At 70.2% G+C, this 56,260-nt stretch carries 54 protein-coding genes (2 of these 54 cut by a window edge); 21 read left to right on the top strand and 33 right to left on the bottom strand.

Annotated features, from left to right (window positions below):
* Positions 1-628, top strand: partial view of a protein kinase gene (locus tag ACIP6U_RS39435; RefSeq protein WP_401727546.1) — the 3' portion only. Its footprint begins 995 nt before the window's first position; only the last 628 of its 1,623 coding nucleotides appear in the window; its start codon lies beyond the left edge, outside the window; the stop codon is at positions 626-628.
* A 33-nt stretch (positions 629-661) separates the two neighbouring features.
* Here ACIP6U_RS39435 and ACIP6U_RS39430 read toward each other — a convergent pair whose 3' ends face one another.
* Positions 662-1,468 (bottom strand): SGNH/GDSL hydrolase family protein, encoded by an 807-nt coding sequence (locus ACIP6U_RS39430; RefSeq protein WP_401727545.1) that lies wholly within the window; start codon positions 1,466-1,468, stop codon positions 662-664.
* 315 nt (positions 1,469-1,783) lie between these two features.
* Here ACIP6U_RS39430 and ACIP6U_RS39425 point away from each other — a divergent pair, with 315 nt between their 5' ends.
* From ACIP6U_RS39425 to ACIP6U_RS39400, 6 genes are all read left to right on the top strand, one after another.
* A complete protein-coding gene (locus ACIP6U_RS39425; protein WP_401727544.1) occupies positions 1,784-2,992 on the top strand; it encodes a S8 family peptidase in 1,209 nt (402 codons plus the stop codon).
* Positions 2,993-3,297: 305 nt separating this feature from the next.
* Positions 3,298-3,621, top strand: a complete 324-nt coding sequence (locus tag ACIP6U_RS39420; RefSeq protein WP_401727543.1) for a hypothetical protein — start codon at positions 3,298-3,300, stop codon at positions 3,619-3,621.
* 367 nt (positions 3,622-3,988) lie between these two features.
* Positions 3,989-4,855, top strand: a complete 867-nt coding sequence (locus tag ACIP6U_RS39415) for a glycosyltransferase family 2 protein (RefSeq protein WP_401727542.1) — start codon at positions 3,989-3,991, stop codon at positions 4,853-4,855.
* On the top strand, positions 4,852-5,895 hold the full coding sequence (locus tag ACIP6U_RS39410) for a glycosyltransferase family 2 protein (protein WP_401727541.1): 1,044 nt from the start codon (positions 4,852-4,854) through the stop codon (positions 5,893-5,895). The genes ACIP6U_RS39415 and ACIP6U_RS39410 overlap by 4 nt, the downstream gene beginning before the upstream one ends.
* Positions 5,888-6,688: a polysaccharide deacetylase family protein gene (locus ACIP6U_RS39405; protein WP_401727540.1), complete on the top strand. Its 801-nt coding sequence runs from the start codon at positions 5,888-5,890 to the stop codon at positions 6,686-6,688. The genes ACIP6U_RS39410 and ACIP6U_RS39405 overlap by 8 nt, the downstream gene beginning before the upstream one ends.
* On the top strand, positions 6,681-10,589 hold the full coding sequence (locus tag ACIP6U_RS39400; protein WP_401727539.1) for a lipopolysaccharide biosynthesis protein: 3,909 nt from the start codon (positions 6,681-6,683) through the stop codon (positions 10,587-10,589). Before ACIP6U_RS39405 ends, ACIP6U_RS39400 begins: the two co-directional genes overlap by 8 nt.
* A 68-nt stretch (positions 10,590-10,657) precedes the next feature.
* On the opposite strand, the gene ACIP6U_RS39395 is transcribed toward ACIP6U_RS39400, so the two are convergent.
* Positions 10,658-12,082: a xylan 1,4-beta-xylosidase gene (locus ACIP6U_RS39395; RefSeq protein WP_401727538.1), complete on the bottom strand. Its 1,425-nt coding sequence runs from the start codon at positions 12,080-12,082 to the stop codon at positions 10,658-10,660.
* A gap of 212 nt (positions 12,083-12,294) precedes the next feature.
* Between ACIP6U_RS39395 and ACIP6U_RS39390 the strand changes: the two genes are divergently transcribed.
* Positions 12,295-13,389, top strand: coding sequence for a DUF5925 domain-containing protein (locus tag ACIP6U_RS39390; protein WP_401727537.1), 1,095 nt, complete (start codon positions 12,295-12,297; stop codon positions 13,387-13,389).
* Between the two features lie 108 nt (positions 13,390-13,497).
* Here ACIP6U_RS39390 and ACIP6U_RS39385 read toward each other — a convergent pair whose 3' ends face one another.
* The gene (locus ACIP6U_RS39385) at positions 13,498-13,869 is read right to left on the bottom strand and encodes a GntR family transcriptional regulator (RefSeq protein ID WP_401727536.1); all 372 of its coding nucleotides are present in this window, start codon (positions 13,867-13,869) and stop codon (positions 13,498-13,500) included.
* A gap of 71 nt (positions 13,870-13,940) precedes the next feature.
* On the opposite strand from ACIP6U_RS39385, the gene ACIP6U_RS39380 reads away from it, so the two are divergent.
* Positions 13,941-14,870 (top strand): GNAT family N-acetyltransferase, encoded by a 930-nt coding sequence (locus ACIP6U_RS39380; RefSeq protein WP_401727535.1) that lies wholly within the window; start codon positions 13,941-13,943, stop codon positions 14,868-14,870.
* On the top strand, positions 14,851-15,351 hold the full coding sequence (locus ACIP6U_RS39375) for a DUF402 domain-containing protein (protein ID WP_401727534.1): 501 nt from the start codon (positions 14,851-14,853) through the stop codon (positions 15,349-15,351). The genes ACIP6U_RS39380 and ACIP6U_RS39375 overlap by 20 nt, the downstream gene beginning before the upstream one ends.
* Positions 15,352-15,383: 32 nt before the next feature.
* On the opposite strand, the gene ACIP6U_RS39370 is transcribed toward ACIP6U_RS39375, so the two are convergent.
* On the bottom strand, positions 15,384-15,986 hold the full coding sequence (locus tag ACIP6U_RS39370; protein WP_401727533.1) for a class I SAM-dependent methyltransferase: 603 nt from the start codon (positions 15,984-15,986) through the stop codon (positions 15,384-15,386).
* Between the two features lie 140 nt (positions 15,987-16,126).
* Between ACIP6U_RS39370 and ACIP6U_RS39365 the strand changes: the two genes are divergently transcribed.
* On the top strand, positions 16,127-16,261 hold the full coding sequence (locus ACIP6U_RS39365; protein ID WP_401727532.1) for a hypothetical protein: 135 nt from the start codon (positions 16,127-16,129) through the stop codon (positions 16,259-16,261).
* Positions 16,262-16,270: 9 nt separating this feature from the next.
* On the opposite strand, the gene ACIP6U_RS39360 is transcribed toward ACIP6U_RS39365, so the two are convergent.
* Complete coding sequence (locus tag ACIP6U_RS39360; protein ID WP_401727531.1) at positions 16,271-16,729, bottom strand: GNAT family N-acetyltransferase; 459 nt, start codon at positions 16,727-16,729, stop codon at positions 16,271-16,273.
* 207 nt (positions 16,730-16,936) lie between these two features.
* Here ACIP6U_RS39360 and ACIP6U_RS39355 point away from each other — a divergent pair, with 207 nt between their 5' ends.
* The gene (locus ACIP6U_RS39355) at positions 16,937-17,998 is read left to right on the top strand and encodes a lytic polysaccharide monooxygenase (protein WP_401727530.1); all 1,062 of its coding nucleotides are present in this window, start codon (positions 16,937-16,939) and stop codon (positions 17,996-17,998) included.
* A gap of 59 nt (positions 17,999-18,057) precedes the next feature.
* Here the strand turns inward: ACIP6U_RS39355 and ACIP6U_RS39350 are convergent, their stop codons facing one another.
* Positions 18,058-18,933, bottom strand: a complete 876-nt coding sequence (locus tag ACIP6U_RS39350) for an esterase/lipase family protein (RefSeq protein WP_401727529.1) — start codon at positions 18,931-18,933, stop codon at positions 18,058-18,060.
* Positions 18,934-19,105: 172 nt separating this feature from the next.
* The gene (locus tag ACIP6U_RS39345; RefSeq protein WP_401727528.1) at positions 19,106-19,552 is read right to left on the bottom strand and encodes a MarR family winged helix-turn-helix transcriptional regulator; all 447 of its coding nucleotides are present in this window, start codon (positions 19,550-19,552) and stop codon (positions 19,106-19,108) included.
* Positions 19,553-19,647: 95 nt separating this feature from the next.
* Here ACIP6U_RS39345 and ACIP6U_RS39340 point away from each other — a divergent pair, with 95 nt between their 5' ends.
* On the top strand, positions 19,648-20,022 hold the full coding sequence (locus ACIP6U_RS39340; protein WP_401727526.1) for a cupin domain-containing protein: 375 nt from the start codon (positions 19,648-19,650) through the stop codon (positions 20,020-20,022).
* A gap of 28 nt (positions 20,023-20,050) precedes the next feature.
* Here the strand turns inward: ACIP6U_RS39340 and ACIP6U_RS39335 are convergent, their stop codons facing one another.
* Complete coding sequence (locus tag ACIP6U_RS39335; protein WP_401727525.1) at positions 20,051-20,713, bottom strand: transglycosylase SLT domain-containing protein; 663 nt, start codon at positions 20,711-20,713, stop codon at positions 20,051-20,053.
* A gap of 194 nt (positions 20,714-20,907) precedes the next feature.
* Here ACIP6U_RS39335 and ACIP6U_RS39330 point away from each other — a divergent pair, with 194 nt between their 5' ends.
* From ACIP6U_RS39330 to ACIP6U_RS39305, 6 genes are all read left to right on the top strand, one after another.
* On the top strand, positions 20,908-21,627 hold the full coding sequence (locus ACIP6U_RS39330; protein WP_401727524.1) for a TetR/AcrR family transcriptional regulator: 720 nt from the start codon (positions 20,908-20,910) through the stop codon (positions 21,625-21,627).
* Positions 21,628-21,829: 202 nt separating this feature from the next.
* Positions 21,830-22,795, top strand: coding sequence for an ABC transporter substrate-binding protein (locus ACIP6U_RS39325; protein WP_401727522.1), 966 nt, complete (start codon positions 21,830-21,832; stop codon positions 22,793-22,795).
* On the top strand, positions 22,792-23,565 hold the full coding sequence (locus tag ACIP6U_RS39320) for an ABC transporter permease (RefSeq protein WP_401727521.1): 774 nt from the start codon (positions 22,792-22,794) through the stop codon (positions 23,563-23,565). Before ACIP6U_RS39325 ends, ACIP6U_RS39320 begins: the two co-directional genes overlap by 4 nt.
* Positions 23,562-24,338, top strand: coding sequence for an ABC transporter permease (locus tag ACIP6U_RS39315; RefSeq protein ID WP_401727520.1), 777 nt, complete (start codon positions 23,562-23,564; stop codon positions 24,336-24,338). Before ACIP6U_RS39320 ends, ACIP6U_RS39315 begins: the two co-directional genes overlap by 4 nt.
* A 24-nt stretch (positions 24,339-24,362) precedes the next feature.
* On the top strand, positions 24,363-25,190 hold the full coding sequence (locus ACIP6U_RS39310) for an ABC transporter ATP-binding protein (RefSeq protein ID WP_401727519.1): 828 nt from the start codon (positions 24,363-24,365) through the stop codon (positions 25,188-25,190).
* A gap of 75 nt (positions 25,191-25,265) precedes the next feature.
* Positions 25,266-25,952: a response regulator gene (locus ACIP6U_RS39305; RefSeq protein ID WP_401727518.1), complete on the top strand. Its 687-nt coding sequence runs from the start codon at positions 25,266-25,268 to the stop codon at positions 25,950-25,952.
* Between the two features lie 13 nt (positions 25,953-25,965).
* Here ACIP6U_RS39305 and ACIP6U_RS39300 read toward each other — a convergent pair whose 3' ends face one another.
* The gene (locus tag ACIP6U_RS39300; RefSeq protein ID WP_401727517.1) at positions 25,966-27,150 is read right to left on the bottom strand and encodes a sensor histidine kinase; all 1,185 of its coding nucleotides are present in this window, start codon (positions 27,148-27,150) and stop codon (positions 25,966-25,968) included.
* Between the two features lie 375 nt (positions 27,151-27,525).
* Here ACIP6U_RS39300 and ACIP6U_RS39295 point away from each other — a divergent pair, with 375 nt between their 5' ends.
* Positions 27,526-29,070: a subtype B tannase gene (locus ACIP6U_RS39295; protein WP_401727516.1), complete on the top strand. Its 1,545-nt coding sequence runs from the start codon at positions 27,526-27,528 to the stop codon at positions 29,068-29,070.
* A 65-nt stretch (positions 29,071-29,135) separates the two neighbouring features.
* Here ACIP6U_RS39295 and ACIP6U_RS39290 read toward each other — a convergent pair whose 3' ends face one another.
* The 22 genes from ACIP6U_RS39290 to ACIP6U_RS39185 all read right to left on the bottom strand — a co-directional run bounded on the left by ACIP6U_RS39290 (position 29,136) and on the right by ACIP6U_RS39185 (position 53,498).
* Positions 29,136-30,128: a DNA polymerase thumb domain-containing protein gene (locus ACIP6U_RS39290; protein WP_401727515.1), complete on the bottom strand. Its 993-nt coding sequence runs from the start codon at positions 30,126-30,128 to the stop codon at positions 29,136-29,138.
* Entirely contained in the window at positions 30,125-33,625 is a 3,501-nt protein-coding gene (locus ACIP6U_RS39285; protein ID WP_401727514.1) for a DNA polymerase III subunit alpha, read from the bottom strand. The genes ACIP6U_RS39290 and ACIP6U_RS39285 overlap by 4 nt, the downstream gene beginning before the upstream one ends.
* A 220-nt stretch (positions 33,626-33,845) precedes the next feature.
* Positions 33,846-34,013: a hypothetical protein gene (locus ACIP6U_RS39280; protein ID WP_401727513.1), complete on the bottom strand. Its 168-nt coding sequence runs from the start codon at positions 34,011-34,013 to the stop codon at positions 33,846-33,848.
* A gap of 26 nt (positions 34,014-34,039) precedes the next feature.
* The gene (locus ACIP6U_RS39275) at positions 34,040-35,167 is read right to left on the bottom strand and encodes a hypothetical protein (RefSeq protein WP_401727512.1); all 1,128 of its coding nucleotides are present in this window, start codon (positions 35,165-35,167) and stop codon (positions 34,040-34,042) included.
* The gene (locus tag ACIP6U_RS39270) at positions 35,167-36,168 is read right to left on the bottom strand and encodes a hypothetical protein (protein ID WP_401727510.1); all 1,002 of its coding nucleotides are present in this window, start codon (positions 36,166-36,168) and stop codon (positions 35,167-35,169) included. The genes ACIP6U_RS39275 and ACIP6U_RS39270 overlap by 1 nt, the downstream gene beginning before the upstream one ends.
* Positions 36,169-36,196: 28 nt before the next feature.
* Positions 36,197-37,285 (bottom strand): hypothetical protein, encoded by a 1,089-nt coding sequence (locus ACIP6U_RS39265; protein ID WP_401727509.1) that lies wholly within the window; start codon positions 37,283-37,285, stop codon positions 36,197-36,199.
* Positions 37,286-37,333: 48 nt separating this feature from the next.
* Positions 37,334-38,191 carry a phage distal tail protein gene (locus tag ACIP6U_RS39260; protein ID WP_401727508.1) on the bottom strand — a complete coding sequence of 286 codons (858 nt, stop codon included), beginning with the start codon at positions 38,189-38,191 and terminating at the stop codon, positions 37,334-37,336.
* Positions 38,188-39,387: a hypothetical protein gene (locus ACIP6U_RS39255; RefSeq protein WP_401727507.1), complete on the bottom strand. Its 1,200-nt coding sequence runs from the start codon at positions 39,385-39,387 to the stop codon at positions 38,188-38,190. The genes ACIP6U_RS39260 and ACIP6U_RS39255 overlap by 4 nt, the downstream gene beginning before the upstream one ends.
* Positions 39,388-39,441: 54 nt before the next feature.
* Complete coding sequence (locus tag ACIP6U_RS39250; protein WP_401727506.1) at positions 39,442-40,167, bottom strand: hypothetical protein; 726 nt, start codon at positions 40,165-40,167, stop codon at positions 39,442-39,444.
* Between the two features lie 429 nt (positions 40,168-40,596).
* Entirely contained in the window at positions 40,597-40,887 is a 291-nt protein-coding gene (locus ACIP6U_RS39245) for a hypothetical protein (protein WP_401727505.1), read from the bottom strand.
* A 52-nt stretch (positions 40,888-40,939) separates the two neighbouring features.
* Positions 40,940-41,515 (bottom strand): phage tail protein, encoded by a 576-nt coding sequence (locus ACIP6U_RS39240; RefSeq protein ID WP_401727504.1) that lies wholly within the window; start codon positions 41,513-41,515, stop codon positions 40,940-40,942.
* A gap of 144 nt (positions 41,516-41,659) precedes the next feature.
* Complete coding sequence (locus ACIP6U_RS39235; protein WP_401727503.1) at positions 41,660-42,067, bottom strand: hypothetical protein; 408 nt, start codon at positions 42,065-42,067, stop codon at positions 41,660-41,662.
* Positions 42,064-42,252, bottom strand: coding sequence for a hypothetical protein (locus ACIP6U_RS39230; RefSeq protein ID WP_401727502.1), 189 nt, complete (start codon positions 42,250-42,252; stop codon positions 42,064-42,066). Before ACIP6U_RS39230 ends, ACIP6U_RS39235 begins: the two co-directional genes overlap by 4 nt.
* Before the next feature lie 248 nt (positions 42,253-42,500).
* Positions 42,501-43,583, bottom strand: coding sequence for a S1 family peptidase (locus ACIP6U_RS39225; protein ID WP_401727500.1), 1,083 nt, complete (start codon positions 43,581-43,583; stop codon positions 42,501-42,503).
* A 254-nt stretch (positions 43,584-43,837) separates the two neighbouring features.
* Positions 43,838-44,713, bottom strand: a complete 876-nt coding sequence (locus ACIP6U_RS39220; RefSeq protein ID WP_401727499.1) for a slipin family protein — start codon at positions 44,711-44,713, stop codon at positions 43,838-43,840.
* A 187-nt stretch (positions 44,714-44,900) separates the two neighbouring features.
* Complete coding sequence (locus ACIP6U_RS39215) at positions 44,901-45,797, bottom strand: S1 family peptidase (protein ID WP_401727498.1); 897 nt, start codon at positions 45,795-45,797, stop codon at positions 44,901-44,903.
* A 226-nt stretch (positions 45,798-46,023) separates the two neighbouring features.
* Positions 46,024-46,806 (bottom strand): DUF1684 domain-containing protein, encoded by a 783-nt coding sequence (locus tag ACIP6U_RS39210; RefSeq protein ID WP_401727497.1) that lies wholly within the window; start codon positions 46,804-46,806, stop codon positions 46,024-46,026.
* Positions 46,807-46,851: 45 nt separating this feature from the next.
* Positions 46,852-48,156, bottom strand: a complete 1,305-nt coding sequence (locus ACIP6U_RS39205; protein WP_401727496.1) for an NtaA/DmoA family FMN-dependent monooxygenase — start codon at positions 48,154-48,156, stop codon at positions 46,852-46,854.
* Complete coding sequence (locus ACIP6U_RS39200; protein WP_401727495.1) at positions 48,153-49,232, bottom strand: LLM class flavin-dependent oxidoreductase; 1,080 nt, start codon at positions 49,230-49,232, stop codon at positions 48,153-48,155. The genes ACIP6U_RS39205 and ACIP6U_RS39200 overlap by 4 nt, the downstream gene beginning before the upstream one ends.
* A gap of 277 nt (positions 49,233-49,509) precedes the next feature.
* Entirely contained in the window at positions 49,510-51,321 is a 1,812-nt protein-coding gene (locus ACIP6U_RS39195) for an FAD/NAD(P)-binding protein (protein ID WP_401727494.1), read from the bottom strand.
* Between the two features lie 307 nt (positions 51,322-51,628).
* The gene (locus ACIP6U_RS39190; protein ID WP_401727493.1) at positions 51,629-52,225 is read right to left on the bottom strand and encodes a GTP-binding protein; all 597 of its coding nucleotides are present in this window, start codon (positions 52,223-52,225) and stop codon (positions 51,629-51,631) included.
* Between the two features lie 88 nt (positions 52,226-52,313).
* Positions 52,314-53,498, bottom strand: coding sequence for a DUF5685 family protein (locus tag ACIP6U_RS39185; protein ID WP_401727492.1), 1,185 nt, complete (start codon positions 53,496-53,498; stop codon positions 52,314-52,316).
* A gap of 290 nt (positions 53,499-53,788) precedes the next feature.
* Between ACIP6U_RS39185 and ACIP6U_RS39180 the strand changes: the two genes are divergently transcribed.
* A complete protein-coding gene (locus tag ACIP6U_RS39180) occupies positions 53,789-54,229 on the top strand; it encodes a cell division protein SepF (RefSeq protein ID WP_401727491.1) in 441 nt (146 codons plus the stop codon).
* Positions 54,230-54,297: 68 nt separating this feature from the next.
* Here ACIP6U_RS39180 and ACIP6U_RS39175 read toward each other — a convergent pair whose 3' ends face one another.
* Together ACIP6U_RS39175 and ACIP6U_RS39170 are read right to left on the bottom strand one after the other, a co-directional pair.
* Positions 54,298-55,488 carry an acyl-CoA dehydrogenase family protein gene (locus tag ACIP6U_RS39175; protein WP_401727490.1) on the bottom strand — a complete coding sequence of 397 codons (1,191 nt, stop codon included), beginning with the start codon at positions 55,486-55,488 and terminating at the stop codon, positions 54,298-54,300.
* 379 nt (positions 55,489-55,867) lie between these two features.
* Positions 55,868-56,260, bottom strand: partial view of an MFS transporter gene (locus tag ACIP6U_RS39170; protein WP_401727489.1) — the end only. 1,215 nt of this gene lie beyond the right edge of the window; only the last 393 of its 1,608 coding nucleotides appear in the window; the start codon falls outside the window, past its right edge — the gene reads right to left on this strand; it ends in the stop codon at positions 55,868-55,870.

The raw sequence follows: 56,260 nt of genomic DNA, 5'->3' as shown, positions 1-56,260 counted from the left end.
CAATCGCGGGGCCGCCGTCGCGCTGATCGTGGGCGCGGTCGTCCTGGCACTGGCGCTGGCCGGACTGACGTACGCGCTGCTGAACAACGGTGACGGCGACGGGGGTTCGGCCGACTCGGGGGCCAGCACCAAGACCGGGGGCGGTACCTCGCAGAGCGCCACGGCCACCGATTCCGGTGACGACGAGGAGAGTTCCTCGCCGAGCGCGAGCAAGAGTTCGTCGAGCCCGTCCGCCCAGCAGTCGGTGCAGGTCTCGCTGGAGGGGGCCAACACCGACTACTCCGGGAGCTGTCCGCCGCCGAGCGCGCAGGCGCCCACGTTCACGGCGACGATCACGGTGGGGAAGCTGCCGGCGCAGGTGAGCTACCGGTGGGTGTCCGCGGACGGGCAGGTCATGGACGACGGGTGGAAGACCCTGTCCTTCCCCGAGGGCGGCGGGAAGACCAAGCAGGACAAGGCGTTCGTGACGACGTACGACAGCACGGGGACGTTCCGGAACTCGATCAGTGTCGAGGTGCGCTCGCCGGTGGAGAAGAAGTCCAACTCGGTGCCGTTCACGGTGACCTGTGTGGCGGAGACTCCGTCGGGCGGAGCCTCCGCCAGTACGTCCGAGTCGCCGGACCAGTGACGGCCGGGACGCGGGGTCAGGAGGCGGAACCGGTCAGGCGGCGCTGTTCAGTACGGGCAGATAGCCGCCGGACTGGCCGGCCGCGGTGGGGTGGTACGACGTCGAGATGCTCAGCAGGTTGAGGCTGTGCAGCCAGGCGCTGCCGGAGCAGAGCTCGTGCCCGGTGAAGGTGGCGCGGACGTCGCCGAAGGTGAAGCCGTGGTTCGCGGCGGCCTTGTTGATGGCGGTGTCCAGATAGTCGGCCGCGCCGTTGATCGCGCTCCGCTTGGTCCCGGAGAGCCCGACGCAGGTGGTGCCGAGCTTGTAGAAGCGGGGGTAGCCGATGACGACCACGTGCGCGTTGGGCGCCTTGTCGCGGATCGCCGTGTAGACGGTGTCGAGTTGCTTCGGGAGCGTGGAGTCGACGTACGCCTTCGCGGTCTTGATCCGCGAGAGGCAGGAGCTGTCGGACTGGAGCACACAGGTCGTCATGACGTCGGCGAAGCCCGCGTCATTGCCTCCGACGGTGATGGAGACAAGGCTCGTGGCCGTGCTGAGCGGACCCAGCTGGCCGGCGAGAACATCACCCGTACGAGCGCCCGAGCAAGCGGTGAAGTCGAACTTCGAGGGTGAATGGGCGGCGGCCCACAGGTAGGGGTACGCCTTGGTGCTGCGATCGCAGTCGCCGCTGGATCCGATGTAGCTGCCCGCTCCGACCCCGGAGGAGTAGGAGTCGCCGAGGGCCACATAGCCCCCGGCGGCGGCGGTTTGGGACGCCTGCGCCGCGACTGCCCCGGTGAGGGCCGTACCGGCGGCGAGGAGGGTGGAGATCACGAAGACCGCAATTCGGGAACGTCTCATGGAACCTCCCTTTAGCAGGATCTCTGCCGTAACCGTCGTACCAACTACGCGCATCGACGGGAAGTGCTCATGTCAAGACTTTCCCGCTGGTACCGACACCCACCCTGTGTGTTCGCCATGCGTTTGATTACGTGCCCATGACAGATTTGTTGACAGGCTTTCAACTCCCTTGTTCTACGCACGTAGATGGTCGACGCTTTACGCAGCCTTGAACGGGAACGCGACGTTCCGGGCCGTGTGCGCGACGACGCGCGCACCCCCCACAGTCGCGCGCCCGACCCAGGCGCGCGCAGCCTGGAGGAGGACTCCCTCGTAATGGCACAACTGCGTAGCAGCACACTCCGGTTCGCCGCCGTCACCGGCCTCGCGACCGCCGCCCTCGTCGGCGGGCTCACCGCACTGCCCGCCCAGGCCGCCCCGGCCGAGGGCAAGGTCCTCTCGGCCGGTTCCCCCACCGCGGTCAAGGACAGCTACATCGTCACGCTGAAGAAGACCGCCGGCCTCAAGGCGGCCTCGACGGCGGGCAAGGGGCTGATCAAGGAGTACGGCGGCACGGTCAGGAAGACCTTCGACACCGTGCTCAACGGCTACTCGGCCACCCTGACGGCGACCGAGGCGAAGAGACTCGCCGCCGACCCGTCGGTGGCCTCGGTCGAGCAGAACCAGCGCTTCCAGCTGGCCGACACCACGCAGTCCAGCGCTCCTTGGGGCCTGGACCGCATCGACCAGGCCGCGCTGCCGCTGTCCGGCACCTACACCTACCCGGACACCGCGGGCGCCGGCGTGACGGCGTACGTCATCGACACCGGCGTGCGCATCACCCACACCCAGATCAGCGGCCGGGCCTCCTACGGCTACGACGCGGTCGACGGCGACACCACCGCATCCGACGGCAACGGCCACGGCACGCACGTGGCCACGACCATCGCGGGCACGACCTACGGCGTCGCCAAGAAGGCGAACATCGTGGCGGTCCGGGTGCTCGACAACAGCGGCTCCGGCACCACCACGGGTGTCATCGACGGCATCGAGTGGGTCACCGAGAACCACACCACCCCGTCCGTCGCCAACATGTCGCTGGGCGGCTCCGCCTCCACCACGCTCGACACCGCGGTCGCCAACTCCATAGCCAGCGGCGTCACTTACGCGGTCGCGGCGGGCAACAGCAGCGCCAACGCCTCCTCCTACTCCCCGGCCCGTGTCGCCACCGCGATCACGGTCGGCGCGACCACGAGCGCCGACGCCCGGGCGAGCTACTCCAACTACGGTTCGGTTCTGGACATTTTCGCCCCGGGTTCGTCGATCCTGGCGGGCTACAACACCAGTGACACGGCCACCGCCACGCTCTCCGGTACGTCCATGGCGACCCCGCACGTCGCGGGCGCCGCGGCCGTCTACCTCGCGAGCCACACCTCGGCCACCCCGGCCGCGGTCGCCACGGCCCTGGTGAACGGAGCCACGTCGAACGTCGTCACCAGCGCGGGCACCGGCTCGCCGAACAAGCTCCTCAAGCTCGTCCCGTAACACCGCACCGCAGTACCCGAACGACCGTTCCCCGGAGGCAGCCGGCGCCTCCGGGGAACGCGTATGTGGGGCCGCAGGGTACAGAGGTATTCAGGGGCTGCCCAAGGAATGACGTGAACACCTTCCGCATCTTGACGCCCCGTCTAGTACTGCGCGACATTGAAGCCCGGCATCCGGCGTGCTGGGGGGCATAGTCGCCAATGCAGACCATCCGTCTCAAAAGAACGTCGACCGACGGCACCGAGCGAGCGCGACCTGGTCCGGGGAGGGACCTGACACCGCTGCTCGCGGGAGCCGCCACGGCCGTGGGGGGATTCGGCGCGCTGCTCGCGCTGACCGATACCGACTCACCTCTGCGTGGCCCGCTCACCCTCTTCTTCCTGCTCGCCGCTCCCGCCACGGCCATCGCCGTGGCGCTGCGCGGGCTGGAGCCCTTCGGCCGCGTGCTGGCCTCGATCGCCGGCGCGATCGTGGTCAACATGCTTGTGGCGCAAGGGATGTTGGCCGTACACCGATGGTCCGTCCGCGGCGGTGTCGTCGCGGTGACCGTGATCAGTCTGCTGGTGTTCGCACCGGTGCTTGTCCGACGGTTGTACGGACGTTCGGAAACACTGGACAAAGTTCAGTAACGGTCAAACCAACAAAAACGTGAGGCCACGTTCCAGGTCTTGCCATACAGGTTCAATCATCAATACCGTCGTACATCTCACCCGCATCGGTCCATCATCTAGCGGCTCTAGGGGAGGGCTCAAGGACCGCGATGGAGCCCGGCGCGGGGCGCGGTAGGGGGGTGCCGTGCTCGGTGACCGCTTTTCACCGAGTCGTGCCGCGCGACCGGCTGCCGTTTTCCGGCAGGCGGCCAGTTCTGCCAGCTCGCCCGGCATGTTCGGAGACCCGTTCGGCATGTCGCAGGGGTGAGAACCCCCCTTTCGAACCGGACACGAAACCGGGCCGCCCTTGGGGCGGGCGGTCCACCGGACGAGAGGGACCAGACTCATGAGTTCTGTTCTGCGGCCGGCGACCACGGATCACGGTCCGTCAGCAGCCAGCAAGTACCGGCCGATCTCTTCTCACCTGGCCATCGCGCCACCGGTGAGTGTGGTGATCCCTGCCATGAACGAGGCGGAGAATCTCCCGTACGTCTTCAAGACCCTTCCTGACTGGATACATGAAGTGGTCCTTGTGGACGGCAACTCCACCGACGACACCGTCGAGGTGGCGCGCGGCCTGTGGCCGAACGTCAAGGTCGTCGAGCAGCGCGGCAAGGGCAAGGGGGACGCCCTGATCACCGGGTTCGAGGCGTGCAGCGGCGACATCATCGTGATGGTCGACGCGGACGGCTCGGCCGACGGCAACGAGATCGTCAGCTATGTCTCCGCGCTGGTCTCGGGCGCGGACTTCGCCAAGGGGTCCCGCTTCGCCAACGGCGGCGGCACCGACGACATGACGTTCATCCGCAAGCTCGGCAACTGGGCACTGTGCACCATCGTCAACCGCAAGTTCGGCGCCCGCTACACCGATCTCTGCTACGGCTACAACGCGTTCTGGCGGCACTGCCTCGACAAGATCTCCCTGGACTGCACCGGTTTCGAGATCGAGACCCTGATCAACATCAGGGTGGTCAAGGCCGGGCTCAAGGTGCAGGAGATCCCCAGCCACGAGTACCTCCGTATCCACGGCACCAGCAATCTGCGGGCCGTGCGGGACGGGATTCGGGTGCTCAAGGTGATCCTCAAGGAGCGCTCCAACCGGCGTGAACTGCGCCGCCAGGAGCACCACTCCCCGATGCTCGCCGCCGTCGAGCCTGCCCCGGTCCCGCTCGACCAGGTCACGCTCGACTCGGTGCAGGGAGAGGTGTCTTGAGCGATCTCGACATCTCCGTCGTGATCTGCGTCTACACCGAGGACCGCTGGGAGGACATCCTCGCGGCGGTCTCCTCGGTGCGCACGCAGTCGCACCCCGCGCTGGAGACCCTGCTGGTCGTCGACCACAATCCGGCTCTGCTGGACCGTCTGAGCAAGGAGTACAAGGAACACGGGGCGTTCGAACGGTCCGGTGAGGTCCGCGTGTTCGCCAACGCGGGCCCTCGCGGGCTGTCCGCGGGCCGCAACACCGGCATCGCGGCCTCGCGCGGCGAGGTGATCGCCTTCCTCGACGACGACGCGGTGGCCGAACGCGACTGGCTGCGCCGCTTCGCCGAGGGCTACGCCGACCCGCGGGTGATGGCCGTCGGCGGCCGTACGATGCCGATCTGGGCGTCGGGCAGGCGTCCGGCCTGGTTCCCGGAGGAGTTCGACTGGGTGGTGGGCTGCACGTACAAGGGGCTGCCGCCGGGCCGGGTCCAGGTCCGCAACGTCCTCGGCGGCAACGCCTCGTTCCGGCGTACGGCGTTCGACGCGGCGGGCGGTTTCGCGACCGGCATCGGCCGCGACGGCGACAAGCGCCCGCTGGGCTGCGAGGAGACGGAACTGTGCATCCGCCTCACCCGCGCCAGGCCCGACGCGGTGCTGCTGATCGACGACCGCGCGGTGATCCACCACCGGGTGCCCGACGCGCGCGAGCACTTCGGGTACTTCCGCACGCGTGCCTACGCCGAAGGTCTGTCGAAGGCTCTGGTCGCGCGAAGTGTGGGCGCGGACAAGGGACTTGAGTCCGAACGCCGGTACGCGACCCGGGTGCTGCCGGCCGGTGTGGCCCGCGGGCTGCGGGACGCCGTGCTGGCGCGGCCGGGCGGCGCGGGCCGGGCGGGCGCGATCGTCGCGGGCGTGCTCACGGCGGCCGGCGGCTACGTGGTGGGCAGTGTCCGGGCCCGCAAGGGGGGCGCCACGTTCTCCGTGGTCGAGATCGAGGGAGAGCGCACGACCGAGGGGGATCACGCGGCCGAGGGGGGCTCTCATGACTGAGACGCCCGTACCGGTCCTCATGTACCACTCGGTCGCCACCTCGCCGAACGACGCCACCCGCGAACTGTCGGTCGCGCCCGAGGCGTTCACCGAACAGATGGCGCTCATCGGGGACTTGGGGCTCGTCCCGGTCAACACGGCGGAGCTGGCGGCATGTTGGCGTACCGGCCGACCACTGCCGCCGCGTCCCGTGCTGGTCACCTTCGACGACGGCTACGAGGGCGTGCACCGGCACGCGCTGCCCGTGCTCGCCAAGCACGGCTTCGCGGCCACCGTCTTCGTCTCCACCGGCTGGATCAGGGGCGCCCACGACACCGGGGGCGGCCTGGACCTCATGCTCGACTGGGACCAGGTCCGCGAACTGGCCGCCACCGACGTGGAGATCGGCGGCCACAGCCACACCCACCCGCAGCTCGACCAGCTCGACGACGAGACACTGCGCCATGAGCTGATCCACTGCAAGGAGATCGTCGCCGACGAACTGGGCACCGTACCGGCCTCGTTCGCCTACCCGTACGGCTACTCCAGCCGCCGGGTGCGCCGGGCGGTGCGCGAGACGGGCTACGCCCAGGCGCTCGCCGTCGGCAACGACCTCGCGCGCCGCCGCCAGGGCCCGTACGCCCTGCGGCGGGTCACCGTGCGCCGCACCACCGGGATCGAGGAGTTCGAGCGGCTGGTCGAGGGCCGCGCGATCGCCCGTACCTTCGCCAGGGACCGTGCCCTCACCAAGGGGTACGCCATGGTCCGCAGAGCACGACAGGTCCGCCGGAAGGCCATCCGTTCCCGTGTCTGACACGACGACCACGACCGAGGCAGAGCCCACCACCCAGGCGCCCGAGCAGCCGCGGCGCCGGCTCCGGCTGCCCGGCATGGGCAGGTCCAAGGGCGGCAACCAGCTGTTCCGCAACGCCTACGCCCTGATGCTCAACACGGGCATCTCCGCCGTGCTCGGCCTCGGCTTCTGGCTGGCCGCGGCCCGCTACTACTCCGAGTCCGCGGTCGGCCAGGGCTCCGCCGCGATCGCCGCGATGAAGTTCCTCGCGGGCCTGACCGCGGTGACCCTGACCGGCGCCCTGGCCCGCTTCATCCCGGTCGCCGGACGGGCCACCGGACGCCTCATCTTCCGTACGTACGCGGGCAGTTCGCTGGTCGTGGCGTGCGCGGCGGGGATCTTCCTGCTCACCCTGAACATGTGGGGTCCCTCGTACCGCTTCCTGCACGGGCCGCTCACCGCTGTCGGGTTCGTCGTGGCCGTCGTCGCCTGGAACCTGCTCACCCTCCAGGACGGGGTGCTGACCGGACTCAGGAGCGCGCCCTGGGTGCCGGTGGGCAACACCGTGTTCTCCGCGGTGAAGTTGGGGCTGTTGGTGGCGCTGGCGACGACGCTCGCCACGAGCGGTGTCTTCGCGTCCTGGGTCGCCGCGATCGCCTTCTCCGTGGTGCCGCTGGGCTGGATGGTCTTCCGGCGCCTGGTGCCGCGGCACATCAAGGCCACCGAGGAACGGGCCAAGCCGCCGACGCTGAAGGAGATCGGCAGGTTCCTCGCCGGCGACTACACCGGTTCGCTGTTCTCGCTCGCCGTCGTCTATCTCATCCCGGTGATCATCGCCTCGCAGGTCAGCTCCGAGGACAACGCGTACTTCTACATCACCACGACGATAGGCGGCACGGTCAACCTGCTCGCCATCAACATGGGCGCCTCGCTGACCGTCGAGGGCTCGCACGACCCGGCCCGGCTGGCCTCCAACACCCGTGCCGCGCTGCGGCGGATGGCGCGGATCATGCTGCCGATCTGCGGGCTGCTGTTCATCGGGGCGCCGTGGATCCTCGGCGTGTTCGGCGCGGGCTACGCGGACGCGGCGACGCCGCTGCTGCGCTGGTTCGCGGTCGGCGCGGTGCTGCGGGTCGTCATGGAGACGTACTTCGCGGTACTGCGCGCGCAGAGCCGTACCGCCGGACTCGCCTGGCTACAGGGCCTGTTGTGCGTGCTGGTGCTCAGTCTGACCCTGCTCCTGCTGCCCCGGATGGGCCTCACCGGCGCGGGCGTCGCCGAGATCTCCTCGCTCGCGGTGATCGTGCTGATCGCCGCGCCCAAGCTGTACCGCGTCCTCAAGGCCGCGCCCGCCGCCGTCCCCGAGGACGCGGCACCCGACGGGGACCTCGCCGACCTGGGCGCGCGCGAGGTGCCGTCCACCGACCAGCCGCGCCGGCGCGGACCGGCCTGGGCGCTGGACAGCGACACCCTCGCGCTCGGCATCCTCGTCGACTTCGACCACCAGGAACGCCGTCCCGACGTGCGGCCGGGGCCGGGCACCCCGCCCACCGGCATCCCCGCGGTACGCGCCGTACGCGCCGACCACCGGCCGACCTGGGCGAAGAACCCGGAGGTCGGGCTGCCCGTGGAGGAGCGCGAGCCCGGCTCGGAGGCCTCCCTGGGACCGGCCGAGGTGGAGGTGGACGCCCCGTTCGAGGCGGAGTTCGAGGCCGACTTCACCTCAAGCCCGGACACGGACACCGACACCGACACCGACGCTGATCGGAACTCGGATTCGGGTTCGGGTTCAGGTTCCGGGGGCGTACGAGCGGTGGCCGCATCGGTCGTACGCCACGACCCGCCCGTACGCGAAGAGGTACCCGAGCCCGTCGCGCCGCCGCCGGCCCTGTCGTTGCGCGAGCGGCTGCAGCCCACCCGCTTCGGAGTCGTCCTCGGCTGTCTGCTGGTCTCCGCGCTGCTGCTGTACTGGGTGCCCGCGGCCCGGCTCGACGACGCGGACCTGGACCGGATGGGCGGTCTGGGGCTCATCTCGGTGCTGCCGCTGCCGACGCTGGTCGGGGCCGCGCTGCTGGTCGCGGTGTTCGCCTCGCTGCTGTGGCTGGGCCGTGAGCACAAGACGCTGCTGCTGATCACCCTGCTGGCGACCGTGGTGTCCCTGCACGCGCTGCCCGCGGTGATCGAGAGCGAGCCGCGCTTCCCGACCGCCTGGCAGCACCTGGGCTTCCTCGACTACATCGACCGCACCGGCTCGGCCGTGCCCGACCTGGACGCCCGCTGGAGCTGGCCGGGCTTCTTCGCGGTGACCGCGTTCGTCGCGAAGGCGTGCGGGGTCGATGACCTCACCGAGGTCATCCGCTGGTGGCCGACCGCGATCGAACTCCTCTATCTGGCCCCGATGTTCCTGCTGGTGCGCTCGATGCGGGCGAGCTGGCGGGCCAAGTGGACCGGCATCTGGATCTTCGCGCTGAGCAGCTGGGTGGGTCAGGACTACTTCTCCCCGCAGGGCTTCACGTACTTCCTCTATCTGCTGTTCGTGGCGATCCTGCTGGTCTGGTTCCGCGCGCCGCGCGTGATCTGGGCCAAGGCGCGCCCGGGCGAGGCGGAGGTGGAGCCAACTGACCGGCGGCAGAAGGCCGTTCTGCTCGCCGTCCTGATCGGCCTGTACGCGGCGAGCGTCCCGGCCCACCAGCTCACGCCGTTCATGATGCTGGGCGTCCTGGCCGTGCTCGTGCTGATCGGCAAGTCCGAACTGCGCGGCCTGCCCATCCTGTTCGGCGTACTGGTCACGGTCTGGCTGGGCTTCATGGCCGAGCCGTACTGGTCCGGGCACTTCCAGGACCTGTTCGGCGGGGTCGGCGGGGTCGGCGGCAATGTGTCCTCGTCGGTCTCCGGCCGTATCGAGGGCGGCAGTTCGACCCACAAGCTGGTGCTGTACGTGCGCGTGCTGCTGGCCGGCGGTGTGATGGCGTTCGCCTGCTGGGGCTGGTGGCGCCGGCGCGACCACAAGTACCGCGAGCGCTCGCTGCTGGTCCTGACCTTCGTCCCGTTCCTGGGCTTCGGCATGCAGTCGTACGGCGGCGAAATGGCGCTGCGCGTCTTCATGTTCGCGGTGCCGGGGGCGGCCCTGCTGGCCGGTCTCGCCTTCTTCCCGCGCACCGGCGTCACCGCCGAGGAACGGGACAAGGACCGGGTGAGCCTGGCCCCGCTGGCCGCCCTGATGGCGGGTCTGCTCCTCATGGGCGGCTTCCTGGTGGCCCGTTGGGGCAACGAGCCGTTCGAGCGGGTGCGCCCCGGCGAGGTCGCGGCGATGGACTACGTCTACGCCCACGACAAGCCGACGGCACGCCTGCTGTGGCTGACCAGCGACCCGGTGAACGACGTGACGCCGGCGATGCCGTGGGGCGCGAAGGACATGGAACGGGTCGACTATCTGCCGACGTTGGCACCGGCCGACCCGGTGCTGGTGTCAGGGCTGGTCAAGGCGCTCAAGGACGCGGGTCCGAACTCGTATCTGATGATCAATGTCAGCCAGATCAGGTATCTCCAACTGGACGTGGGCTATTCGGCCAGCTGGGAGCCCCGGCTGGTCCGGAACCTGGACCAGCGCACGGAGCTCAAGAAGGTCCTGGTCAACGACGACGTCACCATGTACTCGCTCAAGAAGCAGCCTGCGGGCGCGGTGCCGAAGCCGGACCCGGGCCCGATCGGACCGCAGATCACCTGGACGCCGTGGTCGGTCGTCGGCGGCCTGGCCGCTCTCGCCCTGATCGTGCTGCTGACGGCCCGCGAGGTGGTCCGGGTCGCGGTGCGGCCGAGCGTGCGTCAACTGCGGTGGCTGCAGAGCAGTTTCTGGTTCTCACTGCCCCTGCTGGCGGTGTTGCTGGCCTCGCTGATCCAACGGTTCCTGACGATGAAGTAGCGATGAAGGAGCACTGAGGCAGCGGGCGCACGAGACGTGGCTCACCGGGTCGACCGGCCTCAACGGGCCTACCTGGTGAGCCACTTCACTTCGTAGGCCTGCATCGCGAACTGCTTCCCGTCCACCTTCGCGCTGATCGACCGGTTCAGGGTGTTGACCACCAGGACCGCCTTGTCGGTGGCCAGGACACGGACGTTGGGCACGTCGTCGGCGGCCACGGAGACGGGGTCGTACGTCGTCCCGGGCCCGAACTCCTGGTTGAAGCGGGCGATCAGGTCGAACATGGGCAGCTTCTTGCCGCCGGCCGCGCCGTCGGTCGGTGTCCACAGACAGCCGGGGCAGTCGGTGCCCTTCTCGTCCTCGGGGTTCCAGTAGAAGCCGGAGGAGGCACCGCCCTTGACCATGGCGATCATTCCGGCGGCCTGGACGGCGACGCGGCGGTTCTCGGACCAGCCTCTGCGTTCGTCCTTGCCGTCGGCGGGTTCGACGTAGTACTCGGCCCACCACAACGGCAGCTTGTCGCCGGTCTGTTGGCGCACCCACTTGCCGACGGCCGTGAACTTGTCGGTGGCCGCGAACTCGTTGGGCAGCAGCTCGTCGTCGTTGGTGTAGCTGGAGCCGTCGACGACGACGAAGTCGGCGCCCGCCTTGTGCTTGTTCCAGTAGTCGAAGGCGTCCAGGACCCGCTGGTCCATGGCGCCCCAGGGCCCCTTGAACGTCGAGGAGGCCTCGCTCGCGCGCGGGTCCACGCTGTCCATCACCAGGTAGGGCCCGCCCACCATGATGTCCTTGTCGACCTTCTTCAGCGCCTTGTAGACCAGGTTGTAGAGCTTGGTGTAGCCCTCGTAGTCCCAGCGGCCCTGGGAGTCGTTCCAGAAGCCCTTGAACTCGTTCCAGACGACGAAGTGACGGACGTCCGGGTAGCGCTTGGCGACGGTCGCGGCGAGCGCGGCGAAGTCGGCGAAGTGCGCGGGCTGCGGGGCGGTCTCCAGCGCGGCCTGGCTCCAATTGGTGTTGTTCACACCGGCCTTGCCGCCCTTCATCCAGTCCGGCGAGCAGCACAGGGTGACCACCGGGGTGCCGCCGGACTTGCGGATGAAGTCGATGCGGCGGTCCATCGCGCCGAAGTCGTAACGCCCCTTCACCGGCTCGGGGTTGTCCGCGCCCCAGCCCATGATCGCCTGGTCCTGCGGCATACCGCCGGCGTCGGAGATCAGCCCCTCGACCTGTTCGGTGGCGGCGGAGCTGCCCTCGTCGGCACTGAACTGGGTGTGCGTGAAACCCCAGCCGACCTCAGGTCGGTCCTGGTCGGGCGGGGTCGCCGGAGTGCCGTGCACGGTGTCGCCGTTGCGCGAGGTGCCGGCCGTGCTCGCGCCGCCGTCCAGCAGGGTGTTGATCAGCGTCACGATGAGGGCCAGTGCGGCCACGCCCACGCCCAGCAGCGCGGTGAGCCGCCACCGCCCTGCCCCCGAAGTCCACCCATGACGTCCCATTGAGGGCAACAGTAACCAAGGGCGTCCTCGATCGGGCAGGTGTTGTGGCTGCACAGCTCTGTAACAGGACGGAAGGGATACGGGGGAGATACCGCGCGGACACCCCGGGGACACAACACGGACACAACCGGACCAAGCGGCCTTCGCCGACACACCCGACGCACTGCGGAAAGCGGGTGCACCGGACGCCCCGGTGTCGGATCATGGACGCCATGTCTGCCAACCCACACGACGCTCTGCCGATCCGGCTCAACGTAGACGACAGCGACTCACCGTCCGACGTCGTCGACGCGCTGTTCCTCGGCCGCTTCGCGACGGGCGAGCAGCCGTACTCGCACGCGGCCAACATCGACCGTGTACGCACGGGTGCCACGCTGCTGCCGGCCGGCGCCCGGGTGCTGCGCGTCGCCCGCGACGACGACCGCAGCGCGACGCTGGCGGAGGGCGACGGCTGGACCCTGCTCGTCTCCCGCTGGAACCGGGGCGCCGACGTCACGGTCACCGCGACCACCGCCGACCTGGCCGAGAAGGTCCTCGACCAGGCCACGGACGGCGCGGCGGACGAGCCCGAACCCCAGCCGGAGAACGTGACGATGGGCTTCTGGTACGTCTCCCCCAGGCGCGGCCCGCACCGCACCACCCGGCAGATCTCCGCCGGCACCTGGGACGAGGTGCGGGACAACTACACGGCGCCGGTGGCGGACGCGATGGACCACCTGATGAAGACGACCCCGGAGGACATCGCGGGCCGGCTCCTGCTCCTGCACGGCCCGCCCGGCACCGGCAAGACCTCCGCCCTGCGCACCCTCGCCCGGTCCTGGCGGGACTGGTGCCAGGTGGACTGCGTCCTCGACCCCGAGCGCCTTTTCTCCGACGTCGGCTATCTGATGGACATCGCGATCGGCGAGGAGGACGGCACGGGCAAGGGCCGCTGGCGCCTGCTCCTCCTGGAGGACTGCGACGAACTGATCCGCGGCGAGGCGAAGCACACGGCGGGCCAGGCGTTGTCGCGGTTGCTGAACCTGACGGACGGCCTCCTCGGCCAGGGCCGCAACGTCCTGGTCGGCGTGACGACCAACGAGGACCTGGAGCGCCTCCACCCGGCCGTCGTCCGCCCCGGCCGCTGCCTCGCCCGCATCGAGGTCGGCCCCTTGACCCGCGGCGAGGCGGTCACCTGGCTCGGCACGGAGGAGGGCGTGGGCAGAGAGGGCGCGACCCTGGCGGAGCTGTACGCCCTGCGCCGCGGGACGTCTCCGACGGCGGTGCCGGAACCCCGGGAGGGCGCGGACGCGGGTCTGTACCTGTAGGAGCTCGGAGCTGGGGCCATCGGCCGACCTCCAGCTCACTCCGCCAACTTTTTTCCGCCGCCACGGCGATCAGCCACAGCGCCGCGTCTCGGCGGTGCCGAACTCACCTCAACTCGCCCCGTAAGCCGCCCGCAGGGCATCCCGCACGGCGGCCAACGCATCCCCCTCGGCCAGCCCAAGACGCCGAACCCGATCGACGTAAGCCTGAGCAGCCGACGCCGCCTCCCGCTCAGCGGCCGAGCCGGCGGCAGCCACGAACGTTCCGTTGCGCCCCCGCGTCTCGATCACCCCGTCCGTCTCCAGCGCCCGGTACGCCTTGGCCACCGTGTTCGCCGCGAGCCCGAGCGACTCGGCAAGACCCCGCACGGTCGGCAGCCGGTACCCCACCGGCAGCACCCCCGCCCGCGCCTGTTCGGAGATCTGCGACCGCACCTGCTCGTAGGGCGCGGCACTGTCGTCGATGTGGATCTTCAAGGTCACGCAGCGATTGTCCCGCACCCACCCGAAAATAGGAGGCATCGGGTCGCCTCCGGCCCGTAGCGTTCGCCGTCATGACTGTGACCGTGCGCGACCTCCGCACCGACGTGCCGGCCGAGGTGGCGGAGTTCTCCGACATCCGCCACCGGGCACTCCCGCACATCCTGTGGACCCCGGAGGCCATCCTCCACAACCTGACCCACACGCCCCCGGCCGCCCGCAACCGCTCCCTCGTCGCGGAGCAGGACGGCGAGTTGATCGGCACGGCGCAGGTGGGCCTCGCCCACGAGAGCCCGGAGCCGGGCCAGGGGTATCTCAACATCTACGTCCACCCGGACCGCACCCGTCGCGGCGCCGGCGCGCTCCTGGTCCGCGCCGCCGAGGAGCACCTGGCCGCGAACGGGGCGACGAAGCTGTACGCCTGGGTCGTCGACGCGCCGGCCGACCGCGCGTTCGCCGAGCGCCGCGGCTACCGTGCCAGCCGCTCGGCCCAGTTCCTCCGTCTCGACCTGGTGAACGGCACCCTGCCGCCCCGCCAGGACCTCCCCGCCGGCGTCGAACTGCGTACCGGTGCCGACTACGCGGACGACCCGCGCCCGGTGTTCCGGCTGGACGCGGAGACGATGGCCGACGAACCGAGCGACGTGGACGTCGCGTTCACGGACTACGAGGCCTGGCTCGCGGAGACCTGGCGGCACCCGCAGTTCAGCCCCGAACTGACCTCGGTCGTCCTGGTCGACGGCCGCCCCGCCGCCTTCACCCTGGCCCGCACCGACGGCGGCACCCGCTACGGCACCGCGATGACCGGCACCTCCCGCGACTTCCGCGGCCGCGGCCTGGCCAAGCTCGCCAAGAACGACTCCCTGCACCGCGCCCGCGCCGCCGGGTACACGGAGGCCCTCACGGGCAACGACACCGGCAACGAGCCGATGCTCGCGGTCAACAAGTGGTTCGGATACGAGGTCTGTGGGACGGAGGTGCGGTATGTCCGCGAACTCGGCTGACCCGGCACGGTGGTTGGACGTCGTGCTCGTCAAGGCGGGCCGCACGAAGATCCGTTACGCCGCCGAGCTGCTCGGCGACGACGGCAACCGGATCGCCGTACGCGCCCCCTGGGCCGGCGAGGGCGTGCGCGACTTCGGCTTCGTCCGGTTCGAGAAGGGCGATGTCTTCACCGAGTACTACTGGCGCGACCGCTGGTACGCGGTGAAGGAGGTCCGTGATTCCTCGGGTGCGGTGAAGGGCTGGTACTGCGACATCACCCGCCCCGCCGTGCTCTCCGGCGCCGAACTCGTCGTCGAGGACCTCGACCTGGACCTGTGGCGCTCCGCCGACGGCAGGGACGTACGCCGTCTGGACGAGGACGAGTTCGCGGAGAGCGGTCTCACGGAGTCGGATCCCGAGGCCGCTGCCGCCGCCGTGGCCGCGCTGGACGAACTGGAACGCGTCGCCGTCGAGGGCGACTTCGAAGCGCTGCTGGTCTGAAGCCGCTCGCCGGGTGTGACCGCTCCGGCGTCTCACACCACGGCCACCACCACGTACCGCTCGTCCGCCACGTTCCTCCCCCACAGCTGCGCGTCCTGCGACAGCCGCTCCACCCGGACCTGTCCGGCGAGCGGTGCCACCAGGCCCTCGAGCCGGTCGGCGGGTATGCCGACCGGGCCGACCGTGCCCCACACGCCCTCGACGAGCACGAGCCGGCCGCCCGGGCGCAGCAGCCCCCGCCAGTGCCGCAGGGCCCGGCCGGGGTCGGGCAGCGTCCACAGCACGTGCCGGACGAGCACGGTGTCGTAGAGCTGCTCGCCCACCGGGGGTGCCGCCGCGTCACCGAGGAGGAACACCGCGTCACGTCCGGCGAGCTTCGCTCTGGCGAGGTCGACCATGGCCGGGGACGCGTCCACGCCGGTGACGCGGTGTCCCTGCTCAGCCGCGAGGAGCGACAGACTGCCGGTGCCGCAGCCGAGGTCGAGGACGTCGGAGGAGCGCGGGGGCAGCCAGTCGCGCAGCCGCTCGGCCCAGGCCGCGCGCACCACGGGGTCGCGCAGCCCGTGGTCGGGCTCCTGGTCGAAGCCCGCGGCCTCGGCGTCCCAGTCCACGGGGAAACCCTCGTCGTTCGTCATGCGCCCAAGAGTGACACCCGCCACTGACAACCGAATCGTGACAGCCGCCACTGACAGACCGGGAGCGATGAGTCACCCTCCCGGGAAAGGTCTACCAACGTGAGAACACGGGAAATCGGTAGGCATCGAAGGAGGCAGCCATGCGCCGGACGACTGTGCAGAAGCCCCTGAAGAAGACAGACGCCCGCAGGGTGCGCGAAGAGGCCGACGAGCGTCCGGCCGGGCGCCCCGAGGTCCGAAAGGACATCGCGCGCACATGGTGGCCCGACGGCTGACCGGGCAGGTCAGTCCAGGCGGTCCAGGCGCTTGCGGTAGTGGACGCGGTCGTAGATCCCGTCCGTGCGCCGTTCCACGACCTCGTATCCGTAGCGCGGATAGATCTTCTGGTTCTCCCACATCATCGCGTTGGTGTAGAGCCTGACCTCGGCCAGACCGAGTTCACGCGCGCGTGCGTCCACGAAGCGCAGGAGCCGTCGCCCCACGCCCGTTCCGTGCGCGTCGGGGTGGACGGCGATGCTGTCGAGGAACAGATGGTCGTCGTACGCCTCCAGCACGACCAGGCCGACGACGGGTTCCCCCGTCACGAACACCTTCCCCGCGTCCACGTTCGCCGCGTGGTCCGCTTCCATGGGCTGCGGCGCGCGTCCGATGCGCTCGATGTAGGGCCGGTAGGCGGCATCGGTCACGGCCCGCACGGCCGCCTCGTCGGCGGCGACGGCCCGCCGGATCTCATCGCTTCCCATGCCGCGCACGGTACCTACCTGATCTCAGTCTGAGCACTCCCTTAACGCCGCCATAAGGATCTCCTCCCCCCGCCTCCAGCAGGCGATTCAACGGTCTCTTGGGGCTAGCTTGCTGATCGCCCCCCACGGGATCCCGCCCACCGGATCGTCACGGAGTCCGTGGGCGGGATCCACCCCCAAGTCGTGGACCGTTCCGAGGAGTTCGCCATGCCCGCACGCCGCCGCAAGGTCGCCACGCTCGCCGTCCTCGGCGCGACTCCGCTGGCGCTGACTGCCCTGGCCACCGCCCCGGCGTCCGCGCACGGTTCGATGGGCGACCCGGTCAGCCGGGTGGCGCAGTGCTACGCGGAGGGTCCCGAGAGCCCGAAGTCGGCCGCGTGCAAGGCGGCGGTCGCGGCGGGTGGCACGCAGGCGCTCTACGACTGGAACGGCATCCGGATCGGCGACGCGAACGGCCGGCACCAGGCGCTGATCCCGGACGGCAAGCTGTGCAGCGCGAACAACGAGGAGTTCAAGGGCCTCGACCTGGCCCGCGCCGACTGGCCGGCGACGAGCGTGCGCAGTGGCTCGTACACCTTCAAGTACCGCGTGACCGCGCCGCACAAGGGCACGTTCAAGGTGTATCTCACCAAGGCCGGCTACGACCCGGCGCGGCCGCTGGCCTGGGGCGACCTGGACCTGGCGCACCCGGTCGCGACGGCCACCGACCCGGTCGCGGCGGGCGGCTTCTACACCTTCTCCGGCACCCTCCCCCAGCGCTCGGGCAAGCAGCTCCTGTACGCGGTCTGGCAGCGCTCGGACAGCCCGGAGGCGTTCTACTCCTGCTCGGACGTGACGTTCGGCGGCAGCGACACCGGGAGCGGCGGCGGTACGCCGACCAGCGCGTCGCCCGCCCAGCCCGCCCCGCCCGCTCCGACCGCCTCCTCCCCCTCCGACGAGCAGATCGCGGACGGTGCCGACAAGTCGACGGTCGAGCACCACGGGCACGGCGACGACGACCCGAGCACCTCGGCGCAGCCGACCCAGGAGGCGACGGAGGACGGCGCGAACGACGCGAACGACGCGAACGGGAATGTGGCGCCGGCCGCGGCCAACGAGCCGAAAACGGCGGGCAGTTCGGAGTCGTCGAACCTCGCCGAGACCGGGAGCGACGACAACACCCCCTATCTCGCCATGGGCGGCGCCGCGGCCCTGGCACTCGGCTCGGCGACCCTCTTCGCCACGATCCGCCGCCGGGCGACCGGCGGCGGACGGCACGGCCGCTCGTAGCGGTCGTACGGGTGCGGGGTCTGTCCGGCGGCTCAGGTCGGACAGACCCCGCGCGTGCCTCAGCCGAGGACCGCGGAGGCGCAGGTGGTGGCGGCGGCGTGGGCCGGGTCGAGCGCGTTGGTGACCTCGTGGAAGGCGATCCGGTCGGTCAGCCCGAGCAGGGCGTGCTCGGAGAGGTCGAGCGCGCACAGGTTCTGGATCAGGACGTTGTGGACGTCGGATCCGCTGAGGAACTGGCTCTGGTACGGCGTCACCACCTCGTCGTACTTGGTGGCGATGACGGTGTAGTGGACGCCGGGGACGGTGTCGCCGCCGGCGTTCAGCTTGGTCAGGAAGGCGGAGCCGACGATCTGGTCGGCCAGCGCGGGCGTGGCCGTGGAGATCAGGTCCTGGGCGCCGGGGAAGTACGGCAGCAGGTTGGTCAGGCCGTCCAGGTCGGTGCCGTGGTTGTCGGGGGCGATGCCGACGAGGGCGTTCACCTTGGCGGCGCCGCCGAGGAACTTGAGGTAGTAGCGGGGCATCATGCCGCCTTGCGAGTGACCGACGAGGTCGGCCTTGGCCTTGCCGGTGGCGGCGAGCACCTTGTCGACGAAGGTCGCGAGCTGCTCGGCCGACTTGTCGATGGGGCCGAGGCCGTATACGAGGGGGACGCCCGGCAGTTGGCCGTAGTCGAAGGAGAAGACGCAGTAGCCGCGGTTCTCCAGGTACGGCGCGAGGGCCAGCCAGTTGTCGACGGAGTTGGCGAAGGTGCCGTGGACCAGGACGACGGGGCGCGGATGGGTGCTGGAGGGCTTGCAGGAGTAGTCGTTCCAGCCGCTGTGGGGAGCGGCGGATTCGTCGGCGGCCTGGGCGGCGGTAGCGGTGGGGACGACGGCGACCACGGCTGTCAGCAGCAGCGGGGCGAGTGGTCTGAGCAGTCGTTTCCAGGGCAGCATCGTGTGATCTCCTTGCGGCTCAAGGGATGTGCGACGGCCTTACGCCCTGTGATCCGGATCACAAAGAATGCTGTTCACTAGTCAAGTTACGAGCGAGTAGTACAACTGTGAAGTTACGCGTCAGTAAAAACTTCCAGTGATAACTGACTCCGCAGTAGCTCCTGCCGAACCGTCACCAGGCGGGCCTGAGGGGACCATAGGGCGCAATACGCCCCAATCGGTCACGCAACGCGCGCACTTCACCCTCACCGAGCAGCTCGCTCCACTCGCGCACCACCTCGGCGGCCGCCTCCTCCGCCGCCCGGGTGCACGCCCACCCGCGCTCGGTCAGCACGATCAGCCGGGCCCGCGCGTCATCGGGATGGGCACGCCGCTCGGCGTACCCCTTCCGCACGATGTCGTCGACCAGTTGACTCGCCGCCTGCTTGGTCACCCCGAGGTGCACGGCGAGTTCGGTGACCGTGGCGCCGTCCGGGGCGAGTCGGGCGAACGCGAAGCCGTGCGCGGGCCGCACCCCCTCGAACCCACGCGCCACGACGCCTTCGTTGATGCGCTGTGTGAGCTCACCCGCGGCGGCGAGCAGGGCGGCGGACAGGGCCATGGCCTCGGAGTTGTGCATGGGCGCATTGAAACACCCTTGACGGATCGGTCAAGCAGCTTGACTATGAGGACCGGACATATAGTCAAGCAGCTTGACCATCTGGAGGCAGATCCATGCCCGTCATCCGTTCGTCCGAGGCCGTGACGCACGAAATGCACGGCGCCCGCTTCGTCTCGTACGCCACTCCGCTCAGCGGCAGCAAAGAACTGTGCGCCTGGCGCGGTGAGATCCCGCCGGGCACGCAGGCGCCCGCGCACACCGTCAACCGGGAGGAGATCCTGCACCTGCTCGACGGCGAACTGCTGGTCACCCTCGACGACCGCACCACCCGCGTCACCGTCGGCGACACCCTGATCATCAACCCCGGCGCGACCCTCGCCGTCGAGAACCCGGGCGACCGGACCGCGGTCACCTGGGTCACGACCTCCATCGGTCTGGAGGCCGAACTGGCCGACGGGACGCGGATCGCTCCGCCGTGGGCGCGCTGAGGCCGATGGCGAGAACTGTCAGGGACCCTCAGTACGCGTGGTGGACCTGCCAGAACGCCCAGGCGTCGCAGGGGCTGCCGTAGGTGACGTTCATGTAGTTCAGGCCCCACTTGATCTGGGTGGCCGGGTTGGTCCGCCAGTCGGCGCCGACGGAGGACATCTTGTCGCCGGGCAGGGCCTGGACGAGACCGTAGGCGCCGGAGGAGGGGTTGACCGCGAGGTAGTTCCAGGTGGACTCGTGGTCCACGATGTTGCTGAAGCACTGGAACTGGCCGCTGCCCACGATCTGCGCGGCCATCGCCTTGACCTGCGCCACGGTGTAGGAGGGCTGGAGCGAGAAGGTGGCGTCGGGATCGCCGGCCGCGGCCTTGGCCTCCGCCGCCTTGTCGGCCGCGTCCTTCTTGGCCTTCGCGGTCTTGGCCGCCGCCACTCGGGCGGTCTGCTCGGCGTCCTTCCTGGCGCTCGCGTCCGCCTGGACGGCCACGGCGTTCGCCTGCTGCGTCAGGGACGCGGTCTGCACCTGCGCCTGCCGGCCCGCGGGCAGGTCCGCGAGGAGGGTGACATCGGTGGCCGTCGCCTCCGCGTCGTTGTTCTGCGCGCTGCTGCCCGAGGCAACACCGACGACGCTTCCCACAGCGGTGACCGCGGTGGCCGAGACCACGGCGAATCCCCGGACCGATATCCGGTTCACTCGCTTCTCTTCCTCTTCTGCACTTCGTACGGGCCACCGTGCACGTCGGCCGACGGAGGCATCTCGCCAGTCGAGTAGGACAGTTGGAACACTCTTGCGTGCCGAACCGGCCGGCGCAATCCCGGACGGGGTGCGGATATTCACACCCGTACCATGTGCCAGGACGATCGCGCCCTCCGAAAGCGAGACCTCGCATGGCGGTACCCCCCGCATCCGGCGAGACCGGCGGCTCCGGCGGGGCACCCGCGCCCAGACCGCGGCGCGACCGCGAGCTGAACCGCCGCAAGCTCCTGACCGCCGCACGCGAGGTGTTCCGCGAGCACGGCCTGAAGGCCACCCTGGACGACGTCGCCCGCCATGCCGGGCTCGGCGTGGCGACGGCGTATCGCCACTTCCCCAACAAGCAGGCCCTGATCGACGAGTTGGTCGACGACATGTTCGCGCGCGTCGAGGAGGCCACCCGGGAGGGCGCCGAGGACGCCGACACCTGGCGCGGGCTGACGGTCAGCCTGGAGCGCGTGGCCGAACTGCAGGCGCTGGACCGCGGCCTGCGCGAGGTCGTGCTGCACAGCGACCGTGCGGTGCCGGCGGGGCTGCGGCACCAGCGGCGGATCAGGCACAACGTCGATCTCGTGGTCGCGCGGGCCAAGGAGCAGGGTGTGCTGCGTGCGGACGCGGAGCCCTGGGACCTGGTGGTGATCCAGCAGATGCTGGCCGCGGTGACCGAGCGCAGCGGCCAGCCGGATCTGTGGCGGCGCTATCTGAGGCTGCTGCTGGACGGACTGCGCGCCGGTCCCGAGCGCACGCAGCCGCTGCCCGGCGCGGACTACGGCAAACGGTTCGACGTACGGGGACCGGACTTGATCGACCCTCCTGAGCCGGGAACGGACGTCCCGGGCGCACCGCGCGCCTGAGGAAAGCCTCCTCGCTCCCGGATCTCCTGTACGGCTCTGGCCGTACCGCTCCCCCGTCGTACGGCAGACGTCGTACAGGTCATTGACGGTGCCCGGGGGATGTGCCGTTGGTCCGCGGACGACACCTTTGGCACGTCGGCGGACCGCACCGAAATGTCTCGGCCGGTTCGCGCGCAATGAGATGTGACCCGGAGGTCAGACCATGCAACGCCTGTTCGTCGGCATCGCCGCCGCCTCACTTCTGCTCGCGGCCACGGCCTGTGGATCGTCCGGGGACTCCGGCGGCTCCGCGTCGGAGAGCGGGGGAACCACCAAGGTCAAGGTCGGGGTCATCCCGATCGTCGACGTGGCCCCCATCTATCTCGGCCAGAAGCAGGGGATCTACAAGAAATACGGTCTCGATGTCTCGATGACCACGGCGCAGGGCGGCTCGGCCATCGTGCCGGGCGTGGTCAGCGGCCAGTTCCAGTTCGGCTTCAGCAACTCGACCTCGCTGATGGTCGCGCAGAGCAACGGCATCGAGGTGAAGGCGGTCTCCAACGGTGTGGCGACCACCGGTGTGGACGGCAAGGACTACGGCGCGCTGGTCGTCAAGAAGGGCAGTTCGCTCAAGTCCGCGAAGGACCTCGAGGGCAAGACGGTCGCCGTCAACACGCTGAAGAACATCCTCGACACCTCGGTCCGCGAGTCCGTGCGCAAGGCCGGCGGCGACCCGTCGAAGGTGAAGTTCGTGGAGCTGGCCTTCGACCAGATGCCCGCCGCCCTGGAGAAGGGCCAGGTGGACGCCGCGATGGCGGTCGAGCCCGCGCTGACGACCATCCTGAACGCGGGAGGCGTGGAGATCGCGTCACCGTATGTGGACGTGGCCAAGGATCTGACGGTCGCCATGTACTTCACCTCGCAGACGTACGCGACGAAGAACCCCGATGTGGTGAAGAAGTTCCAGCAGGCCACCACCGAGGCGCTGACCTACGCGAACAGCCACCCCGACGAGGTCCGCGACATCGTCGCCACCTACACGCAGATCCCGTCCTCCGTCCTGGCGAAGGTGACGCTGCCGAAGTGGCCGGCGGACATCAGCCGGTCCTCGGTGGAGACCCTGGAGAAGCTCGGCGAGCAGGACGGGCTGTTCAAGACCGCCCCGGACCTGGACGAGCTGCTGCCGTGAGGAATCAGAACATCGCACTCGGAGCGGCGGGGCTCGTGACCTTCCTCGCCCTCGGCGAGGCCGTGCCGCGCCTTGGTCTGATCAGCGCGGACTACTTCCCGCCGTCGAGCAGGATCGCCGGCGCGCTGGGTGACGAACTCGGCGACGGCGCCTTCTGGTCGGCCCTCGGCGACACCCTGACCGGCTGGATGATCGGCCTGGGCATCGCCGCGGGCGCGGCCGTCCTGTGCGGGCTGCTCATCACGGTCGTACCGTTCCTGCGCCAGGCGACGGCGTCGACGATCGAGTTCCTCCGCCCCATCCCGTCCGTGGCCCTGATCCCGCTGGCGGTGCTGCTCTACGGCAGTGAGCTGCGCTCGGTGCTCCTGCTGGTGGTGTACGCGTCGTTCTGGCAGGTGCTCATCCAGGTGCTGTACGGCGTCCAGGACGTGGACCCCGTCGCGGAGGAGACGGCACGGTCGTACGGTCTCGGGACCTGGGCGCGCATCCGGCACGTGATGTGGCCGACGGCCCTGCCCTACGTCATGACGGGCATCCGGCTCGCCGCCGCGGTCGCCCTGGTGCTCGCCATCACGGCCGAACTGGTCATCGGCGCACCTGGACTCGGCTCGCTGATCGCGGTCGCCCAGGCATCCCAGGCCGTCCCCGAGATGTACGCGCTGGTCACGGTGACCGGGGTCCTGGGGCTCCTGATCAACCTGGGGGCCCGGACGGTGGAGCGGCGGGCGCTGGCGTGGCACCAGTCCGTACGCGGGGAGGTCGTGCTGTGAGGACGCTGACACGGCAGGTGCTGTTCGCGGTCGGCCTGCCCGCGGTACTGCTGGGGCTGTGGTGGGTCGCGTCGGACGGGAGCACCGACCCGTTCTGGCCGCCGCTGCGCACGATCTTCCGGAACTTCCCCTCGGTGTGGACCGGTGAACGCCTGCGCACGGACCTGGTGCCCAGCGTGCTGCGCCTGGCCGACGGGTACGCGCTCGCGGGTGTCGTGGGCATCGGCCTGGGCACCCTCATCGGCTCCCACCGCGGGGTGCGGGCCTTCTGCGAGCCCGTGCTGGAGTTTCTGCGGGCGGTGCCGCCCCCGGTGCTGGTGCCGGTGATCATGCTGTTCGCGGGCATCGGCGACACGATGAAGATCGTGGTGATCGCGAGCGGCTGCGTCTGGCCGGTCCTGCTCAACACGGTCGAGGGCGTGCGCGCGGTCGACTCGGTGATGCTGGAGACGGCGCGTTCGTATCAGATCCGCGGTGCGGGGCGGCTGCGCCACCTGGTGCTGCCCTCGGCGAGTCCGCAGATCGTCGCCGGTCTGCGCCAGGCCCTCTCCGTCGGCATCATCCTGATGGTCATCAGCGAGATGTTCGCGGCGAACAACGGCATCGGCTTCACCGTCGTCCAGTTCCAACGCAGCTTCGCCATCCCCGACATGTGGACCGGAATCCTGCTCCTGGGCCTGCTCGGCTTCCTGCTCTCCGTTGCCTTCCAGTTCGCCGAGCGGCGAGTGCTCGGCTGGTACCACGGCCTGCGCGCCTCCACCCGGCGGTCGTGAATGAACATGGCGAAAGGGCGAACCATGCTCGACGTACGCGGTCTCGGGAAGACCTACCAGGGGTCCGGCCGGCGGGTGGAGGCGGTCCGCGACCTCACCTTCACGGTGAAGGCCGGTGAACTCGTCTGTCTGGTGGGCCCGTCGGGCTGCGGCAAGACGACCCTGCTGAAGTGCATGGGCGGACTGCTCAATCCGTCCACGGGACAGGTGCTCCTCGACGACGTACCGGTGACCGGCCCGCCGCCCGGCATGGCGATCGTCTTCCAGGAGTACGGGCGCAGCCTCTTCCCCTGGATGAGGGTCGCCGCCAACGTCGAACTCCCCCTGAAGGAGAAGGGGTTGCCGAAGGCGAAACGCCGGGAGCTGGTCACCGACGCCCTGCGGTCGGTGGGGCTGCCGGACGCCGCCGACGCCTATCCCTGGCAGTTGTCCGGCGGGATGCAGCAACGGGTGGCGATCGCCCGGGCGTTGGCCTACGAGCCTCAAGTCCTGCTGATGGACGAGCCGTTCGCGGCGGTCGACGCGCAGACCCGCGCCGACCTGGAGGACCTGGTGCGGGCGCTGTGGCAGGAGCGCGGGATCACCGTCCTGTTCGTCACCCACGACATCGACGAGGCGGTCTACCTCGGCGAGCGGGTGATCGTCCTCTCCGCCTCACCGACCGTCGTACAGGACGAACTGCACATCGACCTGCCCGACGAACGGGATCAACTGCACACCCGGGTCGCGCCTCGCTTCACCGAACTGCGGACTCATGTCTACGAGCAGATCCAGGCGGCGAAGCGGGCGGCGCGGGCGGACGCGTCCGCTTCGTCGGTCGCGCCGGACCCCGACGGGCGTCCGGCCGACTGAGCCGGGGCGAGGGCCCTCCCGGATCGCGACGACCTTAACGGAGACGCAATCTCCGTTTTGCCGTAGGGTGGCGGCATGAAGGACGCCGTGATCCGGGTCGTCATCGCCGACGACCAAGCTCTGTTGCGGGGCGGATTCCGCATTCTGATCGACTCGACCGACGATCTGGAGGTGGTCGGAGAGGCCGAGACCGGCCGCGAGGCCATCGAGATCGTCCGCCGCACCATGCCGGATGTCGTCCTGATGGACATCCGCATGCCGGAGCTGGACGGTCTCGCGGCCACGCGGGAGATCGCCTCGGATCCCGAGCTGGACGGCGTCCGCATCGTGATCCTCACCACCTACGAGGTGGACGAGTACGTCCTTCAGGCCCTGCGGGCCGGGGCGTGCGGCTTCCTGGGGAAGGGCATGCGTCCCGCGGAGCTGCCGGAGGCCATCCGGATCGCGGCGCGCGGCGAGGCCCTGCTGTCGCCCAAGGCCACCCAGGCCCTGGTCGCGAGATACCTCTCGCTGCCCGACGGACCGCCGACGGCCCTCTCCGGCGAACTGGCCGAACTCACCGACCGGGAGCGGGAGATCGTGGCGCTGGCGGCCGAGGGAATGTCCAATCAGGCGATCGCCGAGTACCTGGTCATCTCCCGTCAGACCGTCCGCACCCATGTGCACCGGGCCATGGCCAAACTCGGGGCCCGGGACCGGGCGCAGCTCGTGGTGGTCGCCTACCGGACAGGGTTCGTCCGCCCGGCCGCCGCCGGACGCTAGCCGGGACCGGCGTTCAGGGCTTCGCGGGAGGTGCGGGGAGTGCGGGAAGGAACGCGTCCACGCTGAACTCCTCGCGGCCCTCGACGATGTCGAGGCGGCCACCGACGGACGCGGCCCGCTCACGCAGCCCCAACAGGCCACGGCCTGTGCCCCATGCGGAATGCCGCTGGTCCTCGGTGCGGGTCACCGGGTTGACCACCGAGACCCGGAGCCGGTGCGCGGCGAAGGACAGCCGGACCGTCGCGGTCCGGGGCGTGGCGTACTTGATCGCGTTCGTCAGCGACTCCTGGATGATGCGGTAGCCGGCCATGCTGACGGCCGGACTCAGACCGAAGGTCCTGTCGCCGCGCTGTACGTCGACCGCCAGACCGGCGGCACGGAAGCCGTCGAGGAGATCGTCGAGGCGGTCCAGGGTGGGCATGGGCTCCGGCAACGGCGTCTCGCCGTCGGGCTGCCGCAGGACGGTGAGCATGGTGCCGAGTTCCGCGAGCGTGCTGCCGCTCGCCGTGATGACGTGTTCGATGGCCGCCTCTGCCGCCTCGGGCTCCCGGCGCAGCAGGTGGGCGGCGGCTCCGGCCTGGAAGTTGATCACCGTGATGCTGTGCGCGACGATGTCGTGCAGGTCCCGGGCCAGCCGCAGCCGCTCCTCGACCACCCGCCGTGACGCCTCCGCCTCCCGGGTCCGCTCGGCGCGCAGGGCGCGGTCCTTGATGGCCTGGATGTAGGCGCGGCGGTTCCTGGTGGCGTCACCGACGGCGATGGCCGCACCGAGCCACGCGATCAGCATGAGGTTGGCCGGATCGAAGACGTGCACCCCGGTCACGATCAGAGTGAAGATCTGGATCATGGTTCCGGCGATCGCGCCGGTGATCAGGGCACGGGTGCGCGGGGCGGACACGGCCTCGGAATACAGGGCCACCAGACAGCACACGATTCTCGGGCCCGGTTCCATCATCCACAGCAGGGCGACGAGGTAGCCGACGGTCGTCCCCGCGAGCGTGGCCGCCGGCATACTCCGCCGCACCACCAGCGGCGCCGCCGCCGACAACAGCGTGAACAAAATGGCGGGCGCCGCCGAGACACCCTCCCTAAAGAATGCCGGGACAATGAGGACGGCCCATACAAGGGCGAGCAAACCGTCGACGAGAAACGGATTGCCGAGCATCCGGCCACGTATTCCGTCCAGCACACTCACCATCCCCGGACTCCGGCGGGTCTTTTCTCGCGACAGTCGCGCACAGCCCACGCCGTTCACGGTACGCGCCTCGACGGGCCCGGACACCCGTGACGACCCTTCCCGTACATGAACTCACCTGCGCCTTCACGGATTACGGAAGGCCGGCTCGTTGGCCGGCCCTACGTCGACCCCCGTATACCGCGAGGCGCGATACGGCAGGCACCGTACGCGCGAGAGACGGTATTCAGGGGACGCGGAACCAGTTTCCAGAAGGCAGTTTGAATCCGTCACCTTCCCCCACGCGACGGTTTTCTCAGGAAATGCACAGTACCAGGTCACACAAACCCGCACCCCGACAAGGATGTTGATGTGAAGCGCCGAATATTCCTTTCCGGCATGGCAGCCACCGCAGCGGGAGCGACCGCCGCCCTGTACTACGGCGGAGCACAGGGCGCGGTGGCTTCGACCGGGGGCACTCTGAAGTTCCCCAAGGACGCGTACACCACCCGGACCAAGACGATCACGACGGCCGACGGCGCCGAGAAGAGCGTCACGTACCGGTTCTGGGAGAACATCGTCTACGTCGCCCATCCCGTGGACCCGACCTACCAGTGCCTCAACGTCCAGCAGCCGGTCGAGATCGACGGGCGGGCCGTCGACGCCTCCCACGCCCCGATCTTCTTCTCCATCCCGCTCGGCGGTTTCCTCTCCGGCACGCCCGCCGGCCGCACCAACCCCGGCGGCGGCACCAGCCCGTCCCCGAGCGACAGCGCCTCGGCCTCGGCCGACCCCAGCGCCACCCCGACCGCGTCGCCCACGACCAGGCCGCCGCTGCCGCCCGGGGCGGGCGACCAGGGCGACAACTCGGCACTGGCCCTCGCGGCCGGCTACGTCGTGGTCATCTCGGGCGCGCGCGGACGGGAGAACGTCAAGGACGGCAAGTACTACGGCAAGGCTCCCGCCGCCCTCGTGGACCTGAAGGCGGCCCTGCGGTACGTCCACCGGAACAAGGGCGTGCTGCCCGGCAACCCCGACAGGATCATCACCAACGGCGGCAGTGCCGGCGGCAACTTCTCGTCGATGATGGGCGCCTCGGTGGGCAGCCCGCTGTTCGACTCCTACCTGCGGGAGATCGGCGCGGCCGAGGCGAGCGACGCGGTGTTCGCCTCCGCCGTCTTCTGCCCGATCATCGACCTCGGCAACGCCGACAAGGCCTACGAGTGGATGTACGGCTCGGCCAAGCTGAACGGCGAGCTGGTCGACCAGACGGCCTCGAAGCAACTGACCGCGCAGTTCGCGGAGTACCAGGCCTCGCTGGGCCTGCGCGGCGTGGGCCGGTTCGGCCGGGTGACGGCCGCCAACTACGACCGGTACCTGCTGGAGAACTACGTGCAGCCGGCCGCGACCAGCCATCTGCGGGCGCTCTCCGAGGCCGACCGGACGGCCTATCTGACCGCCAACCCGTTCATCAAGTGGTCGGGCGGCAAGGCGACCTTCGCCTGGGACGGCTACATCGCGCACATCGCGCGGTCCCGTCCGGTGCCCGCCTTCGACGACAAGGCCATGGCGCAGCCGGAGCCGGGCTACTTCGGCGACGAGACCCACGTCTCACGGCACTTCACCACCTTCGGCCTGCGGTACGCGACCGGTGACAGGACCGCCACGGTGGACCGCGACATCCCGCACAAGGTGAAGCTGGCCAACCCGATGACCTACCTGGAGGAGCGCAACCCGCGCCGGGCGAGGCACTGGTGGCTGCGGATCGGCACCAGCGACACCACGCACTCCCTGACCGCGATCACCAACCTCGCCCTCAAGACCCAGAACCTCGGGGACGACGTCAACCTCAAGATGTACTGGGACGGCGGCCACGGCGCCAACGAGGACCCGGGCGACCTGATCAAGTGGATGGGCGAGATCACCGGCTACTCGATCGGGTAGCACCGCGGCGAAACCGGGCCGTACGCCCACGAGTTGACGGTCCGTCCGGTTCCGGGCACGGACGGTCAGTTCGCCAGGGCGGCCGGGCGTACGGCCCCTGGCCCGAAGCGGCGACGGGCACGGTCGGCGGCGGCTTCGACTGCGCGGGCACGGACATCACCAGGGTCCAGGGAAAGCTGCCAGTAGGCGTCGCCGGCCGGCAGCAGGCCGTCGGCGCGGATCGTGAAGGCGCGGACCCTCGCTCGTTGCAGCCCGAGGGAAGTCAAGAGCCCCAGGGCCGTGGCGGTGAGGGCGGGTGAGTGGTCGGTGGGTTCCGGCAGGGCTCTGGTGCGGGTGGTCGAGGTGCGGTCGGCGTAGCGGACCGTGAGGGTGAGTCGGCCGGTGATCTGCCGTTCTGTGCGCAGGCGTTGGCCGATCTGTTCGGCAAGTCCCAGGACCGCTCGGTGGTGTTGGGCCGGGTCGAGGCAGTCCCGGCTCAGCACGAGGTCGGCGGTCAGGTGCGCCGCCGGTTCCGCGGGGACGATCGGGCGGGGGTCGTGGCCGCGGGCCCGCTCGGCCAGCAACCGGGCCTGGCCTGCACCGAGAAGGCGTTGCAGGGTCGCCGCGGGCAGATCGGTGATCTGACCGATGGTGTGCAGGCCGTACCGGTGCAGGGTGTCCGCCATGGCGCGACCGATGCCGGGCAGGGCGGTGACCGGTCGGGGGTGCAGCCAGTCGGTCGTCTTCTCGGTGGGCACGTCGGTGGTGTCCCCGGGTGCGGTCGCGTCGGCCGCCATCGCCGCCAGCATGCGGTTGCCCGCGAGGCCGGCGCTGCTGTCGATGTCGTAGAGAGCCTTCAGTCTCATCTTCACCGTCTGGACCGCGTCGTAGGCAGACATGTCGAAGTACCGGAGCGCCGAAGTCAGGTCCACCTGAAGGGCGTTGGGCGGGACGGCCTGGACGTGAGGCGTGAATCCGGACACCAGTTCGATTACATCGCCGTACTGGTCCTCGGTCAGTGCGGTGTGCAGGTGGAAGTGGGCGATGTGCCGCTGCCGCGTGATCGCCGCCCCACTCATCCCGCGCTCCCCGGGCTACGGTGACCGAACTTCTTCAGGTCGGCGGAGCGGGTGCCGGCGGGCTGGAGGTCGGCGTACGGATGCAGCCGGGCGCCCGCGGTGCCGTCCGTCAGGGTGCGCTGCGGCTGGGCGGGGGTCGGGTGCGGGCGGCTCTCGCCGAGGAGGGCGAGGGCGGCCTCGGGCCCGTTGTCCCGGCGGGTGTTGGCGATCTCGTCGAGGTCCCAGGCCATGGAACCGACGACGGTACGACGGGTACCGCGCACCTGGACCGTGCCCCGCACCAGCAACAACCCGCTGTGGAACACGGTGTACGCGCACGCCGGATGGGAGTCCTCGAAGAACGCGAGGTCGACCAGACCCGAGCCGTCCTCCAACGTCACGAAGATGATCCGCTTGCCGCTCGCGATCGGCGGAGTCTGCGTCGAGGCCCGCACGCCGGCGACCAACACCTGCTGCCCCGCACGCAGTCCGGCCAGATGCGCCGCGTCCGTCGCGCCGATCTCCCGCAGCAACCGGTGGTGATGCTCCATCAGATGCCTGGAGACATCGATGCCGAGCGTGTCCAACTCGGCGCTCAGCGCCTCGCGTCCGGTCATCTCCGGCAGCCCGCTCGGCTCCGCTCCCCCGACAGCGCCCGTGTCTATGAGCAGTTGACCCGACCCCGCAGTCCGGTTGCGGGACTGCCGGTGCAACTCGGCGATCTGCAGCAGGAGATCACGCCGGGTGAGACGACCGTCGTGCAGACAGGTCAACGCACCGATCCCCGCGAGACGTTCGGCGGTCGGTCTGCTGGGGCGGGCCCGCTGCCAGAAGTCCGACAGTGACCCGTACGGCTGCCCCTCCTCGATCCGCGCGCACTCCTCCTCGCCGATGCCGTGCACCCCGGACAGCGCGAGCCGCACGCCCCACTCCTCCCGCTCGGTCATCTCCACGACGTGCTTCACCTTCGAACGGTTGATGTCGACGGGCAGAACCTGCACCCCGCGCCGCCGGGCGTCGGAGACCAGGACCCGCTTGGGCCACATCCCGGGATCGTGTTCGAGCAACCCCGCCAGCAGGAACGCCGGATGGTGCGCCTTGAGCCAGGCGCTCTGCAGGGCCGGTACGGCGAACGCGACCGCGTGGGCCCGGCAGAAGCCGTACGCCCCGAAGGCCTCCACGGTCTTCCAGACCTCGTCCCGGACGGCCCCGCTGTAGCCACGCGCGCGTGCCTTCTGATGGAACCACTCCTTGATCCTGGGCAGTTGGTCCTTGTCGCCGAGCGCTCGTCGGGTGAGCTCCCCGAAGGCCCGGTCGCAGCCGGTCAGCACCCGCAGCGTCTCGATGATCTGCTCGTGCCAGATGGTCACGCCGTAGGTGTCGGCGAGCACGGGTTCGAGATCGGGATGGGCGTAGTCGGGGGTGCCGCCGTGGCGGGCGGCGATGTACCGCTCGGGCATGCCGCCGGCGACCGGGCCGGGGCGGAAGAGGCTGATGTCGGCGATGACGTCCTGCACGTCACGGGGCTGGAGCCGGGAGAGCAGGTCCTGCTGGCCCGGTGACTCCAGCTGGAACAGGCCCAGCGTCTGGCTCTCCTGGATGAGCTGGAACGCGAACACGTCGTCGAGGGGCACCTGTTGGGGGTTGTCGAGGTCGATGCGGTCGCCGGTGGCCCGTTCGATCTCGGTGACGGCGTGGGCCATCGCGGACTGCATCCGTACGCCCAGGACGTCGAGTTTGATGTTGCCCAACGCCTCGATCTCCTCCTTCGCGGCCATCGCCATCGGGTAGTCGCCCTGCGGGGTGGGCTGTACGGGGAGCCGGTCCAGGAGGGTCGCGTCGCTGATGACGACTCCGCAGGGGTGCATGGCCATGCCGTGAACGAGGGCGTCGAGGCCCTCGGCCAGTTCCCACAGAGGCCCGTACCGGCCCATCTCGCCTGCCAGTTGGCGTAGTTCGGGCAGTTCGGCGAGCGCGTTCGTGATGTCGGAGGCGCGCAGGTGCGGGAAGCTCTTGGCGATCCGGTCGACGTCGGCCGGGGCGATGCCCAGCGCGAGGCCGGTGTCGCGCAGCGCCCTGCGGGCCCGGTAGGTCTCGGGCATCGCGGTGACCGCCACCCGCTCCTTCCCGAACCGTTCGAAGATCGTGTCGTAGCACTCCAGGCGGCGGGCGGACTCCACGTCGATGTCGATGTCGGGCAGCGATTCGCGGCGCCTGCTCAGGAAGCGTTCGAACAGCAGGCTGTGGTCGAGCGGGTTGGCGGTGGCGATGTCCAGCGCGTGACAGACCAGCGAACCGGCGCCGGAGCCGCGGGCGGCGACCCGGATGCCCTTGGCCCGGATGTCGGCGACGACCTGGGCGACGGCGAGGAAGTACGGGTCGTAGTTCCAGTGGGAGATGACGTCGAGTTCCTCCTCCAGCCGGGCGCGTGCCGCCGGGTCGCGGTCGAGGCCCCGTCGGGCCAGGCCCTCTTCACACCGCAGCCGCAGCAGCCCGGCCGCACCGCCCGCCACCGGCGCGGCGCCCGCCCTCGGGCCGACCCCGACCCCGGTCCCCGCCCCGACCCCGGCCCCGAACAGCGACGGTTCCGGGAAGTGCCGCCTGCCGAGGCCCAGGTCCGCGGGGTCCACCACACACGCCTCCGCCGTGTCCGCGGTGTCCGCCATCAGCCGACGGGCCCGCCGTACGTCCGCTCCGGCGCACTCGGCGATCATCCGGGCCACGACCGTCATCTCCCTCTCGTCCTTGAGCCAGCGCTGTCCGCTGTCCAGCCGGCGCCGGTCGATCGGCCGCAGCAGCCGGGCCGCGTCCAGGACGTCGGCGAGGCGGTGCTGGTCGGGATCGGCGTAACGGACGGCGTTGGAGAGCACGGCGGTCGTCCCGGTGCGGTCGGCCAGGGCGAGGGTGCGGCCGGCCAGACGCAGGGAGCCCGGACCTGTGCCGAAACGTTTCTGCGCGACAACCTCCAGTCGGACCTCCCTCCCGAAGACCTCCTTCCAGGGCGCCAGCAGCTTCATCGCGACGTCCTCCCGACCCACCGACAGCGCCCGCACCGGCTCCGAGAGCGGCCCGAGCAGGACGGTCAGTCCGGGGCCGCCGTACTCGCGCAGCGCCTCCCACGGCACCACCACCGGTGCCGCGCCGGACGCGGTGCCGACATGGGCGGCCGACGTGATGCGGCACAGCCGCGCCCAGCCCTCCCGGTTCTGCGCGAGCAGCACGAAGCGGAGCGGCGGCTCCACGACATGCGCGCCGCCGTGTGCCGGAGTGCGGCGGCGTTGGACGGGCGGCGGGGGCGCCAGGGCCTCGACCGCGAGGTCGATGCCGAAGAGCGGCCGGATCTTCTCCTTCGCGCAGGCCTGCGCGAACCGGACGGCTCCGGTGACCGTGTCCCGGTCGGTGAGCGCGAGGGTGCCCATGCCGCGACTGGCCGCCCACTGGGCGAGCTGCTCGGGGTGGGAGGCGCCGTAGCGGGCGGAGTAACCGGACGCGACGTGCACGTGGGCGAAGCCCGCCATGCCGCACCTCCATCACTCCGCCCCTTTTCAGCCATACGCACGATATCTTCGTCGCACGTCCGTTCGATTACTCTAGCCCCATCAGCACCGGTCAGCGACCTCAGATTCGAACACATCGGCGATTACCTGGAGGTGGGTGATGGCCAAAACAGGACTGCCCCGCCATCTCCGGGGCGGGGCAGAGCAGTTGAGGGGACAGTGTCAGATCGTGATGCGAAAACTACTTTTCGTCACGATCCGAGGCCTGTTCGGATTCATCGGATCCAGGAGCGACCGTCTCCGCGGTCGCGCTGCTCGTCGCGCGCTGCGCGGTCTCCAGGGCGTGCAGTCGGCGCTTGATGTCGCGGAGTTCGGTGAGGAGGGTGTCGGGGCGGTTGATCCTGGTCATGGCGTGCTCCTGGGTCGGCTTCGGGGTCAGGGGATGTTCGTGGCGGGTGTCACCGTCAGCTGGACCTGCTCCTCGCCCGCGTCGCTGCCCGGGGTGACCTCGATCCCGGTGATCCGTACGTCGAAGTGGGTGCCCTCCGGGAAGAACACGTCCTTGATGACGACGGTGGCGTCGTCGCCGACCTGGTAGGAGCCGAGTACGGGTTCCAGGTCGGCGCGGACGGTGAGTTCGGGCAGGACGACGGGGGTCGAGACGGCGGCGAGGGCCGAACGGGCCTGGGAGCGCAGGAGGTCGACGTCGGTGAGGTTGACGTAGGAGACCTCGGTCTCGGTGAGGGGACGTCCGGTGGTGCGGTCCTCGGCGACCGCGACGAGCTGGCCGCTCTCGCCCTGCTCGCCGAGGGCGAAGACGCGGCTCGCGGTGGAGGCGCCGTCGACCGGCCAGGCGTAGCCGATGAGGTTGGCTCCGTACTCCCACACGTGCGGGGTGCCCTGCTGGCCGAGGTGCGGGGTGCCGACGCGGAGTCTGCGGACGGGGCGGCCGTCGGTGCCGTACGCCATGTCGAAGAGGAAGTCGGGGCCGTCCTCCAGGCTGGCCAGTTCGCGCAGCGCCTCGCCGGTGCTCTTGAGGCCGGCGCCGGGGTAGTCGAGGGTGCGGGTGATGCCGGAGCCGGCCGTGGACTCGGGGCGTACCCGGATGTCTCCGCCCGCGTGGGCCTGCGCGACGGCGACCAGGGCGCGGACGATGTCGGACTGATCGGCGTCGGTGAAGGGGACGTCGACGGAGGCCAGGTCGGTGGTGTTCGGGTCGAAGTCGGCGGGCAGCACCCTGCGATGGTCGAAGTAGGAGAGGAAACCCGCCGCGCCGATCTCCAAGTGCTGGTCGGCGGAGGTGTACTTGGCCGTCCAGATCACCCCGCCCCAGACGAGCACGCCGTCGCGCTCGACGTAGAGGGCGGCCCGTCCGGGTTCGGTGAGTTCGCGGGGGCGGTGGACGGTCACCCGGGGGGCGCCGAGGGGCAACCGGGCGCGGAACTCGCCGGCTTCGTTCAGCTCCGTACTGAACGTGACGTCGTACAAAGGGAGTTCGTCGGTGATGGCGCCGGTGGCGAGGTCGGCGGTGTAGTAGGTGTAACGGGTCGGGCGGGCGCTCACTAGCCCACCAGCCAGCTGGTGTTGAGGTAGACCAGCTGGTTGACCGGCAGCGGGGTGTCCTGGGGGAACACCGCTACGGAACCGTCGGTGCGGACTATGAGTTCGAGGCCTCGTACCACTCCGCCCAGCACGGTGTACCAGTGGTGCCCCATCGACGGGCGGCAGCCGAGCGGGACGTTGATGACGGTGATCCCGTTGCCCGCGACGGCGACGGAGGTGCGGATGGCGCCGCGCATGTGGACGAGGGAGCCGATCCGGCGGACGGCCGGAGTCTCGTTGTTGTAGATGGACCAGTTGGGGAGGAGGCCCAGCGGGACCCAGCCCGTGTCGTCGTTGAGGGCCCGCCAGCCCGCCGAACTGTCGTACCACTCAAGGTGGTTGGCGTCCCAGCGGTGGATGTACATACCGCTGTAGGGGTACGTCGGCCGGCCGGCCTCGCCCCAGACCCGCAGGATGCCGCCCGCGCCGGTGGTCCACACGCGCAGGTCGTCGATGTCGCCGGCGCCGATCGACGTGGCGTTCTTGGCGACCCTGAGCCGGGCGAGCGGGATGAAGTCGCCGGTGACCGCGGGGTCGGTGGGGGTGGCGGCGGCCGTGCCCTTGACGAGTTCGACGGTCATCGCGGTGGTGGTGTCGCCGTACTGCGCGTCGCGCTGCCGGGCGATGATCAGGTCGTTGCGCGGGTTGGCGGAGTCGGCGGGGTTCGTGCCGAGCGCGTCGAGGGTCTTCTGCTGGTCGAGCGTGACGAGGTAGGCGCCGGTCGCGGTGGCCCTGGTCCCCTGGATCACGCCCTGGAAGGGGCTGACGGTGACCTTGCCGGACACGGTGGCGGTGGGCTGGACCTTGCCGGGGTCGGCGGTGGCCGGCCGGATGCCGCTGCGGGCCTGGACCGGGCTCGCCCCGGGCGCGGCGAGCACGCTGGTGGCGAGCCGGGCGTCCTCCGCGTCGACGACACCCCCGGAGATCCAGCCGGAGTCGCGTTCTGGGGTGGGCGTGCTCATGATGATGCCTCTTCCGCTGGTCGGAGTGTCACGGGACGGGGAACGCCACCACGCGCAGGCCGGTGTAGTGCGCGGCGGCCGAGAACACGAGCGCGGTCCCGGTCGTCATCCCGCCGCCCCGGGCGACGTACTGCGTCAGCACCAGCGGCGTCGCCGCGGGCAGCAGCCGGTGGCCCTGGGCCACGCTGGTGGTGATCCCCGTGGGGCCGCCGTGGAAGCAGGCGAGGGACACCGGCGACCCGTCCTGCGTGCGCACCACGTGGTCCCAGCGCTCGTTGGCGCCCGAGGTCTGCGCGGTCAACTGCCCGGTGACCAGGAGCATTCGGGGGTACGGCGCCGCCGGCACCGTCACCTGGTTGAAGGTGTACCCGGTGGCCCCCGCCGAACCGGTGGTCAGCGGCCAGCCCGGGTCGGCCGGGCCGAAGAGCTCCACCGCCCCCGTGGCCGCGGGTCGCCATGCCGTGCCGGCGCGGACCAGGTCGAGTCCGGTCTCCAGGTCGTACACCCGCTGCCCGGAGTAGCCGTCGGCCGGCAGGGACTCCTGGGTCTGGAGGGGGAGCACACCGCCGGCGGCGACGGTGTACGTCCGCAGGTCCTTGATGTCCGCCTGGGTGATCGCCCCCGCGTTGGCCCGGACGGTGATCTCGGCGAGCGGCAGCCAGTCGTCGGTCATGGTGGGCGGGACCGGTGTGACCGCGGGGTTCCCGGCGACGATCCGCACGAGCATGCCGTCGCTCTCGTCGCCGTACTGCCGGTCCTTCTGCTGGGCCACGACGAGGGCGATGCGCGGGTTGGACGAGTGGGCCGGGGCCGCGGTGAGCACGTCGAGCATCTTCTGCTGGCCGAGCGTGATCAGATACGCGCCCGCCGCGGATTTGCGGGTGCCCTGGATGACGCCCTGGAAGGGCCGTACCGCCACAGTGCGCGAGGGGGTCGGGGTCGCCTCGACGTTGCCGGGGCTGCCGGGTCCCGGTTTGATTCCGGTGCGGGCGGCGATCGGGTTGCCGGGGTTCGCGGACGCTGCGGCGAGCACGCCGGTGGCGAGGCGGGCGTCCTCGGCGTCCACGACGCCGCCGGAGAGCCATCCGGAGTCGCGCTCGAACTCAGGGTCAGCCATGCGGGGCGTTCCTTCTGTCTCTTGAACTACGGATCTACGGAGGAGGGGTCAGAGCCAGGCGTCCCGCCACTCGGCGGTCAGCCGGGCGGCCGGGGCGTAGTCGCGGGCGCGGAAGAGGACGGGCGTGGCACCCGGTCGGAGCGGGAACCAGTCCGAGCCGGGCCGCAGGGTGGAGCGGCGGGAGGCCGTGCCCTGCAGCAGGACCGAGCGCGCGTCGGTGTCGATGAGCAGGAACTCGCCTTCCTGGAGGGTGAGTTCGAAGGCGAGTTCGTCGCCGGTCGCGGTGTTGGTGATCACCGGCTGGACGCAGGGCCCGGCGATCCGCCAGACCGGCCAGGTCGGGGCGGTGCCCGCGTTCTCCAGCAGCAGCCGGCCGCCGGAGGAGCCGGACCCGAAGTTCAGCGGGAAGGAGAGCGGGAAGCTGACCCCGCCGCTGGAGGAGGGCAGCGGGCAGGTGCTCGCGTTCAGCCCGTACGAGTACCGCAGCGGGTCCGGCGCGGTCATGGTCAGGGAGAACTCGAAGCCGGACTTGCGGTCGACGATCTTCGTCTCGGCGGAGAGGCGGACCAACACCCGTCGAGTGCGGTGCGGTTCGGTGACGACGAGCGGCAACAGCGTGCTGCCGTCGGCGAGTACGGCGGCCAGCCGGTCCTTCGCCGCTTCCCGCGCCGCGCGTTCGGGGGTGACGGCGGTGCCCTCCAGGGTGATCACGCGCGGGCCCCGGTAGGAGGGGGCGTCGAACGCGCCGTTGCGCTCGGGGCGGTCGACCAGGGTGAGCCGGACCGGTGGGGTGGCGGCCCAGCCCTGCTCGCTGGTGACCCACCATTCGACGCCGGAGTCGTCGACGGTGTTCCCGGCCCAGCCGTCCACCTCGAACACCGGCTGCTGGAGCTGCTGTCCGGTCATCGCTTGGCCGCCCAGGCGAGTTCGCGGGCGGTGATCCGGCCGATCTCGTACTCGGACTGGCCGGGCCGGGGATGGACGTTGACGGTGACCGGTGCGGACGCGGTGGCGCCGGTGCGGATCGCCGACCGGGCGCCCGCGGCTCCGGCGAGGCTGTAGCCGGGGCCGATGACACTGCGCGCGGTGGCGGTGGCGAGCCGGCCCGCGGCGCCCGCGACGCGGTTGCCGCTCTGCTCCATGCCCAGGGCGAGGCCTTCGCCGATGTCCCCGCCGAAGCCCATCATCACCTTCGACGGGGAGGAGATGCCGAGGATGCTGCGGATGGGGCCGGGGATGTGGTCGATGATGAAGTTCTTGATGGTGTTGAGCAGGGCCGAGGCCTTGTTCTTGATGCCGTTGATCAGGCCCATGATGAGGTCGCCGCCCAACTCCTTGAGGTTGTTGGGTAGTTCGGCGAAGAAGCTGACGATCTTTCCGGGAACCTCGCGCAGGAAGTTCACGACACCGTTCCATTTGTCGACGATCCAGTCCCGGACCGCCCCGACGGCCTCCTTGATCCGGTCCCAGTGCTTCACGATCGCCAGCACGGCGATGCCCACCGGGCCGGTCAGAATGGCCACCAGCAAAGGCCAGTTGGCCTTCAGCCAGTTGACCACGTTCTTGCCCGCGTCGATCAGCCAGTTGATCGCGACCGACGCGGCTTTCATGACCGTGCCCACCACCTGCCCGATGACCTTGAACGCCGCCTGCATGACGGCCTGCACGGTCTTGGACTGCATCGCCATGTCGATGAGCTTGGTGATGAGCGGCATGATGAGGGAGAGGATCGCGCCCAGGATGTTGGCCTTCATCGCGGTGTTCAGGCCGCGTTGGGCGGTGGTCGCGGTCTTCAGTCCCTGGCTGAACCGGCTGAAGAGGCCGCCGCCGGATGCCGCGCTGCGGCCCGCCCGCTGGACGTCGGCGGAGGCCCGGACTGCGGCGGTCCGCATCTGGTTGAGCCCGGTGCTCGCCTGCGCGGCCGAGCTCCGCAGCCGGCCGGTGGCCGTGCTCGACTGGGTGGCCGCGTTCTTGAGCCGGTCGACCGAACCGGTGGCGCCGGTGACCGCGGTCCGCATGCGCGTGACGGCACCGCCGGTGTTGGTGGCGGCGGACCTCATCTGGTTCAGCGCCCGGGTGACCGATACGAGTGACGTCTGCATGGTGGGTTGGCTCCGTCGGTTTCGCCGTTGGGGTCGGTGTCGTGCGAGTCGCTCTTACCGCAGGGCCCGTTCGAGGGCGGTGACGCGGTCGATCAGGATGCCGATGTCCCGGCTCGCGCCCTTGGCGCTGCCCTGCAACGCCTGAACCTGCCGCAGGCCCGCCCTGACCTCCTTGTCCAGCTCCTTCACCCTGGCCTTCTCATCCTTGCTGCGGACGTCGGCGTTGTGGGCGACCGTGCTCACCTGGCCGACCTTGGCCTGGAGTTTGCTGATGCGATCGCGCAGAACCTGATCGGCGTCGAGCAGACGTCGGCGAAGGTCGTTGACGCTGGTCCGGAGTTGCGGGACCTCTCCGCGCAGTTTCTTGTCGCCTTCGCTCAGGGTCCGGCGAAGGCTGTCGGCGGTGGACTTGAGATCCTGCTTGACCTTGTCGATCAAGTCCTTGGCTCGCACGGCGTCGACGGAGAGACCATGGAGCCGATCGTCCTGGTCCTTGTCCCGCCGCTCCTGGGCCCGGCTGTCCAGGAACTTGTTCAGATCGAAGGCCGCGGCTTCGGCCTTGAACAGGCTGTACTCGGTCTGCACCCCGAAGACACTGAGGGAGGCGGCGTTGGCCTCCGCCTTCACTCCGGCGACTTCCGCCTTCGCGCCGGTGACCGGCAGGTTGTCGGCAAGCCACTTGGCGTCCACGACTTTCCGCACGGCGTCCATGAAGGGTTTGGACGCCACATAGTCGTTGAGCCACACAGGAATGGTTCCGGTCTGCTCCGAGGGGGGCAAAGGTCTCCTCCTTTCATGCAGGTGAGTTCAAGAAAGCCACGATCTCCGCCGGACTCGCGACCCGCGGCTCGGACAGGTCGGCCGCCGACGCCAGGTCGGGCGATACGTCACCGCCCCCCGGCCTCGGCACCGGCTCCGGATAAGGCGCCGGCTCCGTGTCCTCGTCGCGGTTGACCGTCGCGAACATCCAGTTGGCGACAGCCAGTTGGTCGATGACCGCCGCGAGCAGGTGGTCGGTGATCGTCCAGTCCGCCTGTTCGCCGTGGACGGCTCGGGCGTAGGACGAGTCGGCCGGCAGGTGTTCGGTCAGGACACGCAGACGGCGGGAGGAGAGACGGCCCCGGTGCCAGTCGAGGAGGTCGACGCCGTAGTGGCGGAGCAGATCCGCCTCCAGGGCCTCGGCATGCTCGTCGACCAGCGCGCCGAGGCTCAGCCTTCCCCCAGCGTCATGCCCGTCTCGCTGCCGTACGCCTCCAGGATCGCGGAGACGTCCTGGACGCTGATGTCGTACTTGCAGAACCGCTCGAACTGCTCGGGTCCGAGGAGCAGCGCGAGCAGACCGTCGATGTCGTTGTCCTCCAGCGTGGCGATCTGCTTGGCGATGCTGCGCGGGAACTCGGTGGGCAGGTGGAAGACATCCGTGTCCACCTCGAACTCCCAGTCCTTGCCGAGGGTTTCGAGGCGCTGGGCGCGGGCGGCGTTGACGTTGAAACGGGCCATGAGAGGTCGGGCTCCTTGCGGGACGGATCAACAGACGGGCAGGAACGCGGACTTATGCCGCGCTGAAGCTCGGGTCCTTCATCAGGAAGGTCGCCAGCGGGGCACCGTCCACCGTGGCCAGCGCCGTGAACGTGACGCCGAGCTTCACCGGGGCCGTACGGACGAGGGAGATCTCCTCCGTCTCGGTCACCTGGCCGCGGGCGATGATCATGCGGTACCTGACCTCGTCCCCGTCGGTGAACTCCAGCCCGAGCATGCGCTCGTCGAACTTCGGCTCGGCCGCCAACTCGTACTTGTAGAGCCCGGACCCGGTCGCCGTCTCCTTCACCTTCCCGCCGCCGAAGAAGAACGGCAGCGTGTCCTCGTTGAGCTGGAGGAGCTGGAACTTGAAGCTGAGGTCGCGGTCGGAGTAGACGAACCTCGCCGAGCTGACGCTCTGCCAGGTGTCGACGGGGTCCAGCTTGTCCTTCTTGGAGATCTTGACCCCGTCGGTGGTGGTGTACCCGAGGTCGCTCCAGCCCGCGCCCCAGGCCGTGGCGGTGTCGGCGGGCGGGGCGGTGGCGAGCGGGGCGATGAGAACCCGGCCGCTGCCCGCGACCCGGATCTCCTTGGCGTTCATTCCGGCCATCACTGCTCCTTGATGGGAGTGGGACATGACGTGCTACGGACTTGGTACGAAAGGACTGCGGAGGTGCTGCGGAAGTACTACGGGGTACTGCGACGGAGACGACTTCCCGTGCGGGGAGAGCGTCAGGGGGCCGGTGGTCGGCCGTCAGGCCGGGCGGACCACCAACCGGGTCGTGGAGACATAGCGGTTGGCGGTGGCGTGCCGGTAGTCGGGCAGCCACCGCGGGCCGTCCTCCTCGACCACGTCCACCACGGTCGCCTCGCCGTACACCGCTCCCCGGAGTTGCAGCATCAGGGCGCGGGCGATCAGGGAGACGGTGTGGGCCGCGGGTTTGGACGGCCCGTAGACCTCCAGGTCGACCAGCGGGTTGTCCAGGCGGGGATCCTCCGCCCAGGCTCCGCCGACCCGGGAGACCAGTACGGCGCGTTGCGAGCCGTCGAAGCCGGAGGGCGGCTGGACGTCGACCAGGACACCCGCCAACTCGCTGCGGTCCTTGAGGAGATCGACGACCAACTGCTCGACGTCCGGGAAGGTGATGTACGGCTCGCTCATCCCCGGGACTCCGACTCGGCCTCCGGTTCGTCCTCGGGTTCAGGCTCGGAGTCGGGTTCGGGCTCGGACTCCGGCGCGGGGTGCGCGATCACCCCGAGAACTTCCCGCGCGGTCGAGTCGTCCACCTCGACGACATCACCGGGCTCGTGCCCGTTCCACCAATAGGTCAGCTGGATCTTCTGCACAGCGCTCCCCCGTTGCTCGGCTGTACGGCTCCCCGGGGAAGTCTGGCGAAAGCGACTTGATGAATGGTCAATTTCATCCGCTGTCACGCGAGTTGACGCCCCCGAGGTCTCAAATGTAACCAGCGCCCCAAGAGCAGCGTGAGCCGCTTAATGTTTCGAACAGATAACGATCAGATGGAGTATGCGTACGACAACGGGGCCGCGCGGGCACCCAAGTGCCCACCCAGCCCCGCCATTTGCACAGACCGTCAGCCGATCTCCGCGCCGAACGTCGACAACGCCTCCGTCACCGGCTGGAAGAACGTCTCCCCGCCGGACGTGCAGTCGCCGCTGCCACCGGACGTGAGCCCGATCGCCGCGTCGCCGTCGAAGAGCGAGCCGCCGCTGTCGCCGGGCTCGGCGCAGACGTCGGTCTGGATGAGGCCGTTGACGATGTCGCCGTTGCCGTAGTTCACGGTGGCGTCCAGGCCGGTGACCGTGCCGGTGTGCACCTGGGTCGTCGACCCGCTGCGGGTCACCTTCTCGCCCACGGTGGCCGCCGCGGCGCGCGTGATGGACTGCGCGGAGCCGTTGTAGAGGTCGACCTCGCTCGGGTGGTCCACGTCGGACGTGTACTTGACCAGACCGAAGTCGTTGTCGGGGAAGCTGGACTGCTCGTTGGTGCCGATCTGGTTCCCGCTGGAGTCGGACCAGGTGGAGATCGCCTCCGTGCAGTGCCCGGCGGTGATGAAGTACGGCTGGCCGTCCTTGACCACGTTGAAGCCGAGGGAGCAGCGCCCACCGGAGCCGGTGATCGCGTCGCCGCCCGCGATGAAGGGCTTGAACTCCCCCTTCGTACGCTGGAGTTCGGCCACCGTGCCGAGCCCGTCGACGACCTTGCCGAGCTTGGTCCACTCGGCCGCCGAGACCGTGCGGTCGGCGGTGACCACGACCTTGTTGGTGGTCGGGTCGGTCACCCAGGAGGTGCCCGGGATGGTCGCGTCCTGCTTGAGCGTCGTACGGGCGCCCTTGAGTTCGGCGAGGGAGTTCTCGACGAGTCTGGCCGTGGCGCCGGCCGCCTCGACGGCCTTGGCGGCGGTCTCGTCGAGGACGTTGACGACGAGACTCTTGTTCTGTGCGTCGTAGTACGTGCCCGCCGCGTCGCCGCCGAGGTCCTGGCCGAGCGTCGAGGCGAGCTTTCCGGCCGCGACGGCCGTCAGGGTGTGCGGCGTGGAGTCCTTCGCGGGCTCGCTGGCGTTCGCAGTCTGGAAGGTGACTCCCGCGGCGACCAGTGCGGTGACACCCGCACCTGCGATGGCCGCACGCCGCCTGGGTATGCGTCGGTGTTGCAACTCACGTCCTCCTGTGGGGGGTTCGACCCGGGAGGTTGTGGGGACCCCACGGGCCGGAAGGCTGGTTGACGGGCGCCTACTATTCCGAGGTGCACAGGGAGCACACAAGGTCGAGTTCAGGACGCGCGTACGCCGACGGCGTGCGCTCCCTCGTTGCCAACCCTTCACAGGTGCCTTGCAATCGCCTCGCAGCCGCCCAGGAAAATTCGCAGTGCAAACACTACGGGCGAGTAACCGGCGTCGGAGGGTGAGGATCAGTCGTGGCTTGAATTCGACTCTCCGGAGGCCTCCGGCAGTTGCGGCGGCTGCTGCGCCTGCGGTTGCTCCTGAGGCTGCGACTGCTGCTGCGCCTGCGGCTGCTGCGGCTGGGCCGGCTGCGCTCTCTCCAGGAACCGCAGCAGCTCCACCGGGAAGGGCAGCACGAGCGTGGAGTTCTTCTCGGCCGCGACCGCCACCACCGTCTGCAGCAGGCGCAGTTGGAGCGCGGCCGGCTGCTCGGACATCTCCTTGGCGGCCTCGGCCAGCTTCTTCGAGGCCTGCAGCTCGGCGTCCGCGTTGATGACCCGGGCCCGCCGCTCACGGTCCGCCTCGGCCTGCCGGGCCATGGACCGCTTCATCGTCTCGGGCAGGGAGACGTCCTTGATCTCCACGCGGTCGATGGTGACGCCCCACTCCACCGCCGGGCTGTCGATCATCAGCTCCAGCCCCTCGTTGAGCTTCTCCCGGTTGGAGAGCAGATCGTCCAGCTCGCTCTTGCCGATGATGGAGCGCAGCGAGGTCTGGGCCATCTGCGCCACCGCGAACCGGTAGTCCTCGACCCGGACGATCGCGTCGGCCGCGCCGGTCACGTTGAAGTAGACGACGGCGTCCACCCGTACCGTGACGTTGTCCCGGGTGATGCCCTCCTGGGCCGGCACCGGCATCGTCACGATCTGCATGTTCACTTTGCGCAGCTTGTCGACGAACGGGACGACCATCGTGAACCCCGGTCCTCGCACCTCGGGCCGGAGCTTGCCTAGGCGGAACACCACGCCTCGTTCGTACTGTTTGATGACGCGCGCCGCGGCCATCACGTACACCGCTCCAACAGCCGCGAGCGAAGCTCCGGCCGCCACCAGCTCCTCGACCATGCCGGCCCCCAGGGTCCCGAGTGGGCGTTACAGAGGAGTTCTGCCTGTACTTCGAAGGTAACTCCGGAGTAGGGACATGGGCGAGCCCCCGCACGCCGATTGCGTACGGGGGCTCGCCTGCCGCCGGCTGCGCTGTGCGCCCGGGCTCGTCAGCTCGGGCGCGGACAAGGACTGCTCCGCGGCTCGGTCAGCCGATGGTCACGCCGTAGTAGCTCAGCGCCTCGGTGACCGGCTGGAAGAAGGTCGTGCCACCGGAGGTGCAGTTGCCGCTGCCGCCCGAGGTCAGACCGTAGGCCACGGTGCCGGCGTACAGCGCACCGCCGCTGTCTCCGCCCTCGGCGCAGACGGTGGTCTGGATCATCTGGTAGACCACGTCGCCGCCGCCGTAGTTGACGGTCGCGTTCAGGGCGGTGACCCGGCCGCTGTGCGTGCCGGTGGTGGAGCCGCGGCGGTACACGGTCGTGCCGACGCTCGGCGTGGCCGCGCTGGTGATGGTCTGGCTGCCGACCGAGCTCGGGTGGGCCACCGAACCGGTGTAGCGCACCAGCGCGAAGTCGTTCGTCGGGAAGCTGTAGCTCACGTTGCTGCCCAGCAGCGTGGTCTTCGCGGAGTTGGAGTACCAGGTGGAGGCGACCTCACCGCAGTGCCCGGCGGTCAGGAAGTAGTACGTGCTCCCGCTGTGCACGTTGAAGCCGAGGGAGCAGCGGTAGGCGCCGCCGTAGATGGCGTCGCCTCCGGTGATCAGCTTCTTGAACTGACCCGGGGTGTGCTTGATCGTGAGGGCACCGGCGTCGCCGCCGGCCTGCGCCTTGATCTTGGCGATCTCGGTCTTGGAGACCGTGCTGTCGACGGTGACGACGACGCGGTTGGTCTTGCTGTCGACGGCCCAGGCGGTACCCGGGATGTCGGCCTTGAGCACCGAACTGCTGACGCTCTTGAGTTGCGCCGTGCTGAAGGGGGTGACGGTGGACGCGTTCGCGCTGGGGACCGCGAACGAGGCGGCGGCCACGAGTCCGGTGGTGACGGCGATCAGCCGGGTCCGTCTCGAAATGCCGCTGCGCGGAGTGGTGCGCTTGATCCTCACTTGTCGTTCCTCCACATGGGGAAGTCGGGGGCCCGCGTGGGGTCGGGGCCCGTGAGGCGCAGCCAGGGCCCACTTCGTCCGGATTCCGGACATGCCGTGCCCCTGACAAGCGCTGTGGGGAGTATTCGACCGAACAACCGTTAGGCACAAGGGCGCCTTTCGGCCGTGGATCTCTGAACCGCCTGTGCGACCGGGCCGCCTCCCCCGGATGCCGGTGTCCCCGCACTCAGAGCAGGTTGCGCTCCCCCGCCTCGATCGCGAGGTCCAGCGTATTGCCCGGCGGCGGGAAGGGGCAGATGAAGGCGTCGGCGAATGCGCACGGCGGGAGCAGGGCGCGGTTGAAGTCCACCGTTGTGCGCCCCTCGGCGTCCGGGGCGGCCGGGCGCAGGAACCGGAAGCGATGGCTGCTCCGTCCGCTGCTGCCGTCGGCGAACACGGCCCACAGCGACCCGTCGTCCTCGACCGTCACCTGGAGGGTCAGCTCCCGGCCGGCGAGCGTGAACGCCAGCTCTCCGCCGAGCCCGAGACCGCGCTTGCGTCCGTCCGCGTTCTCGACGCGTACGGTGCGGTCCTCGGCGTACGGAGCGAAGCGCCCCGGCACCGACCACCGCGGGTCGTAGGGGGTCGCCTCGATGCCCCGGAAGGCCCGCCGGGCCGGCGCGTCCGGGTCGAAGTCCCGTACGCCCCACACGCCTTCGCGCACCAGCACGACCAGCCGCCGCTCGCCGGACGCGACCCGCGCCGCGGCCGCCGGGCCCTGGTCGGGGGCGAGTCGGACCGTGCCGTCGAGGGGCCGTCCGTCCACCGTCAGCCCGTCCGCCGCGGTCGCCGTCAGCAGCACCGCGTCGCCGTCGTCCGACCAGGTTCCGGGGATGTCCGGAAGTCGACCGTCCGGATAGTCCTCCAGCCAGTGCGTGGCGGTCAGCGCGAGCGACCCGTGGGGCGCCGCGGCCGAGGCCACGCGCCGCTCGTGCCACCGCTGCCACTCGTCGGCCACATCCGTGGTCATCCGCTCAACCCTCGCCATCACGTCACCAGCCCCGCCGTCGTGTGATCAGCCCCGCCGCCCCGCCGGGTCGGCCAGCCCCAGATGTGAGCGCAGGGTGGCGCCCCGGTATTCCGTGCGGAACGCGCCGCGCTCCTGGAGCAGCGGCACCACCCGGTCCACGAACTCGTCGAGTCCGCCCGGGGTGAGATGCGGTACGAGGATGAAGCCGTCGGCCGCTTCCCGCGTCACGAACTCCTCCAGCTCGACGGCGACGGCCTCCGGGGTGCCGATGAAGGACTGCCGGGCGCTCGCCTCGATCACCGTCTGCCGGATCGACAGGCCCTTCTCCCGCGACAGCGCCCGCCACTTCTCGGCGATCGCGACCGTGTCACCGCGCCGGGTCCGCCCCCGACTGATCCCGGAGTCGGGCACCGGGTCGAAGTCGGGCAGCGGCCCGTCGGGATCGTACGAGGACAGGTCGGCGCCCCAAACCTGCTCGAGGGCGAGGATCGCGTTCTGCGGGGAGACCTGCTGGCGGCGGATCCCGGCGGCCCGCTCCTGCGCCTCGGCCGCGGTGTCGCCGAGGACGACGGAGACGCCGGGCATGATCTTCAAGTCGTCCGCCGTACGGCCGTACTTCGCAAGCCGGCGCTTGACGTCGGCGTAGAAGGAGCGGCCCGCCTCCAGGGAGCCCTGCCGGGTGAAGACCACGTCGGCGGTGGCCGCCGCGAACTCCCGTCCCTCGTCGGAGTCCCCGGCCTGGATCACGACCGGATGCCCCTGCGGTGAGCGCGGGACGCCGAACTCGCCCGCGATGTCGAAGTGTTGCCCGCGGTGCGCGACGGGCCGGAAGACCCCGTCCGGGTCCCCGGAGTCCCACAACTCCCGTGCCACCCCGATGAATTCGGCGGCCCGGGTGTACCGCTCGGCCCGGTCGAGGAAGCCGCCGCGCCGGAAGTTCTCGCCGGTGAAGGCGTCGGAGGAGGTCACCACGTTCCAGGCCGCCCGGCCACCGCTGAGATGGTCCAACGTGGCGAGTCTGCGGGCGAGTTCGTAGGGCTCGTTGAAGGTCGCGTTGACCGTGGCGGCCAGCCCCAGGTGTTCGGTGACCCCGGCGAGCGCGTTCAGGACGGTGAGCGACTCGGGGCGCCCGACGACGTCCAAGTCATGGATACGGCCCTTGTGTTCGCGCAGCCTCAGTCCCTCGGCGAGGAAGAAGAAGTCGAACAGACCCCGCTCGGCGGTGCGCGCCAGATGCTCGAAGGACGAGAACTCGATCTGCGACCGCGACCGCGGATCCGCCCACACCGTGGTGTTGTTGACCCCGGGAAAGTGCGCCGCCAGATGCATCCGCCTGCGTCGTACGGTCATGACGTTCCCCCTGTCACGGCGTACCGGTTGGCGGGCCGGGCCAGACCCAGGTGCTCCCGGAGCGTGCTGCCCGGGTAGAAGGTGCGGAACAGTCCCCGGTGCTGGAGCAGCGCGACCGTGCCGTTGACGAGCCGCTCCAGGTCACGGCGCGGCTCGGCGGGCGTGAGGTGGAAGCCGTCGACGACGCCGTCCTTGTACCAGGCGGCGATCAGCTCGGCGAGGTCCACCGGACCGCCCCGGTACAGCGGACCCTGCGCGGTCTGCCGGGGCCCGCCCCCGCCGTGCCCCGGCTCGGCCGCGTGCTCGCCGTCACCGAGGTCGACAAGCAGGCCGGCAAGCACCCGCGGCACGTCCGGACCGCGCCCGAACTCCGCGGCCCTGCGCCGCAGTTCGTCGCGTACGGCACCGGCCTGGGCCGGGCTCACGGCCTGCACCAGCGCCACGTCCGCGTACCGGGCGGCCACGGGTCGGGCGTGCCCCTCAGTAGCGTCAACGACCCGCACGGGGTGGCCCTGCGGGGGCCGGGGCACGATCGAGGGACCCTTGACGGAGAACGAGTCACCCGCGAAGTCGACGTGATGCAGCTTGTCCCGGTCCAGGAAACGGCCGGTCGGCACATCGCGGATCTCCGCGTCGTCCTCCCAGCTGTCCCACAACCGCGCGGCCACGTCGGCGACTTGACCGGCCTCCCGCCACAACTCGTCCGCCGCGACGGCGCGTCGGCGGCCGAAGAGGCGGGCCTCGCCCTCGGTGGCCGACACGTCGATCCGCCAGCCCGCCCGGCCGCGGCTGACCCAGTCCAGGGTCGCGACGGCCGCCTGGACGTGAAAGGGCTCGGTGTGGGTGGTGGTCACGGTCGGCACCAGCCCGATCCGGCTGGTCGCCGGCGCCACCCGCGCCAGCACGGACAGCGCGTCGGGCCCTGGCCGGCCGAAGGTGTCGTCCAGCGTGATGAAGTCCAGCCCGCCCCGCTCGGCGAGCCGCGCCAACTCGACATGGGAGCCGGCGTCGAACACCGCCGACTGGTCGATGGCAGCGGCCAGGTGCAGCAGCCCCCGGCCGTACGAAGGGCTCATGTCGGGAATCCCTTTCGGAGAACACGCGGGAGGCGGCGGGGGTGGCGAGCCGGGCACGCACGCAGGGAGCGGCGGGGGTCGCAAGCCCCGCCCACACGCAGGGAACGGCGGGGATAGCGAGTCCCGCCGCCGCGCAGGGAACGGCGCGAGTCGCAAGTCCCGCCCACACACAGGAAGCGACCGGAGCCGCAAGCCCCGCCCACACACAGCGAGCAGCCGGAGCCGCAAGCCCCGCCCACACACAGGCGCCGGGGTTCTCGGCAAACAGCGGGAGCGTTCACGCCGCCGCCCGCTCGGAGAGCTCCGCCAGGAACCGCAGCGCGGCCCGCGCCGTCGCGTCGTTCTGGCGGAACGCGGGGCCGCCGGTGCGTGGCCGGGTGAAGGCGCCGGAGGTGCGTGCGTCGGTGAAGGGCCCGAGCGCGAAGCGCCGGGGATGCGGCCGGCCGGCCCGGTCGAGGATCCGTCCGTCGCCGGGGTCCACCCGCAGCAGCCCCTCCGGGGTCTCGGCGACCCCGTCCCCCGCCCCTTCTTCGTACAGCTCGCGCAGCAGGGCGTCGCGGGCCCGGCCGACGGTGGGTTCGGGCAGCCGTGCCTCGACCAACGCCCGTGCCTCGACGGAGGAGTTGGGCACCGTCGCGCTGGTGGCCCGGAACACGCCGTCCTCGGCGGTGACGGTCATGTCGGCGCCCAGGAAGTTCAGGACACCGGCGCGGGACAGCGCGAGCAGCTGCCGCAGCCGGGGTCCGGGCGGCCCGGAGGCCAGATAGCTGAAGAACCCGTGCCACCAGGGCCCGATGTCACCGAGCCGGATCAACTGCCCGTAGACGGAGAGCAGTCCGAGGAAGACCGCCAGGTCCGGGCTGTACTCCGGATCATGACGCCGACTCAGATCCCGCTCGACATAACCGCGCAGCCCCTCCTGGAACTCCTCGAACGAGCCGTACCGCACCCCGTCCAGTGGATGGTCGAGCGCGGCGAGGTCCAGCCGGTCCGCCGACGCGGGCACCGCGGACGCCACGAGGGCCTCCCGCCCGGCCAGGTCGGCGGCGGCCGCGTACTTCTCCTCGAAGTCGGTCCAGGACATCCCGGTCCGCTCCGGATGCACGGTGAACAGCCGGTGGTAGTGGGCGAACCCCAACTCCTTCTCCACCAGCGGCCACACGTCCCGCCGGAAGTCGAACCCACCCGGCCTGGCGAGCAGTTCCGCCACCTCGCCGGGCCCGAAGAACCGCGGCAGCGGCGGCCGTTCCCCGCTCCAGTCGTAACCGATCTTCGAGTGGTACGGCACTCCGCGCCGCGATCCGACGTACAGCACCGGCTCCCGCCCGGACGGGACGTAGGTGTCCCCCTCGTAGCGACCGCCGCGCCCTTCCGTCAGCAGCACCATCAGGTCGACGAAGGCGAGCCCGAAGCCGCGGACCAGGACGGGTTCACCGGCCTTCAGCGGGGACAGGTCGCTGTCGGCGGTGAAGTCGGGCGGCAGATGGACCAGGCCGTGGGCCGCGGCGTACGAGGCCAACTCGCGCTGCTGCTGGTCTAGTTCGGCGTCCAGGTGACCAAGGGCCAGGACCACGAGGTCGGCCAGGAGCGGACGCGGGCGGCCCTCGAGCCACACCTGCTGGCGCCCCTCGCGCGGCCCGCCGACCCGCAGGGCGCGTCTCGGGTGGTGGTGGACGGTGATGCCGTCCGGCAGCGCGGCGACGGCCTGCTCGTGCACCCAGCGCAGGTAGGAGCCCTGGAGCGGGCGGTCGGCGAAGACGTCCGCGTCGATGCCGGCCCACTCGTGCAGCGTGGGGCCCTCCCCCACGGGACCCTCCATGGCCACCGTCTCGTCGGTGAACATCGTGACGTCCTCGGCGTGGGAGTTCATCCACAGCAGCGGCGACTGGGCCGCCCGCCAGATGCGTCCGGCGCCCGGTGGATGCGGGTCCACGAGATGGATGTCGAGGCCCGAACCGGCGTACAGCTCGGGCGCGTTGGCGGCGATCCGCTGGATCAGACCGGTCCCTCGCGGCCCGGCCCCGACGATCACCAGGGAAGGCCTCGTGCCGGGTGCGGCGGTGACTTTGGCAAGGGTGTCCGATGACATGCGAAGACTCCGTGACGCATAGGTCGAGCACGGGTGCCTTCACACGGTGCGCCGCTGGGCGCGCTACGGCCGAGCCCCTCAGCAGGGCCGTCCGTCGACTGTACGGCGCCGTTTCCCCTCACTGTCAAGGTTGTCCATCATGTGAGCAGCACGTCTCAGCTCGGTTGACGGGAAACCGGATGCCTGTTCCACTTGGCCCATGCATCCACAGCAGTGGCTGGTCAAGCGCTCCCACATCGACTTCGGTCGAGTGTGGTCCTCTTCCTGTTGAGCCGACCTCGCTGCACGTGCTCTGCCCTCTTCGCCTTCACACGCACACCCCTCCCCTCCCCTTGGGCGCGCCCCGGACACCGATCACCCGGTCCAGCAGCGCGCCGAGCACATCCCGTACCGACCCGCGGTCCCGAGCATCACACTCCAGCACCGGCACATCGCCCCTGAGCCCCAACACCCTGCGCACTTCGTCGAGTTCGAAGCGATCGGCGCCGTCGAAGCGGTTCACGGCGAGCACGAACGGCGCGCCCTGCGTCTCGAAGTAGTCGACGGCGGGGAAGCACTCCTCGATGCGACGGGTGTCCACGAGGACCACCGTCCCCAGCGCGCCTTCCTCCAGGTCGTCCCGGAGGAAGGAGAACCGGTCCTGGCCGGGCGTCCCGAAGAGGTACAACGCGATCGACGGATCGAGCGTGATCCGCCCGAAGTCGAGCGGGACGGTCGTGGTCGTCCTCGACTCGGTGCCGTCCACCGCGTCGATCCCCATCGAGATCTGCGTGATCGCGGCCTCCGCGTCCAGCGGTTCGATCTCCGAAATGGCCGCGATGAACGTCGTCTTGCCGACCCCGAGTCCCCCGCTCACCACGATCTTCACGGCGAGCGGCACGATCCTGTCAGAGCGCCCTGACATGGTCCCTGATCCTTTCGAGCGGCCGCACGCACATCGCGTCCTTGCCGGGGATACGTCCCGGAACGCCCCTGCGTTCAATGCAGCCGATTCAGCAACTGCAATCGCAGCAGTCGCAGCCGTCACAGCAACTGCAGCCGTCGCAGCAGTCACAACAGTCGCCGCAGTCCGGGTTGCAGAGACCTTCCTTCCGCTCCCGGCTCCAGGGGTCCTCGTACGAGCCGCAGCACAGCTGGCACGTACAGGCGAGGCCCGCCCACACCGCACACCCCGCCAGCAGCCCACGCCGGTCCCGGCGCGGCGGCTCGGGCGGCAGCGGCGGCCCGCCCGGACCGCCAGGACCACCGGGCGGTGCGTACGGTCCTGCCAACGACGGCGCGTCCCCGTGACCCTGGCCATGCCCGCAGGCCGCGCTGCCGAAGGCCCGGTCGACGGACGTGCCCAGTTCGTGCACGAGCAGCCGGTGGGCGAGCTTGCCGTCGCCGAAGTCGACCTCGCGCAGCGCGAGCCGTATCCCGTGCAGCGCGTCGTCGGCGAGCCGGCGTGCCTCGACGAGCGGGGTGCCGGTCGCCGTGAGCGGGTTCCAGGCACCTGACGCGGCGTCGGATTCCTTGTCCTCCACGGCGTCCAGCAGATGCGCGAGCCGCCCGAAGAGGCGTCCGGCCTCGGCGAGCGGTTCGGCGTTGCCCGGCCGTCCGGCGAGCCGCGCGGTGTGCGCGAAGGCGGCGGCCGTGGCGGTCTCGGTCGGTTCGGTGACCGTCAGGATCGGCGTGCCCGGCCCGGCGAGGGTCTCGATGCCGACCTGCCGGTCCACCGCGTCGACGAGCACGGCGGTGTCGAAGCCGACCTCGGATCCGGTACGGGCCCCCGCCGCGTCCCACCGCTTGGCCACCCGGCGCGCCGCGAGCGCCACCGGCTTGCGCGCCAGCAGCCCGTCCCCGTCGGCGACATGGTCACGCACCTTGGCCGAGGCGAGCACCAGCGAGACGGCCGCCGCGAGCCGCGCGCCCTCGCCCCGGGCGACGGAGGCGGTCCGCATCCCGCGCAACGGGCAGGGTCCCGCCGTACGCCGCCAGCCGCCCGACTGCCCGGTGGCGCCGTCGGCCTGAGCTTCCGTCAGAACCGATATGAGAAGTCCGTCATAGTTCGTCACGACTCGTGCGAACTGTCCGTGGTCCTTGCGCAGCGCGAGACACAGCCCGCACAAATGCGCCATCCACTGGGTTTTGAGATTTTCACCGAGCCGATGACGGCAGGGCCGAACGATTCCGAACACAGCACTCCCCCGTGGCGTGTAGGACGTTGAGCTGCTGCATCGTAGCGACCACCCCGTTCACTCGTACGCTCCGTGCATCACCCATACGCCGTGAAGAATCATATTTCACTCACAGTCAGCAGCCGTGTGGGGAACGACCCTTGCTACAACAGGGCTCTCGACGTATGGGCTGTGCACCAGTACCGTCACAAACCCCCCGCGCGGCGTCTATCCACTTGGCGCGCCATCCGCATCATGGATGACCATAGGGATGCGGAAAGCAAGAAAGACCGCTGTGAGAGGAGGCGTCCATGGGATCTGTACGCAAGGCGAGTGCCTGGCTTGGCCTCGTCGACGACAACGATGACGAGCGCTATTACGACGACGACTACTCCGAGGGGACCGAGCAGCCCGGGGAGGCCTGGGTCACCGACCCCCGGGTCAAGGTGGCTTCGGACACCGCCGAGGAGAAGGGCCGCCGGATCGGCACGGTCACCCCGGACAGCTTCCGGGACGCCCGCGCCATCGGTGAGCTCTTCCGCGAGGGTGTGCCGGTCATCGTGAACCTCACGGCCATGGAGGCGTCCGACGCCAAGCGCGTCGTCGACTTCGCGGCCGGGCTGACCTTCGGCCTGCGCGGCACGATCGAGCGGGTCGCGAACCGTGTCTTCCTGCTGACCCCCGCCAACACGGAGATCGTCAGCGGTGACCCGGTCGCGCGCCGCGAGGACGGTTTCTTCAACCAGAGCTGAGGCAGGGCCGCTTACCGGCCCTGCCTCCCGCAGGGTTGATCGACGTCGATCAGGGTCCTCGGGTCTTCCTACCGGAAGGCGTCGAGTCCGGTGAGCGCCTTGCCCAGCACGAGCTGGTGCATCTCGACGGTGCCCTCGTACGTGAGCACCGACTCCAGGTTCGTCGCGTGCCGCATCACCGGGTACTCCAGGGAGATCCCGTTGGCACCGAGGATCGTCCGTGCCGTACGACAGATCTCGATGGCCTCTCGTACGTTGTTGAGTTTGCCGAAGCTGACCTGCTCGGGACGCAGGCGGCCGGCGTCCATGCGGCGCCCCAGGTGGTGGGCGAGCAGGATCCCCTTGTGCAGTTCGACCGCCATGTCGGCGAGTTTGGCCTGGGTGAGCTGGAAGCCCCCGATCGGCCGCCCGAACTGCTCCCGTGACTTCGCGTAGTCCACGGCGGTCTCGAAACAGCTGCGCGCGGCGCCCATCGCGCCCCACACGATCCCGTACCGGGCGTGCGACAGACAGCTCAGCGGCCCCTTCAGCCCGACGACCTCCGGCAGGACGGCATCGGCGGGCAGCCGTACGTCGTCGAGGACGAGCTCGCTGGTGACGCTGGCGCGCAGGGACCACTTGTGCCGGATCTCGGGCGCGGCGAATCCTGGCGTGTCGGTCGGCACGACGAACCCCCGGATCCCGCCCTCGGTCTGCGCCCACACGACAGCCATCCCGGCCACGGACCCATTGGTGATCCACATCTTCCGCCCGTTGAGCACCCAGTCGTCGCCGTCGCGCTTGGCGTACGTCCGCATCGCGGCGGGGTCGGACCCGTGATCGGGCTCGGTGAGCCCGAAGCACCCGATGACATCGCCGGCGGCCATGCGCGGCAACCAGGTCTGCTTCTGCTCTTCACTCCCGAACCGATGAATGGCGTACATGGCGAGCGACCCCTGCACGGACACGAGGGACCGAATCCCGGAGTCGGCGGCCTCGAGCTCCAGACAGGCAAGCCCGTACTGCACGGCACTGGCCCCGGCACACCCGTACCCGGTGAGCGACATCCCGAGCGCACCGATACTCCCGAGCTCCCGGGCCAACTCCCTGATACCCGGCAACTCTCCGTCCTCGAACCACTCGGCGACATACGGCACCACCCGATCCGCCGCCCATGCCCGCACGGTCTCCCGCACCGCCAGGTCCTCCGGCTCCAGCAGATCGTCGATCCCCAGCGGGTCGGCTGGATCGAACGGGGGCAACTTCGAGGACGCGGCCATGAAACCCTCCGACACAAACGAAAACTAGCGCTGCTAGTCACCTCACGGCCCCCGACGCTACGACGCAGCGCCCCCCACGTCCAGTACCTCCCCCACCGGCCCACCCGCGCGGGCTGGCTGGGAGGCGGGGGTCGCTTGTGGGGGTGCTGCGGCGTCGGCGACTGCGGGTGGAAGGAGGGCTGATCTCCGCCCCCATCTCAGCCCGCCAACTTTTCTCCGCCGCAACGGCGAGAACCCCCGCGACGCAGTCCGGCGGTGCCGAACCAACCCGCGCCCCGAACTCACCACCCACCCCCAAGCCGCCACCAGACCGGAACCCCCACAGGCGACGTCCACCGCTCAACAAGCCCGCACGGGTGGGCGGGTGGGCGAAGGCTGGTCAGGCGGAGACGCGGGACTCCGCTACGTCCCTCGGGGCGGGGAGCTCCACCTTCAGGCCCGGCTCCGCGCACTGCATCACCCGCGGCAACCGCAGCGCCATCACCGCCCCCAGCAGCAAAAGACCCGCGCTCACGAGCAACGTGACATGCAGACCGTGCACGAAAGAGTCCTGCGCCGCCCGACGCAGCGCAGCGCCCCGCACGCCCCCGAGCCGCGCAGCCACGTCGTACGCCTCGCCCAGCGAATGCCCCGCCGCCTTGGACGCCGACGCCGGCACACCGGGAACGGCGGACAGCCCGGGGGCGTACGCCGCGTTCATGACGCTGCCCAGCAGGGCGATACCGATCCCCGCACCGAGCTGGTACGACGTCTCCCCCACCGCCGCGGCCCC

It is taken from the genome of Streptomyces sp. NPDC088794 (assembly GCF_044750545.1).
Classification (GTDB): domain Bacteria; phylum Actinomycetota; class Actinomycetes; order Streptomycetales; family Streptomycetaceae; genus Streptomyces.
This window is presented reverse-complemented; position numbering and strand designations above follow the sequence as displayed.

Bases quoted from the DNA above. Each gene is read 5' to 3' on its own strand.
- ACIP6U_RS39200 (WP_401727495.1), bottom strand. From the start codon at position 49,232: ATGAGCCCTTCGTACGGCCGGGGGCTGCTGCACCTGGCCGCTGCCATC.
- ACIP6U_RS39415 (WP_401727542.1), top strand. From the start codon at position 3,989: ATGAGTTCTGTTCTGCGGCCGGCGACCACGGATCACGGTCCGTCAGCA.
- ACIP6U_RS39375 (WP_401727534.1), top strand. From the start codon at position 14,851: ATGTCCGCGAACTCGGCTGACCCGGCACGGTGGTTGGACGTCGTGCTC.
- ACIP6U_RS39330 (WP_401727524.1), top strand. From the start codon at position 20,908: ATGGCGGTACCCCCCGCATCCGGCGAGACCGGCGGCTCCGGCGGGGCA.
- ACIP6U_RS39175 (WP_401727490.1), bottom strand. From the start codon at position 55,488: ATGGCCGCGTCCTCGAAGTTGCCCCCGTTCGATCCAGCCGACCCGCTG.
- ACIP6U_RS39190 (WP_401727493.1), bottom strand. From the start codon at position 52,225: ATGTCAGGGCGCTCTGACAGGATCGTGCCGCTCGCCGTGAAGATCGTG.
- ACIP6U_RS39350 (WP_401727529.1), bottom strand. From the start codon at position 18,933: ATGCTGCCCTGGAAACGACTGCTCAGACCACTCGCCCCGCTGCTGCTG.
- ACIP6U_RS39370 (WP_401727533.1), bottom strand. From the start codon at position 15,986: ATGACGAACGACGAGGGTTTCCCCGTGGACTGGGACGCCGAGGCCGCG.
- ACIP6U_RS39365 (WP_401727532.1), top strand. From the start codon at position 16,127: ATGCGCCGGACGACTGTGCAGAAGCCCCTGAAGAAGACAGACGCCCGC.
- ACIP6U_RS39395 (WP_401727538.1), bottom strand. From the start codon at position 12,082: ATGGGACGTCATGGGTGGACTTCGGGGGCAGGGCGGTGGCGGCTCACC.
- ACIP6U_RS39390 (WP_401727537.1), top strand. From the start codon at position 12,295: ATGTCTGCCAACCCACACGACGCTCTGCCGATCCGGCTCAACGTAGAC.
- ACIP6U_RS39360 (WP_401727531.1), bottom strand. From the start codon at position 16,729: ATGGGAAGCGATGAGATCCGGCGGGCCGTCGCCGCCGACGAGGCGGCC.
- ACIP6U_RS39295 (WP_401727516.1), top strand. From the start codon at position 27,526: ATGGCAGCCACCGCAGCGGGAGCGACCGCCGCCCTGTACTACGGCGGA.
- ACIP6U_RS39240 (WP_401727504.1), bottom strand. From the start codon at position 41,515: ATGGCCGGAATGAACGCCAAGGAGATCCGGGTCGCGGGCAGCGGCCGG.
- ACIP6U_RS39255 (WP_401727507.1), bottom strand. From the start codon at position 39,387: ATGCAGACGTCACTCGTATCGGTCACCCGGGCGCTGAACCAGATGAGG.
- ACIP6U_RS39305 (WP_401727518.1), top strand. From the start codon at position 25,266: ATGAAGGACGCCGTGATCCGGGTCGTCATCGCCGACGACCAAGCTCTG.
- ACIP6U_RS39290 (WP_401727515.1), bottom strand. From the start codon at position 30,128: ATGAGTGGGGCGGCGATCACGCGGCAGCGGCACATCGCCCACTTCCAC.
- ACIP6U_RS39430 (WP_401727545.1), bottom strand. From the start codon at position 1,468: ATGAGACGTTCCCGAATTGCGGTCTTCGTGATCTCCACCCTCCTCGCC.
- ACIP6U_RS39300 (WP_401727517.1), bottom strand. From the start codon at position 27,150: ATGGTGAGTGTGCTGGACGGAATACGTGGCCGGATGCTCGGCAATCCG.
- ACIP6U_RS39355 (WP_401727530.1), top strand. From the start codon at position 16,937: ATGCCCGCACGCCGCCGCAAGGTCGCCACGCTCGCCGTCCTCGGCGCG.
- ACIP6U_RS39220 (WP_401727499.1), bottom strand. From the start codon at position 44,713: ATGGTCGAGGAGCTGGTGGCGGCCGGAGCTTCGCTCGCGGCTGTTGGA.
- ACIP6U_RS39205 (WP_401727496.1), bottom strand. From the start codon at position 48,156: ATGACCGTACGACGCAGGCGGATGCATCTGGCGGCGCACTTTCCCGGG.
- ACIP6U_RS39265 (WP_401727509.1), bottom strand. From the start codon at position 37,285: ATGGCTGACCCTGAGTTCGAGCGCGACTCCGGATGGCTCTCCGGCGGC.
- ACIP6U_RS39345 (WP_401727528.1), bottom strand. From the start codon at position 19,552: ATGCACAACTCCGAGGCCATGGCCCTGTCCGCCGCCCTGCTCGCCGCC.
- ACIP6U_RS39210 (WP_401727497.1), bottom strand. From the start codon at position 46,806: ATGACCACGGATGTGGCCGACGAGTGGCAGCGGTGGCACGAGCGGCGC.
- ACIP6U_RS39310 (WP_401727519.1), top strand. From the start codon at position 24,363: ATGCTCGACGTACGCGGTCTCGGGAAGACCTACCAGGGGTCCGGCCGG.
- ACIP6U_RS39340 (WP_401727526.1), top strand. From the start codon at position 19,648: ATGCCCGTCATCCGTTCGTCCGAGGCCGTGACGCACGAAATGCACGGC.
- ACIP6U_RS39260 (WP_401727508.1), bottom strand. From the start codon at position 38,191: ATGACCGGACAGCAGCTCCAGCAGCCGGTGTTCGAGGTGGACGGCTGG.
- ACIP6U_RS39270 (WP_401727510.1), bottom strand. From the start codon at position 36,168: ATGAGCACGCCCACCCCAGAACGCGACTCCGGCTGGATCTCCGGGGGT.
- ACIP6U_RS39405 (WP_401727540.1), top strand. From the start codon at position 5,888: ATGACTGAGACGCCCGTACCGGTCCTCATGTACCACTCGGTCGCCACC.
- ACIP6U_RS39235 (WP_401727503.1), bottom strand. From the start codon at position 42,067: ATGAGCGAGCCGTACATCACCTTCCCGGACGTCGAGCAGTTGGTCGTC.
- ACIP6U_RS39325 (WP_401727522.1), top strand. From the start codon at position 21,830: ATGCAACGCCTGTTCGTCGGCATCGCCGCCGCCTCACTTCTGCTCGCG.
- ACIP6U_RS39245 (WP_401727505.1), bottom strand. From the start codon at position 40,887: ATGGCCCGTTTCAACGTCAACGCCGCCCGCGCCCAGCGCCTCGAAACC.
- ACIP6U_RS39180 (WP_401727491.1), top strand. From the start codon at position 53,789: ATGGGATCTGTACGCAAGGCGAGTGCCTGGCTTGGCCTCGTCGACGAC.
- ACIP6U_RS39285 (WP_401727514.1), bottom strand. From the start codon at position 33,625: ATGGCGGGCTTCGCCCACGTGCACGTCGCGTCCGGTTACTCCGCCCGC.
- ACIP6U_RS39380 (WP_401727535.1), top strand. From the start codon at position 13,941: ATGACTGTGACCGTGCGCGACCTCCGCACCGACGTGCCGGCCGAGGTG.
- ACIP6U_RS39195 (WP_401727494.1), bottom strand. From the start codon at position 51,321: ATGTCATCGGACACCCTTGCCAAAGTCACCGCCGCACCCGGCACGAGG.
- ACIP6U_RS39425 (WP_401727544.1), top strand. From the start codon at position 1,784: ATGGCACAACTGCGTAGCAGCACACTCCGGTTCGCCGCCGTCACCGGC.
- ACIP6U_RS39280 (WP_401727513.1), bottom strand. From the start codon at position 34,013: ATGACCAGGATCAACCGCCCCGACACCCTCCTCACCGAACTCCGCGAC.